We start from the raw sequence: 57,671 nt of genomic DNA on the forward strand, positions 1-57,671 counted from the left end.
GTTGCCCAGACATTTGCACCATTTCGGGCTAAGTCGGGCAAAATTTGATACCAGTAATCCAGCCCAAACTGGTCTGTACCTACAGTAATGAAACCGGCCATACCGTGAGAAAAAACAATTGGATATTTGGTTTTTGCATAAGTTGAGAGCACTTTTGCGGTCACTTGCGAAGTGTTGGATGCCTGAGCGCTACTAAGGGTCAAAGCCGTCATTAAACCTGCAATTAATAATCCATATTTCATAGAGAGTCCTCATTTTTTTTGTTTTGTACATACTTTTATTTTTAAATTATCGCTGTGGTCATAAAGATCATTCAGCAGCCAGAATTTAAAAAAGACCGGTTTTAATCAAGGTGGTTACATTGATTTAACCGAAGTCGTGAGACTAAAAACTCATCAGTAAAAGTATGCTCTGATGAGTTAAAAATAATTTATAAGCCCTGAATTTTTAAGCGATTGGCGTGTTGTCTAAACAGGGCAACCGGATCAGGGGCGAACATTCCTTTTAAACCAAACATCATGTTGGCTAGATCAGTATGGTTAAGATTGTAATCATCACGAATGACGAGACCAATATGTGAACTACAGCGCGCGACCATACCATCATTGTCTTTATTGCCATAAGACAATGGCCCGAGTTGCATCAGAATGCTGTCAATGTCTAGAAGGTTGGTGGTTTGTGCAGTTCCACCCCAAGAATAGTAATAAATGCCTTTATCCACTTTGGCACCGCTCTTGTTACAGTCAGAAGCTAAAGCAGTGGTCGGGAAGCGTTTATTAAAGTTTGCAGATTCCACTTCGGTTAGCGACTTCATCGAAGCATCAAAGTTCACGGGAATGTCGGGATTGGCCTGAGCCCAGGTCATCAGTGGCCCAATGATGTATTGTCCTAAAATATTGAACGCAGTACGGCTAAGCGTGTTGTTTTGAATATCATCTGCCACTTTAGAACCCCGATAGGTTCCGCCCACGCCAGTTATGGATGCCACATACTGCGGTTTTACTGCCGCAACGTATTGTACGGTGGGGCCGCCATGACTGTGACCAATCAGGTTGACTTTATTCTTACCCGTAATCGCGAGCACTTCTTCTACTTGAGCAATCAGTTGTTCGCCCCGGAACTCGGTGGTATTGGCAGGGGAGAGCTGTGCGGCAAAAACAGTTGAACCATTGCGTGCCATATCCGGCAAAATTTGATACCAATAATCAATATTGAAACTTTCATCGCCGATGCGCGACCAGCCTAACCAACCATGGGTCATGACAATCGGATACCTGGTTTTGGCATAATCGGATTTGACCGTTTCGTTAATTTGCAAAATTCCTTTTGCTGCTTGTGTTTCAGCTGTAACACCCAGCACCAGGCTGGTCATTAAAGTAAGCATGAGCGCTTTTTTACTTTTTAAAGTTTTCATCAACTTCTTCCTTAAATACTTTTGTTTTTATTCATATAAGTACATCAATAAGTTGATTAATCTAATCTCCTTATTGGACTACATTGCGATTAATCGCCATATGGTAATTTTCCTCCCTGATCATGGATGGTTTCAAAAGTCCCTACTCGTAGTTGTTCTTCTGGTCGATTAAAGTGCTGAGTACGTAATTTTTGCACGGCTTGTTGTTTGGCCTCATCACTCATGCCGCTTTTGATGATGCTGTCCCGTTCGCCCAGATACTGATCGACCTTGTCTTTCCAGTCATTACGTTGCCCATCTAAGGCTTCTAGACGTTGAGTAGCCTCAGGACCAACCAGGTTCATGCGCATCTGATGAATATCTTCCGCTGAACCCCCACGTGCCTTAATATCCGCCGTGAGTTTACGCAAGTCTTCCAGTTTGTTGAGTTGTTCGAGGTTTTCTTTCCAGTCTTCAGGTAATTGATTAAAAAGATCTTTTAGTTTTTGTGCTTTTTGTGCTTCGGTTAAATTCTTGTCTGCCAGCACGGTCATACGATTCAGTGTGTATTCATGGTAGGTATCTTCCGTACCAAATAAGCCTTCAATTTCATAGTCAGAAAAAAACTGTTTACGCAAATTTTTCATATTGGCGAAAATGCTTTGATAATATTTAGGATCTTCCTTGTCGATATTGGGTACTTGCAAATCGCCCAGTTTTTCCCGGTAATTGATATAACGATTCCACAAATCAATAATTTGTCCTAAAGCGGGTTGTTTATAGTTTTGCTGTATATAGGCTTTGAAATCATGTTTGATTTGCTTCAGATCTTTTTCGCCATATGCGGTAATGAAATATTCAAAACAGTTGCGTGTCTGTTCATTGACAATTAAACGGTTGGCATTGTCCAGACGCAATTGACAGTTTACTTCTGTGTCTTGCTGGCTATGACCGACGAAAGCCCGGCTCTGATCTGTAGTGGCAGGTAGAGGAGAAGTTAAGGCATTATTTACATCAACTTTTTGAACAGCCTCTGTGTTTTCTGCAGTGGACTGGGAAGGGGCGAGCCAAAATAGCAGCACAGCCAGGCACGCTATAATAACCGCTAAAATAATCCATAACTTATGATGTTTTTGCATTTCCTATGCAACCTTCTTTTATTTTGTTTTTTATGGTCCTAAAAAGTGAAAACAATGTGCCATAAAAAAAATTAATAAAGCGTAGAAGAGTTGTAAATAATGATAAGCGGTTGCTAACATAGCAGCCGTTTGAACTTGTTTGATTTTCACTATGAAAAAGACTTCACCTAAAATTCAGCGCCGTCATATCAGCGGCGTATTTTTACTGAATAAGCCTTTGGGTATCAGTTCAAATGCAGCCTTACAAAGAGTACGCTGGTTATATCGTGCACAAAAGGCCGGGCATACGGGAGCCTTGGATCCATTGGCTTCAGGTTTATTGCCTATTTGTTTGGGTGAGGCGACCAAATTTTCCCATTATTTACTCGATTCGACCAAGCGTTACCAGACCACCATTTTTCTGGGACATAGCACCACAACCGGAGATGTAGAAGGTGAAGTGTTATTAGAACAAGCTGCACCTGCATTGACCGAAGAACAGATCAAACAGGTTCTGGACAAGTTTGTTGGTGATATTCAGCAAGTACCGCCGATGTATTCAGCGCTGAAAAAAGAAGGGCGTCCTCTGTATGAATTGGCACGCAAAGGGATAGAAATTGAACGGGAAGCACGTCCGATTCATATTTATGCCATTGAATTACTCTCTTTTACTGAAAATAGTATTAGCCTGGATGTGACCTGTTCTAAAGGCACGTACATTCGGGTATTGGGCGAAGATATTGCCCAGGCCTTGGGGACATTTGGTCATCTCACTTATTTGCACCGGATTAAAACCGGTCATTTTGACCTGATTCCTGAATACACCATCGAGTATTTGGAAAGTCTGACTGAACAGCAGCGTGAAGCTTTGTTATTGCCTGCTTATGCACCTGTGGATCATTTTCCTAAAGTTCAGGCGCCTGAAGGACGTGCCGAATACTTTAGCCGTGGTATGGAAAGCAATATTGAGCATGCAGCTGAGGCTCAGGTGCTGGTGTTCGATGGTGAAAAATGCTTAGGTCTGGCTGAAATTACCGACCGTAAGCGTCTGGTTCCGAAACGCGTATTAAATCTCGAGTAATTGTTGAAGTAGATCTATGGAAATTGAAATTATCTTAAGCCTTCTGTTTTTTGCATTTTTTGCCGGTGCGATTGATGCAGCAGTAGGAGGTGGCGGATTGATTCAAATTCCGGCCTTAATGAATACTTTTCCGCATATGAACACCGCAACGCTGTTCGGTACCAATAAAATGGCATCCATTTGTGGTACTGCCTCAGCGGCATGGTCGTATTTACGCCGTGTCAAACTTGCCTGGAAGTTACTGGCAGTGATTGGTGTCTCTGCCTTTATCAGTTCTTTTGCAGGGGCTGCCTGTGTCAGCATGATTCCTAAAGAAGTACTGCGTCCGTTTGTGCTGGTGATGCTGATTGTGATTGCGATCTATACCTTTATGAAAAAGCAGTTCGGTCAAGTGCATTTTCAGCAAAGTATTACGAGAAAAACCTTAATACTGGCCGGAATTGGCGGTTTGATCATTGGTTTTTATGATGGAGTTTTTGGTCCGGGAACCGGCAGCTTTTTTATTTTCTATTTTATTCGTTATTTAAAAGTCGATTTTCTCCATGCCTCTGCCTTATCTAAAATCGGCAATTTTATGACCAATTTTGCCGCCTTAAGTTTCTTTATTCCAACCGGGCATGTGCTGTTCAGTTTAGGTTTGATGATGGCGGTGGCCAATGTGGCTGGTTCAATCATCGGCGTGCGTGCGGCCTTAAAATATGGCAGCGGTTTTATCCGTATTCTGTTTTTAGTTTTGGTCAGTATACTGATTGTTCGTTTGGCTTATCAGACATTTTTTCCGTAAATCATTCTCAATATTAAAATTTTTTATACAAATTCTCCTTATAAAAGTTCCTGAATATTTGCCAATTTCATTTTATGATGGATCAAAGGCATGATAAAAACAGGAGAAGAATTACATGATCACCATTTTTGAAGCATTAAGGGAAAGTCATGAAATCCAGCGTGATCTGGCAGAAAAATTACTGCAAACTTCTGGGGATTCACCAGAACGTCATGAATTATTCAAACAACTAAAAAATGAATTATTCGCACATGAAACGGCCGAAGACCGTTATTTTTATATTCCGCTTATGATGACCGATTCTGGACTGAATATTACCCGGCATGCCTTGGCCGAACATCATGAAATGGATGAGATGATTGAAGAGCTGAGTGAAACCGATTTCAGCAATCCCGGCTGGATCGCACTAGCCAAGAAGCTTTCTGAAAAGGTGCATCATCATCTGAAAGAAGAAGAGCACGGCTTTTTTCAGCAGGCCGGAAAAATTTTGGGAGAAGAACAGAAAACGGCTTTAGCGGTGCAGTACAAGAATGAATATCAGCGTTATAAAGAGATGAAAAAAGATATGCTGGTAAAAAGCTAATATTTAAATTCAAAATTGCAGGATAAAAAAGATGGCATCAGCGCCATCTTTTTTGAAATTTGCTATTTCAGGACTCGACTTTTTGGCGGGACCTGAATGTCACCCCAACCGATGCCAGCATGACACACAGCAGGGCAATCCACTGTAACAACCCTATTTTTTCTCCCAACAAAAGTAGTCCCGTGAGAGCAGCCAGGGCAGGAGAAAGACTGGATAATGTGCCATAACTCAGCTTGCTTAAAGACTTAAGTGCTTGCAGATCGAGCGCATAAGGAATAGCGGTTGCCAGAACTGCAATTGCCAGGGCTTTGCCCCAATACTGGGTTTCAAATAATGCCGGTGCATCATGATATAGGCCAATAGGTAACAAGCTTAAAGCAGATAAACTGATGGCAATGGTTAAAGCATGCATGCCAATATTTTGCTGCACCACTTTTTGCCCAAAATAAATATAAAATGCCCAGCACAGCCCCGCCGCTAAGGCGCATGCAGCACCGATCAGCGAAAATTGTTCACTTCGAGCCTGTCCCCAAGGGACCATCAGGGCAATGCCTAAAATAGCGAGTCCAACCCAGAGATAATCACTACGGCGCTGAATAGACAATAACGCCAAGCCCAAAGGTCCGATAAATTCCAACCCGACCGCAATGCCTTGCGGCAATTTCCCCAAAGACATATAGAACAGGATATTCATGAATCCAAGTGCTGCGCTATAGCACAACAAGTCACGCCATTTTAAAAAGGACAGACGTTTTAAAATGTGCCATGAACGAAACATGATGCAGACAATGACGGAGGCAAAAACCAACCGCAGAATCGTGACAGTGAGGGGATCGAGAACCATGAACAGCTGTTTGGCAAACGATGCACTGATTTGATAGGAAATCATGGACAGAACCATGAAGACTACGGCAAGAAGTTGAGAGTTTGGCATGAGGCACGCAGTTGGATGGTTCGTCAAATAGACCATGTTTCAGGTGCGCACAGTATAGCGGCTAAAGGTGATTTTTTGAGTTTTTACTGGGGGAAATTTTAAATTCAAAACTTTAAATTTAACAAACTAGTGAGGCATCATGGTTTGATGGATTTGAATTTAAATTAGCCGGTTTTTCATTTGTCTACGGTTTTGTGCTTGGCTTTTTGCGTAGTATAAGTACAACCAATCGAGGCAGTAATAATAGTCGCAAGCGCAAGCCATTGATTCCATAATAACTGCTCGCCTAAAAATATAAATCCTGATAACGCTGCAATTGCCGGTTCTACGCTCATTAAAGTACCGAAACTCAGCGCCGTTAAATTGCGCAGTGCAATCATTTCCAGAGTAAAAGGCAGGGCACTGGCCAGCACCGCCAAGGCAAAAAAATAAACCAGGTTTGCAGGTTCAAAAACGTTGGCTGACATGCCGGAAAACAGGGCAATCGGCATTAAACACAGCATGCCGATAAACATACCCAAGCACACCGTATGATTACCTGAAATACCGGAAGGTTTTTGTCCGGCCACGATATACAGTGCCCAGCAAGCGCCTGCACCTAATGCAAAAGCAATCCCGATCAAATCAAGGCTTTGGGAAATCTGGTCAAACGGGAACAATAAAATGAGACCAAGAATAGCCAGTCCAACCCAGATAAAATCGAATTTTTGCCGTGCATAATACAGCGCCACGCTGAGCGGACCAATAAATTCAAAAGAAACAGCAATACCCAGCGGCAGGCGATTAATCGACAGGTAAAACAGGGCATTCATACCAGCGAGCGCGATCCCATAGCTGATAATGGCTTTCCATTTCACCTGTCTAAAATTGATTTGCCAGATTTTAAAAATAAGCGCCAGGATTACCGCGCCAATGAGCATACGCATGGCTGCAACGCTCAGAATGGGAAACTGACCGAACAGGATTTTGGCAAGCGAGCCACTGCTCTGCACGCTGATCATTGCAATCAGCAATAACAGCAGTGCCTGAACATGGGGGATGTTTTTAAAATTTAACATGCACTAAATTTGTTTCGATTTCTCGAATAGCGGGAGATCAGCAATAAAAGCTGTAAAAATAAAAAACCACAGCACGAATGCTGTGGTTTAAGGTTCTAAATTAAATTAGAACAATACGCGAACGCGGATTGTACCTTCAACGTCTTGAAGTGTATCAAGCGCTTCTTTAGAGGCAGTTGCGTCAACGTCCATTACCAGATAACCCACATCACCTTTAGTCATGAGTGACTGACCAGAAATGTTGATGCCGTGTTCAGCAAACAGGTTGTTGATTTTAGAAAGCACGCCAGGAATATTTTTGTGAATGTGCAGTAAACGGTGTTTACCTTCAGTCAACGGCAACGCAATTTCCGGGAAGTTCACTGCAGATAAAGTCATACCTTTATCTGAGTAAGCAACAAATTTCTCTGCCACTTCCAAACCGATGTTTGCTTGCGCTTCCATGGTTGAACCACCCACGTGAGGAGTCAAAATTACGTTGTCCAGGCCACGAAGTGGAGAAACGAATTCTTCACCGTTGGCTTTAGGTTCTTTAGGGAATACGTCAACTGCAGCACCAGCAATGTGACCAGATTTAATTGCATCAGCAAGGTCTTCAATGATCACACAAGTACCACGTGCAGCATTAATGAAGATAGAACCTTCTTTCATTTGAGCAAATTGATCTTTACCAAAGAAGTTACGCGTAGATGGAACATCTGGAACATGTAGAGATACAACGTCTGCATTGGCCAGTAACTCGCCCATAGTACCCACTTGACGTGCGTTACCCATAGGAAGTTTAGTGACTGCATCATAATAAATGACATGCATACCCATACTTTCAGCAAGAACTGAAAGTTGAGAACCGATTGAGCCGTAACCCACGATACCTAAAGTTTTACCACGAGTTTCAAACGAACCTACTGCAGATTTGTTCCAGCCACCACGGTGAGTAGAAGCAGATTTAGCAGGTACGCCACGAAGCAGTAAAATTGCTTCAGCAAGTACTAGTTCAGCCACTGAACGGGTATTTGAATATGGTGCGTTAAATACTGGAATACCACGACGCATTGCTGCATCAAGATTTACCTGGTTGGTACCGATACAAAAACAGCCAACAGCGATAAGCTTGTTGGCTGCTTCGAATACTTCTTCAGTTAACTGAGTACGTGAACGAATACCGATGAAGTGGGCATCTCTTACCGCTTCTTTCAACGCTTCACCCTCAAGCGCAGTTTTACGGTAGTCAATGTTGGTATATCCAGCAGCATTTAAAGTGTCGATTGCGTTTTGATGAACGCCTTCTAACAACAAGAAACGAATTTTATCTTTAGGCAGTGAAAGATGTTGGCTCATTACGGCTCCGCTACAAAGGCCAAATTTAGTCGCGGTATGATAACATACGAGAACGGTCTATATACATTTCCTTTATGACACAGAGGATAGGTATTTTTGCCATACATATGCCGGTGACTACAGATTTTGGTCTAACTAAAGCTGTAATTTTTAAGGCTAGATTGTCAAAATGCTTATTTCTGCAAGGTTTCAGTGGAAAATGTCTTATAATGCGGCGTAGTGGAATCAATCACAGCCATGCTGTCGATTTTATGTTCACACCCGGTCCAAGACATCATTTTATTATGAATCCTTTTACAAATTAATGATCTATAGACCATCCACCACTTGTATATTTCTTGTTAGGTCTGCAAACGATGAATGCTCCAGTCGCTTTAACACCTGAGTTATTAACCCAATTGACAGCCATTGTCGGTGAAAACCGCATTAAGACAGATGCGGATAGCCTGCAAAACTGGGGTCGAGACCATACTAAACATTTCGATCCAAACCCGTCGGTCATCGTTTTTCCATCTAGCACAGAACAAGTGCAACAGATTGTGAAACTTGCCAACCAGTTTAATGTGGCAATTACTCCATCAGGTGGTCGTACCGGTTTATCTGCGGGTGCTGTAGCAGCCAACGGTGAAATTGTGGTGAGCATGGAGAAGATGAACCAGATTCTGGAATTCTTCCCGGCAGACCGTATGGTGCGTGTAGAAGCGGGTGTGGTGACTGAACAGTTGCAGAACTACGCGGAAGAACAGGGTATGTATTACCCGGTGGATTTTGCATCTTCAGGTTCTTCACAAATTGGCGGCAACATTGGTACCAATGCCGGCGGTATTAAAGTGATTAAATACGGCATGACCCGTAACTGGGTGCTGGGTCTGACTGTTGTGACAGGTAAAGGTGACATCCTTCGTCTGAACAAGGGCATGATCAAGAATGCGACCGGTTATGCACTGCAACACTTGTTCATTGGTGGTGAAGGCACTTTAGGTCTGGTGACTGAAGCGGAAATCAAGCTTGAGCGTCAACCGCATGACCTGCAAGTGATGGTGTTAGGCGTACCAGATTTTGATGCGATTATGCCGGTACTGCATGCATTCCAGAACAAAATTGATTTAACTGCATTTGAATTCTTTGGTGAATTGGCAATGCAGAAAGTGCTGGACAATGGTCACGTACAACGTCCATTTGAAACGGCTTGTCCTTTCTATGTATTGCTTGAGTTTGAAGCGCCGTTTGAGCCGATTATGGATGCGGCGATGGAAATCTTCGAGCATTGCATGGAACAGGGTTGGGTGCTGGATGGTGTCATGAGCCAAAGCTTGGAACAGGTACACAGCTTATGGCGTTTACGTGAAGATATTTCTGAATCGATCGCGCCGTTCACGCCGTACAAAAATGACATTTCAGTGTTAATTACTCACGTTCCTGCATTTATTAAAGAAATTGATGCCATTGTTGCTGAAAATTATCCTGACTTTGAAATTTGCTGGTTCGGTCATATTGGTGACGGTAACTTGCACTTGAATATCTTGAAACCTGCTGACTTAAGTAAAGATGAATTCTTTGCCAAATGTCAGGTGGTAAACAAATACGTGTTCGATACTGTGAAAAAATATGACGGTTCGATTTCTGCGGAACACGGTGTCGGTATGACCAAAAAGCCATATCTTGAATACTCGCGTACTGCCGAAGAAATTGAATACATGAAAGCTTTGAAACAGGTATTCGATCCAAACGGTATTATGAACCCGGGCAAATTGTTCGATTTATAATCCCTGATCGAATTTAATGCTAGAAAGGCACATTGAAAAATGTGCCTTTTTTATGATTTTAAAAAATTAATAATAAATTCAAAATATTGTATGATTGATAAAAAATAATCACATATTTTTAGGAGGGGTTTATGAGTTTACAACAATGTCCAGATTGTTTAAAAGAATATAGTTTAAGAGCACCTTCTTGTATTCATTGCGGCGCACCGAACGAGCATTTTCAAGCGGTTGCACAGCCTGTTTCAGAAAAAGACGATGATAATTCGGTATTGGGATGGATTCTTGCCATTATTGTTGGGGTGGGTACGGTTCTCGCGATGGTACCGGATTTGCGCGTTGAAGTTTTGAGGATGTTTGATCCCGATGCTGATGTGGTCACTGAAAATGAAATGCGTTCATGCGATTCAAAAGGGGCACAAAATCAGATGAAATCGGCTTTTGATCAAAGCCAATATGCTATGACTCTGAATTTAAAAGCGGTCACACTTCAAAGCACAACTTTAGAAACCGAATCAGGTAATGTATTGACCTGCCAAGCAGAAATGATGCTGAATAATAGTGAAACGGTACATTATATTTTTAACTTTACCGAGCAAGGTGATCAATACTTAATTAATGGTCGTCCATCGTAAATAAATTAAAACCTAGGATCTAAAGCTGTTTGATCGGTGACTACATAACTGTTATCGAGTATGAAAAAAAGGCATGGCATCATAGGTGCAATGTCTTTTTTTTATGGGGGAGATTTCCCAATGTTACGTTTACTCTCTACCTCTATAATTTGTCTGGGCTTAATGACCACGGGTTGTGCTACGACCAAGAAATTGGCGTCTAAAGTGAATATTGGTTCATCAGATACGCCTTTGCAACAAGTGTTGAAAGAAAGACCTGATTTGCGTAAGGGTTCGGCAACGGTTGAAATTCGTCAATTTTTTAATAGTGTAGAGTCGCCGACTGCGGCACAGGTGAAAGTGACTGAAACAGGTTTAAAGGATGATTCAATTCGTTCAATGCGTACAGTTTATAGTTTTAAGTTAGTAGATGGTGACTGGAAGAAGGTAGATACAGAGAAGTCGTATCAATGCATGCGCAGCAAAAACACCAAGGCTTTTCAGAAAGCGAAATGTTCTTAATAAATCTTTGATTTATGATTGAAAGTTAGGCTGTTTTGCTGCATAAAAAGCGTATCGATTGATGCGCTTTTTTGCGTTTGGGGAATAACAAGAATGAATATTTTAATTGTCGGAAATGGATTTGATTTGTCACACTATTTGCCGACTAAGTATGATCATTTTATAGATGCTATGAAGCAAATAGAAAGATGGAACATTGAAAAAGGCTGTATGGGCTTTAAAGACAAGAAAAACGGTCTCTGCTAAAATATACCTACTCAAACAAGTAGGTATTTTTGTTTGAGCCAGATATATCTCACGAAACACTTTTATCTTCTTAGACAGCTTGTGAATACGTTGTTCTAACGCACTTATAACCAAGTGCATTTTCCCGAAATTTAATTTTAATTCTCAATGCTTGTCATTAGGCTGACGCTTCTCCCCCTAAAAATAGCGCGTAGCTCTACAAGCGTTAAATATATGTAGAAAAAAATGCAAAAAGTTAAAACTGCCACCTTAAACCGTGCCACGCTGATGTTTCCATTGGCATTGGTGCTGTTTGAATTTTCCGTCTATATTGGCAACGACTTGGTTCAACCTGCCATGCTCGCCATTACCAAAGACTTTGGCGTCAGTAGTTCATGGGCACCATCTTCCATGTCGTTTTATCTGCTCGGCGGGGCATGTGTGGCCTGGTTACTCGGACCATTATCCGACCGACTGGGACGAAAAAAAGTTCTGCTCGCAGGGGTATTGTTCTTTGTACTGTGCTGCTTGCTAATTTTACTGACGAAAAATATTGAAAGCTTTCTAGCACTACGCTTTTTACAAGGGATTGGCCTCACAGTCATTTCCGCTGTCGGTTATGCTGCCATTCAGGAAACCTTTGAAGAACGTGACGCGATTAAAGTCATGGCGCTGATGGCCAATATTTCACTGCTTGCGCCATTACTCGGCCCTGTGGTGGGGGCATTTATGATTGATCATGTGTCATGGCATTGGGGCTTTATCGGCATCGCATTTTTAGCTTTTTTAAGCTGGTTTGGGCTTAAAGCCAAAATGCCGGATACAAAGGTGAGCATTCCAAAACAGCCGCTCAGTTATATTTTGGATGACTTTAAACAGGTCTATAAAAACAAACGTTTTTTAGCCATGACTTTAGCCTTACCAATGGTCAGTATGCCATTGATGCTATGGATTGCACTTTCGCCAGTGATATTGGTGGAAGAGTTGGGTTTTAGCAGCATGCAATATGGCCTGGCACAATTTCCGGTCTTGGGTGGATTAATTCTCGGTAATATCGTGCTGATTAAAATTATCGACAAACTGGCGTTGGGAAAATCGGTACTGATTGGCTTGCCGATTATGCTGCTCGGAACCTTGATTTTACTGGCTGGGATGATCTGGCAGGATTATCTGATCTGGTGCTTAATCGCAGGCATGACCTTAATCAGCTTTGGTGAAGGCATCAGTTTTTCAGTGCTGTACCGCTTTGCATTGATGTCATCGGAAGTTTCCAAAGGAACGGTTGCAGCTGCGGTTTCGATGCTGTTGATGTTCAGCTTCTTTATTATTATTGAACTGGTTCGGATGATGTATGAGCAATACCATCTTTGGGCCTATGCGCTAGCCTGTTTTATTTTAATTGCGCTGTGGTTTAGTTTCCCTCGTGCAATGTTGAAAGAAATTTTAAAAGAACGTAAACAGAGTGGGGCATTTTAGGAAAAACTCCTTCTCCCTGTGGAAGATGAGGAATATTCCGCAAGGCGAGAGGTTAATCATAATTTTAACTCTCCCTTGCGCAGCAGTGCTGCTCATCTCCTGAAAGGAGGGGCATATACCGCTTTGAAATAAGCATTTTCTTCTTGTAGAAGATGAAACATATTTCGCAAAGGATGAATGGGGTATCCTTATTATTCCTTAAAAAGGAAATAGCTCTTAAATAAAAAAATTATGCCTTTGATTCAGCGATCGGCTGTTCAAAGCGCTTTAATTTGCGATCAAAAACAAAAGTGCCAAACGGTAAAATGGATGCGATTAAACCCAAAATAAACATGTAAATCGACCATTTCTGTTTTTCGCACACAGTAAATAAAACAATTAAAAATAGAATAAACAGTGCGCCGTGCCCCATACCGACATATTTCACTAAAATTGGATTATCCAACATATATTTCATCGGCATCGCGATAAAAAGAAGCAACAGAAAGGAAATACCTTCCAAAAGACCAATAACACGTAAAGTTTGGATATTCATGGTCATGTTTAAATCAATGAGAATGAACCCTGAGTGTACTTAATATTGCTGCAATGGTGAATCAAAATTTGATGTATTTATAAAATATATCAATTACTTATAACCAAGCATTTAGCTCGGATTATTTTATTTCCTGTGTCCATAATTCGGTTCTTAACTTTAACAGTTCAGGCAGCGTTTCAAGTAATAAGCTAATCTGTTTCAGCACCAGTAATAAATTTTCAGACAGGTTTTCTTGCCCACTCATCTGCTTAATTTGATTGAGCTTGTCTTGAATTTTGTCTGTATTTAAAGGTTGTTGCTGTAACAGTACTGCAAATAACGTGTCTTTACACCACAACATTAAATCCAGTACTTGTGCATCCTGAACCTGTTCACGGTGACTCCCCAAAGCCGAAACATAACTGAGCTGACTGTGGCTATACACCAGATAGCGAAAGGCAGAATGAATTAATGCCTGATTGGGATTCGGTTCGGTACTGAGACTGGAAATCATGCTGGACAGTTCGATTTGTGCATTGTGGGCGGTACGACGCGCACGACGGTAATCCAGACTGTTGTTTTTTCCGAATTGGTACTGCTTCACCACTGCCTCGAAATACTCCAAAGTCGCTTGATTGCTCTTTTTGATGGTGCTGGAAATATTGCGGAAGTTCCAGTCGGGCCAGATAAAGCTGACCGCAAACCAGGCAATCAGACAGCCTAAAAGGGTATCGACAATCCGCGGTAAAATGATGGCATAACCGGCACCTTTTAAGTTGAAAATCAGCAGCACCATTAAGGTGGCCATTAGCGTCGCCATGGCATATTTTTTGGAACGCAGATAGAAAAAATACACGCCACAAATAATGGTTAGAACCAGTTGGCCTTCAATACTGGGCACAAAATACAATAGTGGAATACCGAGTAGTACCCCTAAAACCGTGCCTAAAGTCCGCATTTTCAAACGGCTTTTGGTGGCGAAATAACTGATCTGGCAGACAAATAAACTGGTGAGTAAAATCCAGTAGCCATTTTTGGCAAAAGGCAATAAGGAGATGGCATAACCCACGGTAAAAACAAAGGCAATCCGAACTGCATGCCGGAATAGCGCTGAATTTGGGGTGAGATGTTGTTTCAGCTTGAGCCATAAATCGGGAAGATCATGAATATCATCATCCAGTAAATTTAGATTTTCCTGATGTTGTAAATAATTCTGACGATAATTGTTTTGCTCATGACTTAAATTTAAAAACTGTTCCTGAATTTTTTTCAAATTACGCAAAATCAGCAGCAGGTTTTTTACTTCTAAATTCTGTGGATTTTCAGCTATCCATAAATTAATCGAGTTTTCTAAATTGGCGATGGCAATATCGGTGTCTGGATTCGATTGATAGTACTGATGACTAAGAATATCCTGCGCCAGTTTCTGGCAGGACAGGGCATGCAGTTTTACATTTTTCTGAATTCGGAAAATCAGATCGGTACGGCTAAAGTTTTGATGAATATTTTCGTAATGCAGATAGTTTGATGTGGCTTGTTCATGAATGTCTTGCGCCAGAAAATACAGATTGAGCCAGTAAATGGTGTTTTTATTGGCACGCGAAGCTTTTAACCGGGTCAGTAAGGATGCCTTGGTGGTATTCAGGCTTTGCACCACTTCACTGTTTTTCAAGGAAAGCTCATACAGCAGCGGCTCAATATTGTCGATATTATCCGGATCAAACAGACGGGCTTTAGCCAACAGTAACTCAGCAATGGCATCGAAATTGGCAGCCAAATTGTCTTGTACAGCCTGTGTGGGTTTGAGCAAATAAAAGATAATTGAGGTCAGGCCATACCACAGCGCACCCAGCACAAAATAGCTCGGCTGCTGATACCATTGGCTATATTCCCCCAGTCCAAACATGGTGTAAATGGACAGTAAAATAGTGCCAAAAGAAATGGTGGCGTAACGCTGTCCCAGTGCGCCCATTAAAATAAAAGCAGCACTAGAGAGGGACAAATACAGAATAAAAAGCAGTTTATAAGGATAAAGAAATTCAAGAATACTGCTGACGCCAAAAAACAGAATACAGACATAGACCAGATTACGCAGGCGAATACTTAAGCGGTCATCAAAGTCGGTCAAGGCAGTGGCAATAGCACCCAGCGTCACCGGAACAATTAAGGTCTCATAACCTAAAAATAATAAACCCAAGGTGGTTCCAGTCAGAACAATGAAAATTTGCAAGCAGTAGATCAGAATGGAATTGGATTTAAAGCGTTGAATGAAGTCTTTCAGGCTATTCACGATTTTTCTAAAGATCAATTATTGTGGCTACAGCGTGAGCTTTTTTAGCTGTGCTGTCAATTTAACCTCGTTAGCATGGAGTAATTTAATCTTTTATTTTTAAGCTTATACCAAAAAAAGCAGGCAACATGCCTGCTTTTGTAGTCTATGGTTTTTGTGGGCAAGTTATTGAATCACACCACAGGCAATCCGGTCTCCGCCACCACCTAAAGGTTTGGGCTGATCGGCATAGTTATCGCCACCCGCATGGATCATAATCGCCAGGCCTTGAACATCAGCCAGTTTTAAACGTGGCGCAACCAGATGTTCTTGGGATTTACCGGAGGCATCCACCGTAATAAGGGGTAAATCACCCATATGACCAGTGAGAGGCGTACCGTGATGCGGTGCCTGATTTGGGTTGAAATGTCCGCCAGCCGCAAGAGCTGCACTCACTTTGCCATCTTTTTCAGCTGGGCCACAGAAACCTTTTTCATGAATATGGAAACCATGAGGGCCAGGTGGCAGATCATGTAAATTGGTATTAATAACCAGCCCAGACGGGCTATCCAGTAATTCGACTGTTCCGACCTTATTACCGATACCTTGTGCGGTTACGGCATTAACCGTTACACGGTGACCTGTATGTTCCTCTATGGGCATGGGGCCTGTACAACCGGCCAAAAATATTGCACCCAGTGTTGCCATTGCACTTTGTTTGAATAGTGTTTTCATAACCAGAAGCATCCTGATGTTCTTATAATTGGCACCATTGAAACAAAGTAATCCATACAAGACCATGTGATTTAAGTATTGGAATGTATAGGTTTCTTAACTTAAGCTTGCCAACTTAATCAGGATGATGGGTTTCATTATCAAGATCATGGGCGAGCGTGGCTTTGGGCATCATCAAACCTTCTGTTTCATTGTTTTCATGCAGCCATTCACGCCAAATTGCCAGTAATACGGCCAAAATGACCGGACCTATAAATAATCCCACCATACCAAAGCTGGCCAGACCACCCAGTACCCCAAACATAATCAGCAGGAAGGGAATCTGGGTAGCGCCGGAAATCACCAATGGACGAATCACGTTATCTGCGGTGCTGACAATACACACGCCCCATACCATAACCCCAATCGCCTCAACGGTTTGTCCCTGAGAAAATAACCACAGCGAAACAGAAGTATAGGCAACCGGAGGTCCAAAAGGAACCAGTGCCAACAGGAAGGTGATAATGGTCAGTACCATTGGATTAGGCACACCGGCCACAAAATAGCTGATGCCTGCCAGAAACGATTGGGCAATGGCGGTCAGTCCTACACCATAGACCACGGCACGTGTGGTTTCAGAAATGGTCTCTAAATAATGATGAATACGCGGACCAATCACCATTTCCAGGGCTTTGCTGACCTGATTTAAAATGGTGTGACCATCACGGTAGAAGAAAAATAGCGACATCATGGCAAAGCAGAGCTTGATCATGTTTCTACTGACTTCGTTCAGTACTGCTTTACCATAATTTAAATGACCCTGAACCCATACAGACACTGACTGAACAATACTATTCGGGTCCTGATTAATTTCTCTTAAGGTACGTGAAATTTCTTTGCCAATAAAAGGCAGCTGTCGAACAAAGTCAGGCACATTCAGATGACCGGAAAAAACCTGTTTCTGTAATTCGTAATACAGATTTCGCCCTTCATGCTGCAACATGAAAATTGCAAAAATAATCGGTAAGCCCAGAACTAAAACCACAGAAAGAATCATCACTGTGGCACTCAGGGTAGGACGCTGTCCACACATGCGTAATACTGACTGATACAGCGGCCAGGTGACATAGGCAATAATTGCCGCCCAAACCACAGGTACAATAAAATATTTGAGCACATGAAAACTCAAATACATCAGGACAAAAAACAGTCCAAATAATAAAACCTTTTGTAATGTGGGCGCGTAATGTTGCACTGAATTCACTGACTATTCCTAAGTTCGGAGTTCATCTTAACCGAAAAAAAAGCTCCCGAGAACGAGAGCTGGTAAGTTGTGATGAATATTTATTGCACGTTTCTATACTCAAGCTTTCATGGTATCAATTGAATGCAATTAAAACCAGGCACTCGGATCATCAACAACCGCATTTAACAGTGGTTGCCATTGTTCTTGCATGGCCAAATAATTTTTTTGGGTTTTATCAAAAATACTGAGTCCATGCATGGCCAGCTGGGCATAGGCCGTTCGCTCGGAAATCCAGGCCACCGGTTGCTGTTCAATTTTCTGGAAAAAATCCTGTATATCTTTGGAACTGGCACTATTGGCTTTCATTCGATTAGCGAGCAGTAAAATCTGTACTTTCCCTTTGCGGATACGCTTAATCTCTTTTAAATGTTTCAGAAAACGGCGGGTACTTTCAATATCGAAGAAAGATGGCTGCAATGGAGTAATAATGGCATGGGCTTTACCAATCAACTGTTCGGCATGTTCGCCGGACAGCGCACCAGGGGCATCTACAATCAGATATTCGATATTTTTAGGCACATCACCAATCGATTTTTCCTGACGCCAGTCCAGACTTTGAATAGGTGCAGCATCTTCCGGGCGCTGTTTAAGCCACTGCAAGGCAGATTTCTGGTTATCGGCATCGGCAAGTGCCACTTTATAGCCTTTTTGTGCCAAAGCGGCAGCCAGATTAATTGCGGTAATAGTTTTCCCGCACCCCCCTTTTTGATTGGCAATTAAGATAGTTTTCATGACCCTGACGATTTTATTCTGCTCGGTCCTAGCATATCATTGTTTGAGATGCTGAATATGACTCGGGACAAAAGTCTTAAGCTATATGGGGCGGTAATTTTTGTGATTAGGGAATAATAATGTCCATTTGGATGGCAATGCTGATTGGCGCGTGTTTTGGCGTGGTGCTTACTACCATGATTTTGAGCAATACCCGTAATGGACGAGTCAAGGCAGAGTATGAACAGTACATTGCTGAATTGGAACTGGAACACCAACAGGCTTTGGCACAAGCACAAAAACGCAGTGTCAATACCAGTCGTGCGGTGCTCAAAGGCAAGATGGCAGAGCAGCTGGCACCGATTATGCCGCAGTTTCAGTACTTGCCCAGCGATGCAAAATTTCTGGGTGATCCGGTCGATTATGTGGTTTTCGATGGCTATACCGACTTGCGCGATGGTGAAGGAAGCCCGGAAGATATCGAGGTGGTGCTGATTGATATTAAAAGTGGCGGCGCACGTCTGACCAAGGGGCAACAGGCGATTGCCCAGGCCATACGGGAAGGGCGGGTACGTTTTGAAACGGTACGCATCGATTTTGATGATTAAAACGGCGATGTGTATGCAACGCCGTTAAATTCAGAATTTACTGTTTTTGCACACGGGCAAATAACATGCGCTGTGCAATTTTAGGAATACCCGCTGCATCCAGATAATGTTTTTCTTTAAAGCTGAAATGTGCATCCAGCAAAGCCTGTTCAATATTGCGATTCAGATGACAGCCATCTGCAAGGCGTTTTTGAACGGGTGTCAGCAGGTTTTGCAGATGTTGCAGTGTCGGGCGGTCAGATAGCACATGCTCGACCAAATGCAAGGTTCCGCCAGGCTTGAGTACGCGATGTAATTCTGCCAAGGCCTGACTTAGATGTTCAATACTGCACAGTGTCCAAGTACTGACGATATTGTCGATACTGTGATCTGCAAAAGGCAGCTTTTCTGCGCTGGCCTGAACATGCTGTACATGAATGGCACTTTCGTGCACGCGTTTAATCGCCAGCTGATAAATATCGGCATTGGGTTCCAGTGAGTAAAGCGTATCGACATTTTGATAAAAAGGCAGATTCACCCCGGTACCAAAACCAATTTCCAGCACTTCACCTGTAATAGGTAAGAGTATTTCGCGACGCAGATCCATAAGGCTAGGAGTTTGCATCACTTGATTGAGCAAATGCGGAAAAATGTGTTGCTGGTAAAATTTATAAATCATTGTCACTTAATTTTTCTTGCTTTATATCCCCTTAGTTTAACCAATATTCTGTTTAGTCCATAAGACAAAAAAGTGACTGAATATATCTATACTGTTACTAAGTCCATATAGTTATTTAAGCTTACTCATTTAAAATTAGTATAGAAATCAAGAAATTTGTTAGGGGCAGAAAAATGATTAGACCAGTATTATTCAGTACTTTGCTTGCAGCCAGTATGATGCAAATGAGTGCGAGTGCCTCTGTCGATCATAATATTGCAAAAGGTCTGGCGCCGGTATCTAAAGAACAGTCAATTAGAAAGCTGCAATCCTTTAAAGGCGATTTTCGTATTTTAGGTTCGAAAATTTATACCAGCGATGAGCAGGCCAAGTTCTCACCGATTGATTATGCCGTGAGTTGGGGATTGTTTGCCGAGCCTGAAATTGCACGACATATAACGGTGAACCAGTATGACCGCTATTTAAACTGGAAGATCGATCGCCTGCCGGTGCCTGTCGATCAAGCCATGCAGATGGTGTCGAATATGCACATCATTCCTGCCAATCCTCAAATTGCCAAACAGATTAAACATGTCAAACGTGGTGATCTGGTTCGTCTAAAAGGCGAGCTGGTAGAAATTAAAGACAAGAATCTGGTCTGGACGTCATCTTTAACTCCGACCGATACTGGTGATGGCGCGTGTGAATTATTCCGTGTCAGTTCCATTGAATGGATTGAACGAGTCAAAGGTTAATTCTCTGTTTAAAACAAGATAGGCAAAGAGCCAGTTCATGAAAATTTTAATGGCATGTTTGACTGCACTATTGGGCGTATCAGTGGTTGGTTGTAGCAGTATCAGTCCAACGGTAGATGGCAAAACCCATGTTTATTCGCTGAAGCAGCAATGTCCGACTTTGCTGGAAATGAATGTGGGACAAACGCTAGAACTTAGCTTGCCAGAGAATCCGACCACGGGTTATATCTGGCAAGTGGCCCAGCCGCAGCACATCTTAAAAGTTGAGGAAATTTATCAGCAAGATCAGGTGAAAAGTTCGCAGCCAATGGTGGGTGCAGGTGGACAAAAACTATTTAGATTTACTGCGCTACAACCGGGTGAAGAATGGATTCACGTGAAACATAGCCGTGCCTGGGAACAAAATCCGATTGATGAATGGCGTTGTCGGGTTAGGGTTTCTTGATTTAATTTTTTTAGATTTCTTTGGGAAAAGGAGGACTTATTGATTTTCTAAATCCCTCCCGACCTCCCTTTTTTAAAGGGAGGAGTAAAAAGCCCGTTTTATTAAAGCGGGCTTTTTATATTCTAAGATATATATAAGTAACTTATTTCGCTGTTAATGCCTGACCGTCAAACTGAATGCCATCCCAGCCATTTTGCATAAACTGGCGAATGTTTTGGTGATCTGTGGCTTCAGGGCTCGCCAATACCGCTGCATAATGTTCAGCAAACAGGCTTAAGGTCTGCGCCTGGTCCAGGCCATTGAGTTTGGCAAAAGAAAATACTTTAGCACTGCCTTGGTTTTCAGTCGCAGCATTGGCTTGTTTGCCATTTTGAAAAGCTGTTGCGGTGTGGTTATAGCGTGCATCAATGTATGTAATCACGTCTGCAAATTTGATTTCACCTGCTTGAAGCTGTGCCAATAAATCCTGAGCCATAATTTCCTCAATTCATAGAAAAAAGTTTAAAAACACCGCGACTATAACAATTTTTACCGCACTATTTCATTACTATTTCAGCTCATTTGTACGGTATAGTGCATGAAGTATTTATACAATTTTGATCTTTGATTCGATAAAAATGGAACAGATATGAATTGGCTACTGGTAGCTTTAGGGGGAGCGGTTGGTGCAAGTTTGCGTTATGGTGCAGGGGTGTTGTTATTTAAGCCAAGCAGTGGATTTCCGTGGACCACATGGTGGGTGAACCTCTGTGGCTGCCTGCTTGCCGGTATTTTCTTTGCCTATAGCCAGAAATTTCCAGTTTTGCAAAATGAAGCACGCCTGTTCTTGATGGTGGGCATTTTAGGTGGCTTTACCACTTTTTCCAGTTTTGGTCTGGAAACTTTTCAATTGCTCAAGCATGGTCAAATTGTACTGGCTTTAGGCTATGTCATTTCCAGTGTGATTGCAGGGGTGATGGTTTTAGCATGGGGTTTTTATCTGTTTCAATGGTTATTACACACCCGATAGCAGCTAGTTACTTTTAAAAAGAATATAAAAAGAAGCCCAAGCTGGAGGAGAGTGCTTGGGCTTTTCAAGTCTTAAGATTAGCGTTGAAATCTTAAAACAATATGAAGTTACTGTTAGCGTTTGAAACGCGCGAAACGTTTATTGAAACTTGCTACACGGCCTTCATTGCTGGTTTGACGCTGCTCACCGGTATAAAACGGATGAGAGGCACTGGAAATATCCAGAGTCACATAAGGATAAGTCTGGCCTTCATATTCACGTGTTTGGGTAGGCTTTAAAGTACTACCAATAATAAAATAGACATCAGCATTGGTGTCGTGGAACAGCACTTGTTGATAGTCTGGGTGGATATCTGGACGCATACCTTTCTCCATTGTATATTTTAACTATTTAGAAATGTTATAACATAACAAATAAATATTCAAATAAAACCCGGTGACAATTTGTTAACCGGGTTTTTCATTGGTTCATTAGACGCGAGGCGGTACCAGCTCTTCAAATACATCACTCAGATTATCATTCACTTTTAAATGAATTAAATTCCAGTAATGTCCAGAAACCGTGCGGTTGACCATCAAGGTATCAGGAGAGGGCTTAAACACATCCCAGTATTTTAACGACGGTTTGAGCAGCTCAATCCCATCATGATGGGCAGAGTTTTCGGCAAAATCGTAATGCGTGGTGAGAGGGCGCATCAACACTTCCAGCCACTGACGATACAGCTCTTCCGGGAACTTGCCTTGTGTGGTAAGAGAATGAAGATCATCCAGCTTCTGTTCCATTTCGGCAATATTACCTTCACGGGCAGCATTAATCAGGGTCTTGAAATTGGAGACAATTTCAATCGACAGTGTTTTGACACCGCCGTAATCGTAAATAATGACAGTACCATCTTCACGGAAGGCAAAATTGCCCGGATGCGGGTCACAGTGGAACCGTTTCAGATAGAAAATTTCCTGACCAATAGCACGGAATAAACGGCGTCCCAGTTCATTGCGAGTGTCTTGAGACCAGGTGTTGGCAGTTTCGATGCTTTCGCCCTGTTCCAGGCTTAAGGTTAAAATATGACGCGAAGAATAATCTTTATAAACCTGCGGGATAATAATCTTGCTGTCTAAAGTCTCATGGAAGGTACGTGCCACTTCCAGATTTTGTGCTTCGATCTGGTAATTCAGTTCGTTATCCAAACTTTCCTGAATTTCCTTAAATAAACGATCCTGCAATTTCCGGTCAATTTTCAGCACACCCATTAAACGCAAGGCCAGACGAACCTGTTTCAGGTCACTTTCGCAGGCTTCATCTACGCCCGGATATTGTACCTTGACCACCACCTGCTGACCGTTCGGCAAGATGGCTTTATGCACCTGACCAATCGAGGCTGCGGCAAAAGGCTGTTCATCAAAACTTCTAAAGATTTTCAGGAGGGGTTTACCCAATTCTTTTTCAACTTGCGCTTTGATTTCAGCAAAAGGCATCGCAGGGGCCTGACGCTGTAACTTGCTAATGGCACGGGCCACCTCTGGCGGAAAGATATCTTTATATTGTGAAGCAATTTGCCCCACTTTCATGACCGCACCTTTCATTTCGCCCAAGGTATCCGCAATCTGAAGACCTATATCCTGAAAAAGTTTACTGCGCGAGGCATTTTTTTGTTCTTCATCGGCATTAAAATTTTTAATCGAGTTTGACACGGTTTTAGTTGCAATGCTCGCCGTCATACCGGCAAGTTTCATAAAGCGACGACCGGGGGTCCTAGCCGTTTTTGCCATGCGATATTCCTCAGGATCATCATAGATAGGTTTTAATGATCATAGGCGTTAAACTGGATATTGCCTACTTTAAATTGTTAAAAGCTGCATTTTTACACTGAAATCATCACACTTAGAAGATTTTTAAGTAGATAAATTTCTGAATTATTTATTATTATTTTTATATTTGTTTTGTGGTAATCCCATTCCTTTTCATGGGAAAAGGAATGAGTCTATGACATTTTAATGGGTTTTCAGTCGATGGTTGATTCTATATAAACGGGTTAATAACAAGACACAGGCTACGGTTAAACCGACAATCAAACCGACCCAAACCCCAGCGGCCTGCATTTCGGTAAAGCGTGCCAAATAAACCCCAACCGGAAAGGCTACGACCCAGTAGGCAATCATGGTAATCCACATTGGACCTTTGGTGTCTTGCATACCGCGCAGGCAACCTGCGGCGCTGACTTGCCAGGCATCCATCAGCTGATAAGCCATGGCAAACAGCAGCAGATATAGCGCGACCTGAGTGACCTCATAGTCCGAGGTGTAAATCGCCACAATTTCTGGTCGGAAAAACCAGATTAGTGCCATGGTGGCGAAGGCAAAAACAGTGCCGGTGGCCAAACCTAAATATTGCACCTTATGCATCGCCTGCCAGTTTTTTTCCCCATAATACGTGCCCACCCGAATCGTTAGCGCAATCGCCAAAGACATCGGAATCATAAAGAGCTGCGAGGTCACGGACATGGCAATCTGGTGGGCGGCCACCAGGGTTTCGCCCAAAGGACTGAGCACAATGGCTGCAGTACTGAACAGGCTGACCTCAAAAAAGATAGCCAGGCCAATCGGAAGACCGAGTTTTAAAATGCGTTTAATCCATTCGGGATTAATTTTTTCAAATGCGGCAAAGGGCTGGGTTTTTTTATAGGCCGAGCCTTTAAATACATAGCTTGCCAGTGCAATGAACATCAGCCATTGCAGAATAGCGGTGGCAAAACCACAGCCGGCACTGCCCAGTTGAGGGATTGGACCCCAGCCATACATGAAAATAAAGTTAAGCGGAACCAGAACAATTAATGCCCCAAGGCTAATCGCGGTCACGGGACGTGGATGACCCAGTGCTTCTGAATAGCCACGCAGCGCTGCATACATGGTCACGGCAGGCATACCCAGGCCAATGGCATGCAGAAACAAACTGGCTTTAGGCAGCAAGACTTCTGGAACACCTAAAATAGGCAGGAGGAATGGCATGATCTGTAAAATTAGCGCAGCGATGATACCGAGAATCAGGGCGATCCACAGGGATTGCTGTGCAATGGTAGCAATTTTTTCCGGCGTACGTGCACCGTTGGCTTCGGCAACCAGTGGCGTGGTGGCAATCATGATGCCACTAAAAAGCAGCATGACAGGAATCCACAGACCTACCCCGACAGCAATTGCGGCCAGATCAACCGGCGAAAGATGTCCGGCCATAATGGTGTCAATCAGTCCCAAACCGGCCTGGGAAAATTGAGTGACCAAAATTGGAATCATCAAATGAAAGAGTTGTTTTAATTCATAACGGGTCGTTGTAACCGACGATACATGAGACACAAAAATTACTCATCATGTGCTTAGAATAATGAGGGTTAGCGTTGTAAAGTGAGAAGCACACCAATAAAAATCACTACGCCACCTAACAGGCGTTGCCAGTTAATGGGTGTTTTTTCTGTGCCTAGTAAACCAAAATGATCCAAAATCATTGAAGTGATGAGTTGACCAAAAATAATCAAACCGGACAGCGTTAAAAAACCGAGTTTGGGAGCAGCATAAATACTGAGACTAATCGCATACACGCCCAGAAATCCACCCAACCATAAATACCATGGAAGTTGCACAAGTGTAGCAAAACCTGGTTTTTCTACCGGCTGAAAAAACACCAATATGGCAAGCAGTATTGTACCAACCAAAAAAGATAAAAGGGCAGACTGTAAGGGTGAATTTAAATATTCTCTTAACTGGCTATTAAGGGCAGTTTGGATAGTGAGCGCGATACCAATCCCCAGTGTCAAAGGGATAAACAACAATAACTGAGCAGATATTTTCATCATTCTAACAAATTAATTCTTCTGTAGTTTTTCCTAGTGTACCGATATTCATTGTGAGATTTTATCAGTGTCCTGATGCAGTCATGTTAAAATATGCATCTTCCTTTACCCATTTTGAGCTTGTTCCTTGGCTGAATTAAATCCTGCACTGGTACCTTTATCTTTATACATTCACATGCCTTGGTGTGTGCGTAAGTGTCCATATTGTGACTTCAACTCGCATGCTGTCCCGGATGGAAAGCTGTCTTTAGATTTGGAGCAGGAATATTTACAGGCTTTGCTGGCAGACTTTAAAACCCAGCTTGATTTTGCCCAAGGCCGCCAGATTCATAGTGTCTTTATTGGTGGAGGGACGCCGTCACTGATTTCGGCCAAAGGTTATGAATGGCTATTTAGTCAGTTAAAAGCACTTATTCCATTTGAAGATGGCTGTGAAATTACCCTGGAAGCCAATCCGGGAACCGTCGAGCACGATCCTTTTGCCGGTTATTTAAAAGCAGGGATTAACCGTCTTTCCATTGGTGTGCAAAGTTTTAATACCGATCACCTGAAAAAATTAGGGCGTATTCACAGTAATGATGATGCAATCCATGCCATTCATTTGGCCCGTGAAGCCGGTTTTGAGCGTATCAATGTCGATTTGATGCATGGCTTGCCTGAGCAGACTTTAGAACAGGCTTTGCTTGATTTAAAACTGGCGGTAGAAAATGGCGCAACGCATGTGTCTTGGTATCAGCTGACCATTGAACCGAATACCGTATTTTTCCGTACCCAGCCGGTTTTACCGGTTGATGATCTGCTGGAAGATATTCAGGAGCAGGGCGAGGCGTATTTAAAAGCCAGGGGTTTTATCAATTATGAAGTATCGGCCTGGCGTAAAGAAAAACCCTCTGCACATAATTTAAATTACTGGCAGTTTGGGGATTATCTGGCGATTGGAGCAGGCGCGCATGGCAAAGTGACACGACCTGATGGAGTGTACCGTTTTCAGAAAACTCGTTTGCCGAAAGATTATTTGGCCAAAGTGCCTGCCGAGCATCTTCAGTTTAAACGTATTGAAGATGAAGATATGCCGTTTGAATTTATGATGAATGCACTGCGGTTAAATGAAGGCGTAGCAGCCCAACTGTATGCCGAGCGCACGGGTTTAGACCTGGCTCACTTAAACGAACTTTTAACTTCCTTACGTGCGAGAAAGCTCATGGTTGAAGATCGAAACCGTTTATCTTGTACCGAGCAAGGGCATGTGTTTTTAAACTCTGTGCTGGAAGAGTTTCTTTAATATTCAAATTTGATGTTGATGAAGTGATTTTATAAAGAGTGTGAGCCTAAACAAGCCTAGCTGATCAATGCTAGGCTTATTCAGAATACATGTTCAATAACAATATAGGGCTTCCTATGTTATTTCATCTTTGCAACGATTTGCTGAGCCATTTCCAAATGCTTGGCCACTGCAGTCCGGGTTTGTGTAAGCATGTTTTTTAATTCGGAATTTTTAGCATTCGGTATCAATTGCTTATCAATAGTCATCAGAACTTTACGATGTACTTCAACCTGACTCATCATATAGTCTTTATCAACTGTTGATGACTGATTCAGCTTGGTCACCATCTTATTGCTGTCATTTTGCAATGCAGTACTGATTGTACTCACTTGTGGTGTTAATTTTAGACGTTTTGCCAGGTCTTGGCCTTTTTTCTCATTGGCTGTATGGTCATTAATCATCATCTGAGCATACTTACGGGTTTCATCCATTTTTAGCTTCGGCATGGCAGTTTTTGACTGCATGATCTCACCATTATTGGCGGTGCTTACCACCTTGATCACTTGACTATTCGTTAAACGCTCATGAGCATCGTGCGACATTTGAGAGTGATTTTTGCCATCAGATTTAGACTCAGGTTCCATTGCCATACTTTGAGAGGCAGCAAAACTCAATACACTACTCACTGCCACACAGTGAATCATCTTCTTCATTGTAATCGCGTTCATATTGGCAACCTTTAAAGTTTGTTATTTAAATTTGCCTTTATAAGATAGGCTGCTTCGCTTAAAAGCAGTGTAAAAGTTCAGTAACTTTGTGAGATAAATATATAAAGTGATGATTGCTTTAAGCAAAGACAATAGGCTATTTGTTTATATATTGAACAACAACATGAGATAGAAAACCCCCTATCTGTGTAATGCACTAGCTGAATATGATGCGAATGAATAATTAGGTCGTACCCTTTAACCTTATGGTGATTACAGGGTAATTATAGGAAATTTATTAAATTAGAAATATTTAATCTACAGCTACTGAGCAGTCAATAAAAAAACGATAAGACCTAAAAAAGAGGGCTGCTTATGAATCTAAATAAAATTCTAAATGATTTAGGTATGAGATTAATTTTTATTTAATAAAAAGCCCAATTTTTAAAATTGGGCTTTTCAATATTAACGGTGTTTAGGCGGTAACTTGTAGTGTGGAACATTGTGATAATGTTTGTCTTTGTTAAAGAAACCTTTGTGGTCTTTTTTATCAAAGTGAACATTATGCTGAGGACCGTGATGCATGCCATGTTTAGGCGGCATAGGTTTTTTATTAAAATGATGCGGTGCTGACGGGTGATGTGGATCATAAGAGGGTGCCGCCATTACAGACATTGTCGCAGTGGTAGCAATAAGGCCGATCATAAGAGAAGAAATCAATTTTTTCATGGGGATGCTCATCATTTTTCAATGAGGTCATCATAGGTGGGGTTTGTGGAGATTTGGTGAATCTACCTAGGGGTCTCTTGTAAAACTGATAAATTATCTTATTGTGATACTTTAACTAAATGTTTTAATTGGAATAATTATTTATATATTTTCTATTTTAATCTTATTTGTAATAGTAAATGATTGTTTATTCAACTAATTTATTCATATATTCTTCATATTTTTTACAAAACTGGATCATAATTTGATAGTTATATTCTAAGTTTAAATAAATTAAATTTTCATTATTCGAGATAAGTTCTAAATAATTGGCTTTTGTGCAGCTGCTTCAATTATTTTTTATTCATCTATAGAAAGTTTTTTGAAAATATTCATTTTTTTAATTTGAGTTAATTTTCATTCGGTAAATACGGCCTAAGAATTGTCCATCCTTGCCTATGGCATATAACACATAGAGCTGACGGTTTTTTATATCTACCGTTAAGCCTTCAGGTTCCCAGTATTGTAGGCTGCGCTTGGACAAATTATTAAAATGACCGAGCGTGACATTATCCATTTTTTGAATCAGTTTGCCTGAGAAGTCATATACATAAATTCGTTTAGGTCCTTTATTTTTATTGCCACTTAACAGATAGACATAACTTCCATCGCAGCTCAAACCTTGAAATGCAGCTTTATCATGAGTGAAATCCGAAGCGATCGGCCATTCATCTTCATAGAAAAAACGAAGATCTGTTAATTTTTTCTCGCTAATCAGATCAAATTTAAAAATACGAATCACATTTGTGTGGTGATTATTGCCGCGTACCAGCAGATATTTTCCATCGGGGGTGAGGGTCGGCATGGTATTGGTAATCTTGCTGTATTGGTGATCAAATACCTGAATTAACTGAGTATTAGCGGGTTGAGAATTTGCTGCATATTGAAATTTTAGGATATACCAGCCTTTATTCGGAACGGCTGATCCAGCAGAAGCAAAAAGAAAGTCACTTTGCGGATCGACCGCAATGCCTTGATGACCAATAAGGGGAGAGGGTTTTTGCGCATCTAGCGCCGGCCATACATTCGCGTTGTGAAACTTAAATCTGTTGATCACGCCTTGTTCAGGATTGCCCTCGACATGCGTGCTATACAACAGATCTTGCTGCTGATCGATGGCGATACCTTGCACAATATATCGGTTCCCCAGCCCGGTCCTTAGCAGGGTAATGGGTTCGCCGGCATCGCCTAAATTGGCGGAATGGAATGAATTCCACTCCTGCTCAAGATGCTGGATATTTAAAGGCACAGTTGCACCTTTGGGTTTATAAAAGCGGCTTAGAAGTGAAAATAATTTTTTCATCTAAAAGGTGACCTTATGCTTTTTTATTATTTTATCCTTTTGAAAATCGGCGATGCATTGAGATTATTGTAGCGCATAAAAAAGAGCACCGCAGTGCTCTTTTATTTTGACTCAAGCCTTATAACTTAGTAGTCAAAGCTAAAGTGTTCAGGTGCTAAAGAAATCATGGTTTTCGATGGATTGACCATCGCTTCGGCATGACCTTGGGTACGCGGCAACAAACGTTCGAAGTAGAAATCTGCAACCTTGATTTTTGCTTTATAGAATTCAGGTGTTTCTGCGCCGTTACCTGCTTCCAGTTTCTCAGAAGCCACAGCCGCTTGTTGAGCCCAGTAATAGGCCATCATCGCATAACCCGAGAACATCAAGTAATCAACAGAAGCTGAAGAGACGATGTCGCGGTCTTTACGTGCTGCCAGCATGATGCGAACCGTTAAAGCGTTCCATTGTGCACAAATCTTGGTCAAGTCCCATGCAAAACGGCGCATGTATTTGTTACGTGCGTGACGACCGCAGAAACGCAAGATTTCAGCAGTATAGTCACGTACCACTTTGCCTTTAGAAGAAAGCAATACTTTACGGCCAATCAGGTCAAGTGCCTGAACACCGGTAGTACCTTCATACAGCGTAGCAATACGTGCATCACGGGCAATCTGTTCCATGCCATGCTCTTTAATATATCCATGACCACCGAACACTTGCATACCGTGGTTCGCCGCTTCAAGGCCCAGTTCAGTCAGGAAACCTTTCAAGATTGGGGTATAGAAACCCAGCTTGTCGTCATATTCTTCAAACTTCGCCTGGTCGCCTTGGGTCAGCGCATCGGTCATTTTGTCAGCAAGCTGTGCAGCATGATAAATCATGGCACGGCCACCTTCAGCAATGGCTTTTTGCGTGAGCAACATACGGCGCACGTCAGCATGGTGAATGATCGCATCTGCCACTTGCTCAGGATCTTTCTTGCCAGATAAAGCACGCATAGACATACGTTCTTTGGCATACGGCAATGCACCCTGGAAAGACAATTCCGCGTGAGCAATACCTTGTACAGCTGTACCAATACGCGCCGTATTCATAAAGGTAAACATGGCATGCAAGCCTTTGTGCTGTTCACCAATCAGGTAACCGGTCGCAGCATCAAAGTTGAGAACTGCAGTTGCTGAAGCGCGAATCCCCATTTTATGTTCGATTGAACCACAGGTCACAGGATTGCGTTCACCCACGCCACCATCTGCAGTCGGGATAAATTTAGGTACGATGAACAGCGAAATACCTTTGGTGCCTGCAGGTGCATCTGGAAGGCGGGCAAGCACGATATGAACGATATTTTCTGTTAAATCGTGTTCACCGGCAGAGATAAAGATTTTAGTCCCTGTAATGGCATAGGTACCATCTGCTTGCGGTTCAGCTTTGGTTTTCACTTGCCCCAAGTCTGTACCACATTGTGGTTCAGTTAAGCACATGGTGCCCGACCAGGTTCCGGCAGTTAAATGCGGCATGTAGGTATTTTTTTGTTCTTCAGTCCCGAACTGCATGATGGTATTCATACAGCCCATGCTCAAACCTGGATACATGGTGAATGACCAGTTCGCAGTACCCATCATTTCCGATTTGATCAGGTTAAGCGACATTGGCAAGCCTTGACCACCAAACTCTTCCGGATAAGACAGACCTTGCCAGCCGCCCTGCACGAATTGGTCATATGCTTCTTTAAAACCTTTTGGTGTTTTTACTTCACCATTTTCAAAATGGCAGCCTTCTTCATCACCAGATTGGTTAATCGGAGAAAGGACGTTTTCACAGAAATCTGCCGCACCTTCAAGAATCATATCTACAGTGTCAGCATCTGCTGCTTCACCATTTGAAAGACTTTTATAATGTGTCGGGTAATCAAGCACTTCGTTCATCAAGAACCGAATATCGTGCAAAGGGGCTTTATAAGCTGGCATATTGTTAATCCTAATTTAGAAATAGTATTGGATTATCAGAATCGATAATTTGATTATTCACATTGTTGATTAAAATACATTGATGATGCAGCCTGAGAGAAATGTCAGAAAGGCTAATTTAAAATATTATGGTTCAGTTTCAAGTTTAAATAATTATATGCTTTTGTACGATTTTTTGTGCATGCTACTTTCGGTTAATCTTATAAAAATATAATTAAATAAAAAGGTTATCATTATTTTTGACAGAAAGATAATGAATTTTCTATTTTGGTCAAAAGCAAGATCGATAAATGACAATGGATGTCATAAAATCCAATACTAAGCCATTTAAACCGATAAAAAATGAAAAGAAGCAGAGACTTACTTCTTTTCAATTACTGGATTAATACCACTTAAAGAAAATCTTTCAGCTCAGGCTTGACTCCGTTCCAGATTGAAAAAGATTCAATCGCTTGTCCAACCAGCATGCCATAACCTTCTGAAGTCGGAACACCGCGTAGCTTGGCTTGATCTAAAAAGCTTGATGGTTTGCCATAAGCCATTTCATAGGCATGCTTAAATTTTAGCGTTTCAGGTAAAACCAGAGCATCGCCCGTTAAACTTGCAGAAGTGGCATTAATGACGATGTCAAAATTGCCGGCCAGATCATTTAATGAAATGGCTTCGAGACTAGCTTGCGGCACAGCGGGCTTTAAATCGGCCACCAGTTGTTCTGCACGGGCTAAAGTGCGGTTGGCAATCACAATCTTTTTCACACCCGCCTGTACCAGCGGATAAATCACGCCACGGGTAGCACCGCCAGCACCGATAATTAACACTTCGCTATGGTCAAGCTGCCAGTCTAAGGCTTTAATGGCATCCACCAGTCCTTGCCCGTCAGTATTGTCGCCATAAAGTTTGCCATCTTGCATCCACAGGGTATTCACCGCCTTGGCAATTTTGGCACGCTCGGTTAATACAGAGCAGGCTGCAAAAGCCTGCTCCTTGAAAGGCACTGTTACATTCATGCCAATCCCGCCCTGAGCAAAGAATTGCTGGAGATCGGCTTCAAAGCCATCTAGCGGAGCCAGGCGTCTGCTATAGGTCAGGTCAATACCAGTTTTTTCGGCAAAAGCATGATGCAGTTCTGGAGAACGTGATTGTTCAATAGGATTGCCAATCACGGCAAATTGTTTGCTCATTTCGCAAGGTCCCTCGGCGGAAATGGCATTCAATATACGTGATTTTTCCCCCAGGCTAAAGCCAGTCAAGGGGGAAGATTAAAAAGAGGCAGGAGGGAAGGAGAAAATTATTTCTATTTAATTATGTTTAACGCTGGTCACTTTGAAGCAGTAATTTAAATTCTATTTAAGGATTACAAATTTCGTGAATAGTATCTTCAAGCCACATTGCTGCAGTAAACAACAGGGCAAAAGCTGCAAATATGGTAAAGGTAATCGACAAGCTATCCGCAAGGGTATTGTGAGACAGTAAAGTGGTGGTGATTGAACAAACAATCATGGTCAAAATACACCAAAATAGAATGACTTTGTGGTTTAGAATGGTATTAAACATAGTTATCTCTCTTAAGCATGAATTGTTTTATTTGGGCATGCTTTTAACATTGTGATCTTAAATTGAATGATTCAGTCTAAACGATTTTACAGTGACTAAAGAGACTAGTGCTGTAAGTAAATATGTCAAAGTTATGCATATTGCTGGAATAGCAAACTATTTTTCTGAACCAATGTTCTGAACCAAGCCAAGATTTATTGAATAGGGATAAAAGTTAAAAGCAGGTTGTTTATCACAGCATCAAGTCAATTAAAAAATCCCTTTCCGGTCAGGGTAAAGGGATTCAATATTTTGAGCTGTGTTTTGAATTATGCTTTAAGCTCGGTCAGCCAGTCGTGCGGTTTTAAATAATAGTCGGTTAAACGTTTTTCGGGCGAATTTTCATCCCACTCAGGACGATACGACCAGGCTGCAAGCGGTGGCATACTGACTAAAATGGATTCAATCCGGCCACCGGTTTGCAGGCCAAACAGCGTGCCGCGGTCATAGACCAGATTGTATTCCACATAACGACCACGGCGATACAGCTGGAAGTCACGCTGCGCTTCAGTATAGGCTTTATCCTGATTGCGCTGAAAAATAGGTAAAATAGCCTCTAAATAGCCGTTACCTACTGCTTGCATATACTCAAAGCAGGTTTCAAAATCCCACTGGTTTAGATCATCAAAAAATAAGCCTCCAATCCCGCGCTGCTCGTCACGATGCTTTAAATAGAAATAATCATCACACCATTTTTTGTGTTCTGCATACAGCGTATCGCCAAATGGTGCGCATAGATCATGGGCCTTTTGATGCCAAGCCAACACATCCTCATCACTCGGATAAAAGGGCGTCAGGTCGAAGCCACCACCGAACCACCAGATGGGATCCTGGCCTTCTTTTTCCGCCACAAATAAACGAACGTTGGCATGTGAAGTCGGCACATTGGGATTTTTCGGATGAATCACCAGCGACACGCCCATAGCCTGAGCCTTGGCACCGGCAATTTGCGGATGGCGCTCTGTGGCAGAAGCCGGGAGTTTGGAAATGTTGATGTGAGAGAACATCACCCCGCCTTTTTCAATCACGCTGCCGTTTTGCAAGACCCGTGAACGGCCACCACCGCCTTCAGGACGCTGCCAATCATCAATTTCAAATTGAGCTGTGCCGCCACCGTATTGTTCTTGTTGTTCAAGTGCCAAGCAAATACGACTTTGCAGATCAAGCAGGAATTCGCGAACGCGTTGAATATCGGCAGATGTAGGATGCTGCATCAAAGCCCTCATAGAGGAAAACAAAACTGAAATACATCAAAGCATAAAAACCGCAAAAAATTAAGCTGTATTTAGCAATCATCAAAACCGGGAAAATGGTTTAAAAGGCTGAAAACTCAGTGAAATCCGACCATTCTGCTAGGTTGAAATCTTTAGCGATGCTCAGCACAATGCTTAAAACAGCTCAAAACCTTGAGCGAATCTGTTTAGGGTGAGGTACCTCAAGCATGTCCATTCAAGTGAATTCACTGATTCAGAAATACAATGTACCCGGACCGCGTTATACCAGTTATCCAACGGTGCCGTATTGGGAAGCCGAGCCATTTTCGCCTGATCTGTGGAAACAGACCTTAAAGCGTTCCTTTGATGAATCCAACCCAAGCGAAGGCATCAGTCTGTATATTCATCTGCCATTTTGTGAAAGCCTGTGTACTTTCTGCGGTTGTCATAAAAAAGTGACCAAAAAACATGAAATGGAGCAGCCTTATATTCAGGCGGTGCTCAAAGAATGGTCTTTATATTGTGAGCTGTTAGCCACAAAACCGAAAATTAAAGAAATTCATTTAGGCGGGGGCACACCGACCTTCTTTTCAGTTGAGCATTTACAACAGTTAATTCAGGGCATTTTAGCCAAAGCGGAAGTTGCTGCTGAGCATGAATTCAGTTTTGAAGGACATCCTAACAATACCACCCGTGAACATCTGCAAGCCTTATATGATCTGGGCTTTCGTCGGGTCAGTTACGGAGTTCAGGATTACAATGAAACGGTGCAAAAAGCCATTCACCGTATTCAGCCTTTTGAACATGTACAGCGTGTAACGGAATGGGCGCGTGCAATTGGTTATACTTCCATTTCACATGATCTGGTATTTGGTTTGCCGTTTCAGAATCTGCAAGATGTGCTGAATACTATTGATCAGACCAGCAGTTTAATGCCAGACCGTTTGGCATTTTATAGCTATGCGCATGTGCCGTGGATCAAGGGCAATGGCCAACGAGGTTTTAAAGATCATGATGTACCTAAAGATGAGCTCAAGCGCCAGCTTTATGAGGAAGGCAAGAAGCAGCTTCTTGGTCATGGCTACCATGAAATTGGCATGGATCATTTTGCCTTAGCTCAGGACAGCATGTATCAGTCTTTTCAGGCAGGCACCTTGCACCGTAATTTTATGGGTTACACCTCGTCTAAAACACAGCTGATGATTGGCTTGGGAATTTCTTCGATTAGCGACAGCTGGTACAGCTTTGCGCAAAATGAAAAGAAACTGGAAGATTATTATGCGCGTCTGGAGCTGGATGAAATTCCGGTGGTTAAAGGTCATGTGCTGAGTACAGAAGATTTAATCATCCGCAAACATATCCTGAATTTGATGTGTACATTCAGCACCAGCTGGCAATCGACGGCCATGCAATTTCCAGAATTGTCCGAGGTTTTGTTGCAACTTGAAGAAATGCAGCAGGATCAATTGCTACAGATGGATGAGCAGGGCATAACGGTGACGGAAAAAGGTAAACCTTTTGTGCGTAATATCTGTATGGCTTTTGATTTGCGCTTAAAACGCCGTATGCCGGAGAATCGGATTTTTTCAATGACGATTTAATCTTATTTAATCCCTGCAAACCTTCCTTTTTAAAGAAGATCACTCCCTCCTTGAGTAAAGGAGGGTCGGGGGTAGATTTGTATTAAAGTCGGGGGGGATTTATAAAATAAGTAGGATTTAAAAATCGCCTTTCTTATACATATGCGCCATGCGTTCATGTTTGGTTTTTAAATACTGGGCATTAAACGGATTTAAGCCGACGGTCAAAGGCACACGGTCAACCACATCAATTCCCAGCTCTTGTAGCGCCTGAATTTTTGAAGGATTATTGGTTACCAGTTTGACCTGTTTCACCTGCAAATGGTCGAGCATGATGGTACACATGTCATAACGTCGTGCATCGGCTGGCAGATCCAGCATCAAGTTGGCATCAACAGTATCATGTCCCTGATCTTGCAGGGCATAAGCACGAATTTTATTGGTCAGTCCAATACCGCGGCCTTCCTGACGTAAATACAGAATCACGCCCTGACCGACTTCATTGATTAATTTTTGCGTAGCTTGAAGCTGTGGACCGCAATCGCATTTCAGTGAGGCAAAAGCATCACCGGTTAAACATTCAGAATGAATCCGCACCAATACCGGTTCAGTCGGGGGAGTGTCTAAGCCTTTAGAAAGAGCTACATGTTCTTCACCTGTGTTAGGGTCTTGAAATACCGTGATTTTAAATTCACCAAAAGCGGTTGGTAATCTTGAAGTCGCGACAAACTCTATAGGCACTGCTTAACTCGTTAAATAGTTCATTAATTGGCTAAAGTATAGCTGAATGCTTGGACATTAGTTGAATTGTAAAGATGAATTTATGCAGAAGATTTTCTTTTTTGTATAAAGCGAACGATAATGGTTGATAAATAGTAAGATTATTCAGGATAATCTCGCTCATGAACAAACACCCAGTATAGAGATTTGCCTCTAAACTGCATCGCTAGAAATGTGGCTGATTTAAAGGTGATACAATTCGATCATTATGCTCGAATAAACCCATTTACCTAGCTTAGGATTTGCCAGGCTTTAGAAGGCTTTGCCATTTATGTTGTATACAGAAATACCGACTCAGCGCCCTGTAACTCCGTTGCTGGATGCGATTGATCATCCTCAACAATTACGATTGCTCGAGCGTAGCCAATTAGAACAAGTGGCGGATGAGTTACGTCAGTACATTTTGTATGCAGCAGGACAAAGCGGTGGGCATTTTGGTGCCAATCTGGGGGTAATCGAACTCACTGTGGCCTTGCACTACTGTTTTAATACCCCACATGATCGTTTAATTTGGGATGTCGGCCATCAGGCCTATCCGCATAAAGCCTTGACCGGTCGCCGTGAACAGTTGACCAGCATTCGTGCCAAAGATGGCTTGGCTGCCTTTCCGGCACGTGAAGAATCTGAATTTGATACTTTTGGGGTAGGGCACTCGTCTACGGCAATTTCTGCCGGACTAGGCATGTCGCTGGCACGCCGTTACCAGAAAGACCCATGTGAAGTAGTGTCAATTATTGGTGATGGTGCCATGACCGCGGGTATGGCCTTTGAAGCCATGAATGATGCGGTAGCACATCAGGCTGATCTGATGGTGGTGCTGAACGATAATGATATGTCGATTTCTTGCAGTACTGGTGGTTTTGCTAAGCATTTAGCCGCAATTTGGGAGCGTGGCGAATTTATCAACGTGACGGAAGAGGGAGAGGCTTATGTACAGCCGCATCCGGAGTGGCTATATAACTCGCGTTTGCACAGTGCAGCAACCGATGCAGCAGACAACCTGTTTAAAGCCATTGGCTTTGACTATTTTGGTCCTTATGACGGTCACGATGTTAAACAGCTGGTGCATGTCTTTAATGCGCTGAAAAAGCGTAAAGGCCCCCGCCTGATTCATATCTATACCAAGAAAGGCAAAGGCTTTGCGCCAGCGGAAGCAGATCAAATTAAATATCATGCGATTAGTAAAATAAATTCCGTATCAACCGTGAGTGCAGCGCCGAAATATTCCGATGTCTTTGGGCAATGGCTCTGTGATGAAGCTGCACAAGATGAACGCTTGCTGGCGATTACTCCGGCCATGTGCGAAGGTTCGGGCATGGTGCAGTTTGCCAAACAGTTCCCGGAACGTTTCTTTGATGTGGCAATTGCCGAACAGCATGCCGTGACATTAGCCGCCGGGATGGCCTGTGAAGGCTTAAAACCGGTGGTGGCGATCTATTCGACCTTCCTGCAACGCGGTTATGACCAGCTGATTCATGACGTGGCTTTACAAAATCTGGATGTTACTTTTGGTATTGATCGTGCAGGGCTAGTGGGTGAAGATGGCCCGACCCATGCCGGTGCCTATGACTACGCCTTTATGCGTACTGTACCGAATATGGTGATTATGGCGCCTAAAGACGAAAATGAATGTCGTCAGATGTTGCATACCGCTTATTTATACAATGGTCCTGCGGCGGTGCGTTATCCACGTGGTAATGGTATCGGTGTTGAAATTGAGCAGCAATTATCGGCTTTGGAGATTGGTAAGGCAGAAATTGTAGCCAGTTTTAATGAACATCAGGATGAACAGATCAGCATTCTGGCATTCGGTAGCCGTGTTACTGCTGCAATTGAAGCAGCACAGGCACTCGCAATAGCCCATGATGTGGGCGTGCGTGTCGTGAATATGCGCTTTGTCAAACCGCTGGATGAGCAGATCATTGAACAACTTGCAGCGACCACCAGTTTATTTGTCACTGTTGAAGAACATGCGGTAATGGCGGGGGCAGGCAGTGCGGTAAACGAGTATTTAGCGCTGGCACAAATTGTTAAACCGATCTTGAATTTGGGTCTGGCGGATGTGTTTATGCCTCAGGCATCACATGCACAAATGTTGCAACAGGCCGGGCTAGATGCCAAAGGCATTGAAAAATCAGTTGAATTGTCCTGGTTAAAGCTTGTGCAATCAGTGTCCTGATCAGTTTAAAAATTTTAGAAACATTTTTTCCCTAAAAGCCCTCATATTTGCTAAAATATGAGGGCTTTTATGCATTATTCTTTATCAGTATCTTCAAATTTGTAGTGGGTGTTCAATGGAACCTATGGTGGTTATGGCTGCGCGTGCGGCTCAATTAGTTGGTCAAGAGCTTTTAAAAGCGCATCAAAATCGTCATAAACTCGATCTACAAGTCGAAGAAAAAGGGATTGATGGTCCGGTAACGCGTGTAGACCGTTATTTGGAACAGTTGACTATCGATACTCTACGTAAAAGCTATAAAAACCACAGCTTCCTTGGTGAAGAGTTTGGTCTGCAAGAAGGTAAAGGTCACGACGCTGACTGGTGTTGGGTGATCGACCCGCTGGATGGGACTTTAAACTTCATTAACGGCTTCCCGCATTTCTGTATTTCTATTGCTGTTCAGCATAAAGGTGTGACTCAACACGGTGTTATTTATGACCCTGTGAAAGACGAGTTATTCTCTGCAAGTCGTGGTCGCGGTGCAATGTTGAACCAACGCCGTATTCGCGTAAATGTTAAAGACAGCCTGCAAAATACTTTCCTTGCCGTAGGTCATGCTTACCGTGCCAAACGTAATGGTGAAGTGATTTCTTATGCAAAAAACCATTTCGATTCATTATTAAACGTGACTGAAGCTGGCGCGCAATACCGTCGTGCAGGTTCTGCTGCATTAGACTTGGCTTATGTGGCTGCCGGTCGTCTGGACGGTTATTTTGAACTTGGTTTGAAGCCTTGGGATATTGCAGCTGGTGAGCTCATCGTGAAAGAAGCGGGTGGTACTGTAGTGGATGCACGTGGTGGTACCGATTCTATGGAAAATGGTCAAGTACTTGCTTGCTCTATGAAAATGCTCAAACCTTTAATGCAAGCTGTTGTTCCAGCTTGGGGTGACGCAGCGAAGTAAGATCGATTAAATCGAGTGATATGACAAAAAAAGCTCTCCTTGCGAGGGCTTTTTTTATTTTTGAATTAAATTCGTAATTTACTAAAAATACCGGTGGGCGCATATTTGCATGCATTTTCTTTGGCATAAAAGGGTTACAATATTGATTGTTTGAAAATTAAACAAAATTGAGTTGTAAAATAGGCTGTTACTGAAAAAAACCGTATTTAAGCGTAATTTGATCGAAAAAAATGATTACTTTTTTAAACCATTCTGTTATTATGCCGCCACGCACTTAAATTTCCGTTCTTTACCTGAACATTATCTTCTAATCATTGTATGCGCGTCCTGTCCATAGAGAGGACATATCCTTCGCGCCCCAATCGCTTAAGCGATTCCTTCAGGTTTGCGGCCGTAATCATATACGTGCGTTATATCCACATCGTCGTTATTCGGATCGCTGCTGAATCCTTATTTTTTCAGCTCTAATTGCTGTGCCGCTTTTTGCCGATGTCCATATTGTAATTTATTAAATGGAGCACCCATTTCAGGGTGAATACTCTCTATGAGCAAAACTTTTGCTGATTTTTCCCTCGATGAGTCATTAACACAGGCTCTTGAAGGTTTAGGTTTTACTACGCCAACTCCTGTACAAGAACAAGCGATTCCAGCTGCACTTGAAGGCAAAGACCTTTTAGTATCAAGCCAAACTGGTTCTGGTAAAACTGCTGCATTCTTGCTTCCAACATTGAATGCCCTTGCAAATCAAGAAACTTTCGTACCGTTCAAAGAACGTATGAAAGCAGTGACTCAACCTTCTATTTTAGTGATTTCTCCTACTCGTGAGCTAGCACAACAAGTATGTCAAGATGCGATTGCATTGGTTCGTCATATGAAAGGTGTACGCGTTGCTGCGATCATGGGCGGTATGCCTTTTGGTAAACAAATCCAGCAGTTAAAAGGTGCGCAAGTTGTTGTTGCGACTCCAGGTCGTTTACTTGACTTGGTGAACCGTCGTCAAATTAAATTGGATAAAGTTGATTCGTTAATTGTCGATGAAGCTGACCGTATGCTTGACCTAGGTTTCTCTGAAGATTTAGAAGCAATTGGTGATTTGGCTGCAAACCGTAAGCAAACACTTATGTTCTCTGCGACTTTTGCACCGCGTATCATTACGCTTGCTGAACGCATGATGAATGATCCAATGCGTATTTCGATCGAAACTGGTCATTCAACTAACACTGACATCACTCAGACTTTGCACTGGACTGATGGCTTTGAACACAAGAAAAAATTATTGACTCACTGGTTAAACGAAGAAGACGTTGATCAAGCAGTGGTATTTGCGTCAACTCAAGAAGACACAGATATGTTGGCTGAAGAACTTGCTGAAGCAGGTTTATCAGTTGTAGCACTTCATGGTGCTATGCCACAAACGGTTCGTAACCGTCGTTTACGTAGCATCCGTGAAGGTCGCGCTAAGATTCTGGTTGCAACTGACGTTGCAGCGCGTGGTCTTGACGTACCAACAATTTCTCACGTAATCAACTTTGGTCTTCCAATGAAGAACGAAGATTATGTACACCGTATTGGTCGTACAGGTCGTGCTGGTCGTACAGGTAAAGCAATTACCCTTGCAACTTACCGTGAACGCGGCAAGATCCGTGCTTTAGAGGACTTCTTGGAAGCGCGTTTAAACGTTTCTGAAATTGAAGGTCTTGAGCCATCTCCACCTCCTGCACGTGGTAGCCGTGATGGCGCTGGTCGCGGTCGTGGCCGTGACGGCGGTCGTCGTGATGGCGGTCGTGGTGGTTTCGGCGGCGGTCGTCGTTTTGAAGGCGAAAGCAACTTCAAACGTCGTGAAGGCGGTGATGATCGTCCACGTCGCAGCTATGATGACAAACCACGTGGTGAACGTCCTGCGTTCGGTGGTGAAGATCGTCCACGTCGTGATTTCGGTGATCGTCCACAACGTCGTGAAGGCGGTTTTGGTGATCGTCCACAACGTTCTTTCGATGATCGTCCAAAGCGTGATTTTGGTGATCGTCCAGCGCCACGTCGCGAAGGCGGTTTCGGTGATCGTCCACAACGTTCTTTTGATGATCGTCCAAAACGTGATTTTGGTGACCGTCCAGCGCCACGTCGTGAAGGTGGTTTCGGTGATCGTCCACAACGTTCGTTTGGTGACAAACCACGTTCGAATGATGACAACCGTGGTAACCGCGTAGACTATAAACCAGCTCGTGAAGGTGGTGATCGTCCACGTCGCGAATTCAATGGTGACCGTCCACAACGTAGCTTTGGTGATCGTCCACAGCGTTCGTTTGGTGATGACCGTCCTAAGCGTACTTTTGGTGAAGATCGTCCTAAACGCAGTTTTGGTGAAGATCGCCCACGTCGTAAATTTAACGACTAATAACGTTAGATTTGGATAGTAAAAAACCGGTGGAAACACCGGTTTTTTTATGGGATTAATCTTTGATCTTATCGAATAAAAATGTATACTAAGTCATATTTTATTTTAATTCTGTTAAGTATGAATAATGAATCTCATCATTATGTCTGGAATTTTAATCAAGAGGTGATTATGCCTTATATTGGTTTGATTTTATTACTCGGCAATATTGCGTACTATATTTATAATTCTTTTCTGTAATACAGTATCCTGTTTGTTAAAATAATTGCACGAAAATTAAAAAATTAAAAATTATGGTAAAGCGGTTGCTTTTTCTCTAAAGGTAACATTTTAAACCTGAATCCTTTATAGTATGCATGCTGAAAAAATGTAGGAAAACGCTCAGCTATGAATAATCCAGTATCCCCGAAATCTCAATCCCTGATCGAGATTAAAAATCTGAGCTTTAAACGAGGGGAACGTATCATTTATGACAATGTCAATTTAACCATTCGTCGTGGTCAAATCACTGCCATTATGGGACCTTCCGGCACAGGCAAAACTACTTTGCTGCGCCTGATTGGCGGGCAGCTTATTCCAGATCAAGGCCAGGTTTTGCTGGATGGCAAAGATATTGCGCGCATGTCACGTGCTGAGCTGTTTGCCGCACGAGCACGTATGGGCATGCTATTTCAAAGTGGTGCTTTGTTTACCGATATGACCACCTATGAAAATGTGGCGTTTCCACTTCGTGCGCATACCCAATTACCGGAACACCTGATTGCTGAAATTGTGGCATTAAAGCTAGAATCGGTGGGTTTACGTGGGGCTGAACAGTTGATGCCTACAGAATTGTCCGGCGGTATGAACCGTCGTGTGGCTTTGGCCCGTGCAATTGCACTGGATCCGGAACTGATTATGTATGACGAGCCATTTGCAGGTCAGGACCCGATTGTGATGGGGGTATTAACCCGTTTAATCCGTTCCCTGCGTGAAGCTTTGGATTTAACTACGATTATTGTCTCACATGATGTTGCGGAAACATTATCGATTGCGGACTACATTTATGTCGTGGCTGAAGGCAAAGTTCAGGGCGAGGGTACACCGGCTGAACTTAAACAGCATGCTTCGCCTTTTGTCCGTCAATTTCTGACCGGCGCACTTGAAGGTCCGGTTGACTATCAGTTTAGCCATCAAGCTTATTTAAGTGATGAGGTGCGTTCATGAATGCCATTGCCTTATTAGGTAGACGCGTTATTGAACGTGTACGTGGTATAGGTGTAGCAACCCAGATGTTGCTGCAAATTCTATTTTCGATGCCATCTAAAGGTGGTTTTCAGCGCTTTATTTACCAAATCTATCGTGTCGGAGTGATGTCATTATTAATCATCTCGGTTTCTGGTTTATTTATTGGTTTGGTGTTGGGCCTGCAAGGTTATTCCATTTTGGTCAATGTCGGCTCTGAAGCGATGTTGGGAACCATGGTTTCGCTGACTTTATTGCGTGAATTGGCTCCTGTGGTTGCAGCGCTGTTATTTGCCGGGCGTGCCGGTTCTGCATTGACCGCCGAAATTGGTCTAATGAAAGCGACAGAGCAGCTTTCCAGTATGGAAATGATTGGGGTTGATCCGCTCAAGCGCATTGTTTCGCCTCGTTTATGGGCCGGTATTGTCAGTTTGCCAATGCTTACCGTGGTTTTTGCGGCCATTGGTATTTTGGGCGGTAAAATGGTCGGGGTTGATTTCCTGGGTGTGGATGAAGGTTCTTACTGGAGTGGCATGCAAAGCAGTGTGCAATTCTATAAAGACATCTTTAATGGCACCATTATCAAGAGTTTTGTTTTTGCATTAATTTGCACATGGATTGCGGTATATCAGGGTTATGCTTGTGTGCCTACATCAGAAGGGATTGCAACATCTACAACACGTACCGTGGTGTATTCGTCGCTATGTGTTTTAGGTTTTGATTTCGTGTTGACTGCGGTCATGTTCGGAGGTGTTTAATGAAATCACGTACTAGTGAGCTGGCCGTAGGCATTTTTGTCATTATCTTTGGGGTAGCATTATTTTTCCTGGCCATGAAAGTGAGCGGTCTGGTGGGAACGAACCTGCGAGACAGCTATAACATGACAGCAAGTTTTGATAACGTGAACGGCCTGAAACCGCGCGCTAAAGTGACCATGAGTGGTGTTACCATCGGTCGTGTTACCGATATTACCCTTGATCCGGTATCACGCTTGGCAACGGTACATTTTGACTTGGATGGCAAGTTAACTTCTTTCAATACAGAGCAGCTGAAAAAGGTGAAAGCCAATGCGCTGGAAGAGTTGCGCTATAGCACAGAATACAGCGAAGCAGATCCTGCTAAACAAAAAGAAATGGAAAAGCAACTTGCTGATAACATGAACTCCATCACCAGTATCGATGAAGATGCTTACATTATGGTTGCGACCAATGGTTTATTGGGTGAAAAATATTTGAAAGTGGTGCCAGGTGGTGGCCTGAACTATATCAAACGTGGTGAAAGCATTCCTAATACCCAAGGCACCATGGATCTTGAAGATCTGATTAGTAAATTTATTACTGGCGGTGCGGGCAAGTCATCAGCTAAAGCGGCGGAAGAAAAAACATCAACTGAATCAACAGAAGATGCACAACCTTCATTTGTTGAATAATTTTGAGGAGAATTTAATGAATACCTTACTTAAACATACACTTGGCATAAGTGTTTTATCAACAATGATGGCGAGTACTGCATTTGCACAACCAACTCAAACGCCTCCAGCTTTTGTAAAAAAAGTGGCGGATGGTCTGATTAGCCGTTTAAAAGCAGATAATTCAAAATTGCAAAACAACCCGGCTGCGGTGAAAGCCATTGTGCGTCAAAACCTTGACCCTTATATTGATTCGCAAGCCTTTACTCGTCTGGTGATGGGAACTTATGCAACCAATCAGTACAGTACTGCTGCTCAGCGTGCGCAGTTTGAACGTAATTTCCGTGAAACTTTAATCGAAAATTACGGTACAGCTTTTGCTAAATATACCAACCAGAGTTATAGCCTGCGTCCATATAAAGAAACCAATAGCAAAAATCCTGTAGTCACGATTGATTTCAACAATAAAGGTGAAAAGATTCCAGTCTCTTTCCAGTTGGTGGATAAAGGCAATCAATGGAAAGTACGCAATATCAATGTCTCTGGCATTGATTTAGGGTTACAGTTCCGTAATCAGTTTGCTGCAACGGTAAAACGTAATGGTGGCAATATCGATAAAGCCATTGCGAACTTTGAGCCAGATGCATCTGTAGATAAAAAATAACTGAGCAGGATGGTGTCGTGATTCAATTCATTGATCAGGAATTGCAGGTTTCTGGAAAAATAGATTATGCCAATGCAGAGGCCTATTACCAGCAAGGTTTGAAACTGATTCAATCTCAGAATCAGTTTCCCGTGGTGGTCAATCTGGCACAGCTGGAACAAGGCAGTACCTTGGCTTTGGCAGTCTTGGTGCGCTGGTTACGCCAGACACCGAAAGCTCAAGGCCTGCAATTTAAAGCGGTTCCTGAGAAAATGATGAAAATCATTCAGGCCTGTCATTTGCAAGATGATCTGCAATTGATTGCCTGAACACATAAAAAAGCACCGTAAGGTGCTTTTTTATTGTCTGCAAATAGGTATTTATCAAATCCGGAGCGTTTCTTGCACTTCGCTTTGAAGCAGTGCTTCAAAGTTTGCTCAAATCCATTTCTTCCAGCGGAAATAGGCCAGTGGTCCAATCAAGAAGGCGAGCAAAATAATACTGACCAAAATAAAACTGGTCGCGCCTTTGGCGAAAGGTAATACATCGGTATTCATACCATAGACACTGGCCACCAGCATCGGTGGCGCAAGCATGCTTGGCAGAATCGAGAATCGACGGATGGTATCGTTCTGTTCGGTATTAATGAATCCGGAGGTGGTATCCAGCAAGAATCGAACCTTCTGGAATAAGAACGCATCATGTTCTACTAAAGACCGAACATCTTCACTCAGTTCTCGAATATCGGCATCGTAAATATGACTGCCTAATGCACGTGGACGAGAAAGGAAAGTCAGGACACGACGCAAATCGATTAAACACAACTGTGCTTTTCCAAGCATGTCTTCTAATTGTGCCAGCCGGGTAATCATGTCATCCAGATCGAGAATCTGTTCACGATGGCGGTTGTTCAGCACTTCTGTGGAGTATTTTTCCAGGTCTTTGTGGATATCTTCCAGAATATCCGCAAGCTCATCCAGTTTGGCTTCCAGCAAGCCAAGTAAAACCCAGGTCGGGTCCTTGTAATCAATTTCGTAATCATTACGACGTGCACGGGCACGAAAGGCACGAAAGGCCACCAGCTTTTCACCACGTAGGGTAAACAGGTGTTCTTTGTGCAGAATAAAGGCCACCGTTTGCACCGTGGCTAAAATACTTGAATCTTCGTCGCTTTCACCATCAACCTGAAAGTTTTTATTTTTGGTTAAAAAGTAGGTGCTGATATGTAAAATACCGTCATCATCACGGTAAAATCGTGCCGATGAAGAAATGTCTTCTAAAGATTTTAGCGTGGGTAAATTTTGCTCATAGGCATCCAAGACCCATTGTTGTTCTTCTTGTGAGGGAGCAATCAAGTCAATCCACACTAAATCCTGATGCAGATCAAAACCGCCATTAATAGTGGCATCTTCCAAACTACCGCGCTCTGTGGCGTAAAAGGCTTCAAGCATGCTGTCTTTTCTCCCTTGCGCAGTATGGGTTAATTGATGGGTGTATTTTAGACAAGGAATTCAATAAAAACACTGATTCAATCGCTTTTTTATTAAAAAATCTCCTGAAAATTTACTTTATTATTATGACATCAGTAAAACATGGTGAAAAAATGACGAAATCAATCGCAATTTTTTGTGGCTCTGCCGTTGGTACAGATTCCATTTTTTTAGATACCGCGCAAAAAATGGGACAAACCATTGCCCAGCAAGGTAAAACGCTGGTCTATGGCGGTGGACGTTCCGGCTTGATGGGGGTAGTGGCAGACAGTGCCTTGCAGGCGGGTGGCAAAGTCATTGGCGTGATTCCAAATGCCTTGGTCGATCGTGAGCTGGCTCATCCGCATTTAACCGAATTGCATGTGGTAAGCAATATGCATGAACGTAAAACCAAAATGTCGGAACTTTCCGATGCCTTTATTGCCATGCCAGGTGGTGCAGGGACGCTGGAAGAAATTTTTGAGCAATGGACCTGGGCACAACTGGGCATCCATTTAAAACCGTGTGCCTTTTTAAATGTGGCCGGTTTTTATGATGATTTATTGAAATTTATCCAAATGACCACCGTCAAAGGTTTTACCCATACACGTTTTGCGGACAGCATTATTGCTTCAGATTCAATTGAAGAGATTTTGCAGCAGTTTGATGAATATGAGGCACCACAGCCGAAATGGGGTATGGTCGATCAGCAAGCGTTGGTGAAATAAACATGAAAGTGATTACAGTTGCTGCGGCAATTATTTTAAATGATCAACAGCAACTTTTAGTGGTACGTAAACGTGATACTTCATGCTTTATGCAGGTGGGTGGCAAGCTGGAACCCGATGAGCCACCTGAAGCGACCATGCTGCGTGAAATTCAAGAAGAAATTGGTTGTCAGGCTTCAATTCAACACTTTGTCGGACGTTTTGAAACGGCGACCGCCAATGAGCCGGATCATCAGCTGGTCAGTTATGTTTATCATGTAACTTTAGACCATGCTCCAAAAATCGATGCAGAAATTGCCGAAATGAAGTGGGTCGATCTGGATGATTTACATACTCAACTGGCACCTTTGACCCGTGAAATTGTTATGCCTTGGGTGAAGCGGTTTTTAACAGAAAGCATTTTGTCCTGATTGATAAAATCATTCTCTCTCAAGGATGAGTACGCTTCTGCAAGCGGATAAAAGGAAATCAGTAGGCTTTCTTTCCAAAGATTAAATCTCTGCACTCGCGATACACGCTGCATAAACTTTTTGACAACCCAATTCTTCAAGTTTTTGTTTTAAGGCATGCAGTGAACTGCCTGTAGTCACCACATCATCCAGCATCAATACCTTGCGGTAACGGACTTTGGACGTTGCTGCTATCATGAATTGCTGGTCAATTTGGTCTAATCGTTCAATGCGGCTTAAGCCTTTTTGCGAATGTTGCGCCAGTCGAGCAACCGGTTGCCAGACGGGAATATTCAGATGTTTTGCCAATATCTTTGCAACCAGCAAAGACTGGTTATAGCCGCGTTCGGCCAGCCGTTGATGGGAAATCGGCATCGGCACAATGGCCTGAATTTTGGGTAATTTCAGGTTAATCAGTGAGCCAGCAAGCAGGGTTTGAAAATGCAGCTGTTGTTCATATTTGAATTTCTGAATAATACGATCTATTGGATAGTCATAATGACAGGCCACCTGGATATCCATTTCCTGTCGCTGAATGCTCTGTTTCAACCACGGCAATTGCTGCCAGCAATCGGTACAGACTGAATGGTGTTGCTGTCGATCGATTCCGCAGAGCAGGCAAGGGGAAAGGCTTTGCACACCTTTGTGAAGCAGTTGATTGAGGAATTGGAGCATAGTGTTTTCTTATTTTAATGATTTTATGATTGGTATTTTATGGTACGTAGATATCAATTATTTCATAAGTATAATGATCATCTTGCTTATAAATTTGAAGGTTAATAATTAAATCACTAGGACACTCTTCTTCTGTAAACAGGTCAACAATCGCCTTCCAAAAATGATTTTCATTATGTTTACCTTGATAGAAGCATACAGAAGAATCCCATGCTTCCTCAGGTAAGCTGACAAGATGAGCGCCATAATGATCAATATTTTCGGCAGTCTCGGCAGCATATTGAATATCAACAAATTCAACATTTGGAATTGTACTTAGACGAGCAAAATCTTTATCTTTAAAAGCCTCGACAATTTGAACGATTGTATTTCTCCAAATATTTGGAATTGGCGATTGAAACTCTAAATCGTATGGAACGGGAATATCTTGTGTCATTTTATTTTCTCCTTATTTACACATAGGCATAGCGTGGCGCTTCAGGTAACCAGCGTTTCAGTAAAGCCTCTGCATTTTTAGGATAATCTTTGAGAATTTGCTGCGCGACATAATGCGCCTGATTCAGCAAATGATCATCACGTTCTAACTTGGCCACCCGAAAGCCCATGTCACCGGTTTGTTTGGTGCCGAGCAATTCGCCCGGGCCACGAATTTCCAGATCCTTTTCGGCAATGATAAACCCGTCATTGGTTTCGCGCATAATCCGCAGCCGTTCCTGTCCATTTTGCGAAAGCGGATTTTTATATAGTAAGGCACAGAAACTGGCAGTTGCACCACGACCCACTCGCCCGCGCAGTTGGTGTAGCTGTGAAAGTCCCAGACGCTCTGCATTTTCAATCACCATGATGGAAGCATTCGGTACATCCACCCCGACTTCAATCACCGTAGTGGCAATCAGGAGTTGCAGCTGATTGTCTTTAAACTGCTGCATTACCGCCTGTTTTTCATCGGCTTTCATTTTGCCATGTACCAGACCGATATTGAGCTGCGGAAAACGTTCCTTGATTTCCTGATAAGTCGCTTCGGCCGCTTGGGCATCCAGCGTTTCCGACTGTTCCACCAAAGTACAGACCCAATAGGCCTGTTTGCCTTCGCCGCAATTGGTGGCAATACGCTGTAGTACTTCTTCGCGGCGGTCTAAAGGAATGGTAACGGTCTGAATCGGAGTACGACCGGGCGGCAGTTCATCAATCACCGAGGTGTCCAGATCACCATAAGCAGACATGGCAAGAGTGCGGGGAATTGGAGTGGCAGTCATCACCAGTTGATGCGGGGTGGTGTTGTTGATGCCTTTATTGCGTAGTGCCAGCCGCTGATCAACACCAAAGCGATGCTGCTCATCAATAATCACCAGACCGAGTTTGCTGAATTCGACATTTTCCTGAAACAGGGCATGGGTCCCCACCACTAGATTGGCAGTGCCTTGTTTAATGGTTTGCTCAGCCGCTGCACGAGCCTTGCCTTTTTGTTTGCCTGAAAGCCAAGACACATTCAGGCCTAAAGGTTCAAACCATTTTTTAAAGTTCAGATAATGCTGTTCGGCCAAAATTTCCGTCGGTGCCATGAGCGCCACTTGCCAGCCTTCTTCCAACGCATGACAGGCTGCAACCCCGGCTACCAAGGTTTTACCTGCGCCGACATCGCCCTGAACCAGACGCAACATGGGCTTGTTTTGTTTTAAGTCCTGCATAATTTCTTTGGAGACTCTTTTTTGTGCGCCGGTCAGACTAAACGGTAAGCCAGCCAATAACTGCTTGGCAAAATTTTTACTCGGGCTAAAAGAAGGTGCTGCAATTTGCTGGATATAAGCACGGCGAGATAACAGGCTGATCTGATGTGCAACCAGTTCTTCAAAGATCAAACGCTGCTGAGCCGGATGAGAGCCTTGTGCCAACTGTAGCATATTGGCATTCAGTGGCGGTTCATGAATATATTCCAGTGCCTGCTTTAGTGCATAACCATTGGTGAATTTTTCTGGCAATAATTCGGGCAGGTCATCACTATGCTGTTTCAGTGCCTGTTTGACATATTCACGCAGCTTGGGCTGGGTTAAACCTTCGGTGGCTGGATAAATGGCAGTGAGCTGGGTTTTGGGTAAGGGCGTATGTTCAGTAATGAGCTGAATTTCAGGATGATACAGTTCCAGACCACGTGCACCGACGCGCACCTCACCAAAGATGCGTAGCTGATTGCCAATTCTGGCACGATCAGTCAGGGCTTTATAGACATGGTAAAAACGCAAGGTGACTTTGCCGAAATCATCCTGTAACTGGATGGCCATAGATTTGCGCTTGCCCGGCGGGAAATCGACCCCTTTCACAATACCTTCAAGCAAATAACTGCGCCCCACGACCAATTGGTTCATGGGAATGATCGTGCTACGATCTTCATAATCACGCGGTAGATGAAACAGTAAATCATCTGTCGTAAAAATATTCAGTTTTTCCAGTAATGCGGCAGAGGCAGTTCCTACCCCTTGCAATTGATGGACTGCAGCCATTTGCCCTCAACTTGAGTTAAATCATCAGGTGCTTAATGCATATATTATTTATCGGTTATGGTAAAACATCTACCCGGGTTGCTAAACAATTATTTCAGCAAGGGCACCAAATTACCACAATCAGCCAAAGTCCGAAAACTGATCACTATGCGACTCATCTGATTCAAGATGTGCATCAGCTGGATTTAACTCATCTCCCGCCCATAGATTGGGTCTATGTTTTATTGTCGCCCTCACAAAGTACTGTTGAAGGCTATCAACAGACTTATGTCGATTCGGTTGCTCCAATTGTCCGTGCTTTAAAGCAGCATCCAGTGCAAAAAATTGTCGTAGTGTCCTCAACCCGTGTTTATGGTGAAAATTCAGGTGAGCATATTGATGATGCGTCTACTCTTCATTCGGTGGATGAGCAGGGGCAGTTACTCTGGCAGATGGAGCAGCTCTACCAACAGGCATTCGCTGAGCGCTGCATAGTCATTCGTCCTACAGGAATTTATGGCACGTCTGTGGCGAGGATGATCAAGCTGGCTGAAATGACTCAACGCTATCCGCAAATTCACTGGTCTAACCGGATTCATATTGATGATCTGGCTCGGTTCCTGGCGCAATTGATTCACGTGGAACATACTCAACCTTCTTATATCGTTACCAATAATCAGCCTGTACCTTTGCATGAAGTGATTCAGTGGTTTCAACGGCAATTGGATTTGCCTGAACTGGTTGTGGAAAGCCAGAAGGAATCTGGAAAACGGATTTTTGCAAAGCGGATGCTGGAAACTGGATTTCAGTTAGAACATCAGGATTGTTTTAGGGATTATAAAAAGTTATTAATCTAAATGAGATATTGAAGTTCCCTCTCCTTTTAGGAGAGGGTTAGGGAGAGGTGATTTTTTTAAATAATCAAATATTGAACTTTAACTCACCCTCATCCCCACCTTCTCCCTGAGCCATATATGGCGCAAGAGAAGGGGTGATTATTTCAAAAAATTATCTGCCACCAGGACGGCGGTCAGCTGCACGGTCGCCACAAGAAGATCCATCTTTTGCTGATTGCCAGCTGTAGTCACAGCTTCCAGCAAATGTAGGGATTGATAAAGATAATGTAAGAGCTATTAATAAATATTTCATTATTCATCCTAAAGATTAGAAAAATAGACTATAGGAATAAAGTAAAAGTAATACTATTAGCGATAAATATTATTGATTTTATTGGTTAAATTTTTTTAAAAGTAATCAATCACTCCCTAACCCTCACTTGCGCTAGATCTAAAGCAGTGCTTTATCTCTAGCTTAGGAGAGTATTTAACAGACCTCTCCCTAGCCCTCTCCTAGAAGGAGAGGGAACGGAGAAGGAAGATTATTTCTTCTTCCGTTTTAAACGACGTTTCGCCTGCTGGGCAGCGACTGCATCCAGAGCTTCCTTCAATTCTTCATCACTAAAGGTGGTAATGTGCTGTAGCATTTGCAAAGTCACATCATCTAATACCAGATTGGCGTATTGAGCAACGTTCTGGAAGTTCTCATCAAACACAATGGCGTTATCTTCATTGTTACGAATATAGCCCTGTTGGGTCAGCACTTTAATAAAGCTTTGGAATAAGGCTTTATCAAAGAATTCTGGAGAGTTGAATTCATACAGTACAGACAGGCGCTGACCAACCAAATGACTGAGTTCTTCCACCTGACGGGTCGAAATGTTGCCCGAACCACGCTGGGTGATTAAAGCGAGGGTCATGTAATAACGTTCCAGACTTTGCATCACCGGAGCGGCAAGCACCACCAGCTGGTTATGATCTTCCGAGTTTGGTGCTGGAGAAACCAGATTGCCTTCAATATCTTCAAAAATCAATTTGGCTTGAATCAAGGCTTCAACATACGCACAAATTTGATCTTTCAGCTCTTCATCTTTCCATTTTAAGAACAATTCAGCTTTTAAAAATGGATAAAGGGTACGAATGACATTAATCAAATCACCACGGCGGATTAAACCGTTATGTTCCACCAAGGCTGCAATTAGCGAAGGTAAAACAAAAGCATGCAAAATATTATTGCGGAAGTATGTCAGCAATACCGCCTGGTTATCTTCAATCGCAATAATGTCGCCTAACACGTGTTTAACGCGTTTAATCAGCTTCAGTTTTAAGCCATAGGCAATGATTTCTTTGCCTGAAAGCGGCGTCACCTGAGTACGCGTATCATAAGGCAAGGCAGTCACTAGTTTGCGGTAAGCATCCAGCTGCTTGATGCAGATCTCTTCATCCAGCGTATGTTTAGGGGTAGCCAACAGAATTAGTGAAAGCAGCGATACCGGGTTAATGACCACAGCACGGTTAATATTTTCCAGAATGGCATGGGCAGCACTGTTGACTGCATCTGATACTTCTGGCGGAATCGGATCATCATTTTTGGCAATTTTAATATTGTCCGCAGCATGCTGTTTAAGCATATCATCCAGAAAAACCGGCTCACCAAAGTTTACATGCACCTGGCCGAAAATACGTTCGATTTTGCGCAGGGTTTTCAGAATACCCATGATGGATTCAGATTCTTTATCTTTACCATTCATTTCACCGACATAGGTGGCACCTTCCATCAGGCGTTCATAGCCAATATATGTCGGTACAAACACGATCGGTTTAGAACGACCACGTAAATGTCCATGCACCGTCATGGCGAGCATGCCGGTTTTTGCCGGCAGCAAACGGCCGGTACGTGAACGGCCACCTTCAATAAAGTATTCCAGTGGGGTATTACGGGAAAGAATATTAAAAAGATATTCCTTAAATACAGTGGTGTACAAGCCATTACCGCGGAAGGTACGGCGAATAAAGAACGCACCACCACCACGCAATAATTGACCCACAAAAGGCATATTCAGGTTATCACCTGCAGCAATGTACGGCACCATCATGCCACGTTTATAAATGACATAAGACAGTAATAAATAGTCAATGTGACTGCGGTGACAAGGCGTGTAGATAATTTCGTAATCTTTGGCCAGTTCACGCACGGTACTGAAGTTATGCACCTCTACGCCGTCATAGAGCTGGGTCCATAAACGGGTCAGCGCCATATCGGCAAAACGTACGGCTGAATGTGAATAGTCAGAGACAATCTCGTTTAAATAGCTAATGGCACGACGTTCAGCTTCAATCATGCTGATTTTGCCACGAATGCTTTCACGGCGGATGGCATCCTGAACATCGCTGGATTTGATCAGGGAATGCATCACGTTACGGCGATCTGAAAGATCCGGGCCAAGTACAACTTCACGCTGACCATCTAAATAGTTATTTAATTTATTGAGAATATAAGTCGCTGGCGACAGGTTCGGATGCCGCTGTTTGGCAAATTCAACCAGTTGGCGCAAAGACTGGCCCTGATGGAATTCCAGATAGGACTGACGGCCATGCAGACCAATATTCACCAATTGTTTAACAGTACCTGGCGTTGCCCATGTATCGGTAAATAAGAGTTTGAACCAGGAATCTTCTTTGTCTGGTGAACGTCCCCATAGTACAGTGACCGGAATCAGTTCAATATCAACTTGAGGGTGATGTTCCAGAATGTCGATCAGGCGTAATAATCGCGGTGGAAAGGCGTGGGGCGGAGGATTGAGCAGGTTATTTTCATTATGATGCTGCAAAAACAGCACTGATGCTTTTTCCTTGTGATCGCCCACCACCAGCGGATTTAATGCCGGTGGCAATTTTAGACGGCGGGTTTCACCATCGACAATCAAGGCATTGCTACGCGAGTAATTTTGTAAGACATAGCACACCACTTTTTGCTGGACGGGCTGCTCTGTCTGGGAATTTAATTCTGTCGTTGCCGGTTCAGTAGGAACCTCACCAAGAACATGTGGGGTTACCACCAGGTCAAGCAGCTTACTGGAAAGCTGACGATAGATTTGACCAAAGCCACTCTTGGACATACATACTCCTACTTAAATGACCGAAACCACAGATTTTCTGAGGGGGAATAGTTTTGCATCATTGTAATTTAAAACAATATGTCATTTTCTGACAAAATGCATATTGAGTGTTAAATTTTATCGTTAAAAATCGTATTTTTAGCGGCTATTCAGCTCAAATTGCGTGACAGGCCAGTCAGTCTATCTTTAGGGCTTTAGTCGGGATTTGTGGCAGAATAGCGTTTATAGCTTAGCTGATTGATTGAAATTTTTCGCCTACATTTTAGGTATCCCATATTAAAAATAGGTCGCTTATGAATCCTTTAACCCAAGAACTGGTTGAATTACTGAGCCTTGAAAAGATTGAAGAAAACATTTATCGAGGTCAAAGCCGTAATCTGGTGGGCAAGCGTGTCTTTGGTGGGCAGGTATTGGGGCAGGCATTACGGGCAGCATCCTATACGGCAGATCGTCCTGCGCATTCATTGCATGCCTACTTTTTATATGGCGGAGATGTCAACGCACCGATTATTTATAAAGTGGACCGTCTGCGGGACGGCAAGAGCTTTGTTAGTCGTCAGGTACGTGCCATTCAGCATGGACGGACGATTTTTACCGCGATGGTATCATTTGCCAGTCCGGAAGAAGGCCTGAATTACCAGATTTCAGAACCGGAATATCCTGCGGTTGAAGAATTAAAAAATGAAGCAGAATTAAAAACCCAGCTGGTCGAATTCGTGCCGGAAAATGTACGCGCCAGTTTTATGCGTGACCGTCATGTGGAAATTCGCCCGGTGATGCCTGTCAATCCTTTCCAGCCTCAGCCTGAAGCACCTTCTTATGCGCATTACATTCGAACCCATGGCCAGATTGCGCAAAAGGTTGATAAAATTTCACTACATCAGGCCATCGCTGCGTTCTATTCAGACTTCACCTTAATGACCACAGCTTTGCGTCCACATGGTTTAAGTTATATTTCCCCAAGTCTGCAATGCGCCAGCATTGACCATGCCATGTATTTCCATAAGCCATTTCGTGTCGATGAATGGATGCTGTATGACATGGATGCCACCATCAGTGCCAGTTCTCGCGGACTGAATTTTGGCCGCATGTGGCAAAATGGTGAGCTGGTGTGTAGCACCACTCAGGAAGGTCTGATTCGCTTGCGTGAAATTGAAACCCAATAAGTTGAAATGTTGTAAAAAACCGGACTTGCTGTCCGGTTTTTTTATGATTTTATTAATCCTTGTGGTTTAGTGGCAACGCGGAATGTCCTCGGAGACATCTTTATGGCAGCCATGACTTGGATGGGCAAAGGCTGCATGCGCACTGCACAGCAGAGTAATAATTAGCATGATTTTTTTCATCGTTGTACTCTTTTAATTATTAGATTGAATCACTGAATTAAAAGCAGATTTTATGCCATTCGTTTATCCAAGTGGTGATGATTCAGATAAAATGAACCGCCTGTTTTGATTTATTTATGCTGAGCTTGTGACAAAAAAATCCTCGATTCTAAAAATACGGCATGGCATAGTGCCTGACAGGACTTAATGATAAAAAGCATGTCGTGATGAGCTTAAATACACAAATATTGATTGCTGCGATTTTAGGGGTGGCATTTGGATTTCTGTTAAATCTGTTTCCCAATACTCAGTTTTTTTCTGTCAGTCTTTATGGTTTGGGTCTGGCCAGCAGTATTTTTATTGGTTTATTGAAAATGCTGCTTATTCCACTGATTTTCAGTTCAATCGTAGTCGGCGTTTCGAACTTGCAGGCAGGCGGGCAACTGGGCCGGGTCTGGAAAATTACCCTGCTGTGCTGTGTCACCACCACCACTTTGGCGCTGATTTTGGGCTTAAGCTGTGCGCATCTGTTTAATGTGGGTCAGGGCGTAGATATTGTGATGTTTCAGGATGCCATGAACAGTCACCAAACACCTGATACCTTAACGCCATCTTCCTTCTTTACCAACTTTATTCAAAATACTCTGATCAATCCGTTTAAGGCCTTTGCCGAAGGCAATGTGCTGGCCGTGGTGGTATTTGCCTTGTTTATCGGGGTTGCGCTGGTCAAAGGCGGGGAGAATTTCCGCAGTGTGCGTAAATTAAGCCTGCAATTTTTTGACATCATGATGATGATGATCAGCTGGGTGATGAAACTGGCACCGCTAGGCATTTTTGCCTTGCTGGCAAAACTGATTTCAACCGAAGACATTTCCGTATTAAGCCGTCTGGCGGAGTTCGCCGCTGTGGTAACCGGAACTACCATTTTTCATGGTGCAG

At 42.9% G+C, this 57,671-nt stretch carries 55 protein-coding genes and 2 pseudogenes (1 of these 57 running past the window's edge); 27 read left to right on the forward strand and 30 right to left on the reverse strand.

The window, feature by feature from the left end:
- From B4C48_RS07215 to B4C48_RS07225, 3 genes and pseudogenes are all read right to left on the reverse strand, one after another.
- Window positions 1-242, reverse strand: a pseudogene (locus B4C48_RS07215) (triacylglycerol lipase); the annotation flags it as partial.
- A gap of 188 nt (window positions 243-430) precedes the next feature.
- Window positions 431-1,414 carry an esterase/lipase family protein gene (locus tag B4C48_RS07220; RefSeq protein ID WP_291354996.1) on the reverse strand — a complete coding sequence of 328 codons (984 nt, stop codon included), beginning with the start codon at window positions 1,412-1,414 and terminating at the stop codon, window positions 431-433.
- A gap of 89 nt (window positions 1,415-1,503) precedes the next feature.
- On the reverse strand, window positions 1,504-2,532 hold the full coding sequence (locus B4C48_RS07225) for a lipase secretion chaperone (RefSeq protein ID WP_291354998.1): 1,029 nt from the start codon (window positions 2,530-2,532) through the stop codon (window positions 1,504-1,506).
- Window positions 2,533-2,683: 151 nt separating this feature from the next.
- Here B4C48_RS07225 and truB point away from each other — a divergent pair, with 151 nt between their 5' ends.
- From truB to B4C48_RS07240, 3 genes are all read left to right on the forward strand, one after another.
- Complete coding sequence (truB, locus tag B4C48_RS07230) at window positions 2,684-3,592, forward strand: tRNA pseudouridine(55) synthase TruB (protein ID WP_291355000.1); 909 nt, start codon at window positions 2,684-2,686, stop codon at window positions 3,590-3,592.
- Between the two features lie 16 nt (window positions 3,593-3,608).
- Complete coding sequence (locus B4C48_RS07235) at window positions 3,609-4,376, forward strand: sulfite exporter TauE/SafE family protein (RefSeq protein WP_291355002.1); 768 nt, start codon at window positions 3,609-3,611, stop codon at window positions 4,374-4,376.
- A gap of 115 nt (window positions 4,377-4,491) precedes the next feature.
- A complete protein-coding gene (locus tag B4C48_RS07240; RefSeq protein WP_291355003.1) occupies window positions 4,492-4,959 on the forward strand; it encodes a hemerythrin domain-containing protein in 468 nt (155 codons plus the stop codon).
- A 67-nt stretch (window positions 4,960-5,026) separates the two neighbouring features.
- Here B4C48_RS07240 and B4C48_RS07245 read toward each other — a convergent pair whose 3' ends face one another.
- From B4C48_RS07245 to serA, 3 genes are all read right to left on the reverse strand, one after another.
- Complete coding sequence (locus tag B4C48_RS07245; RefSeq protein WP_291355005.1) at window positions 5,027-5,893, reverse strand: EamA family transporter; 867 nt, start codon at window positions 5,891-5,893, stop codon at window positions 5,027-5,029.
- Window positions 5,894-6,069: 176 nt separating this feature from the next.
- A complete protein-coding gene (locus B4C48_RS07250; protein ID WP_291355007.1) occupies window positions 6,070-6,951 on the reverse strand; it encodes an EamA family transporter in 882 nt (293 codons plus the stop codon).
- 105 nt (window positions 6,952-7,056) lie between these two features.
- A complete protein-coding gene (gene serA / locus B4C48_RS07255) occupies window positions 7,057-8,289 on the reverse strand; it encodes a phosphoglycerate dehydrogenase (protein ID WP_291355009.1) in 1,233 nt (410 codons plus the stop codon).
- Window positions 8,290-8,645: 356 nt separating this feature from the next.
- On the opposite strand from serA, the gene B4C48_RS07260 reads away from it, so the two are divergent.
- The 5 genes and pseudogenes from B4C48_RS07260 (at window position 8,646) to B4C48_RS07280 (ending at window position 12,889) form a co-directional block, all read left to right on the forward strand.
- The gene (locus B4C48_RS07260; RefSeq protein ID WP_291355011.1) at window positions 8,646-10,055 is read left to right on the forward strand and encodes an FAD-binding oxidoreductase; all 1,410 of its coding nucleotides are present in this window, start codon (window positions 8,646-8,648) and stop codon (window positions 10,053-10,055) included.
- A gap of 131 nt (window positions 10,056-10,186) precedes the next feature.
- Entirely contained in the window at window positions 10,187-10,687 is a 501-nt protein-coding gene (locus tag B4C48_RS07265; RefSeq protein ID WP_291355013.1) for a hypothetical protein, read from the forward strand.
- A 120-nt stretch (window positions 10,688-10,807) separates the two neighbouring features.
- Window positions 10,808-11,188 (forward strand): hypothetical protein, encoded by a 381-nt coding sequence (locus B4C48_RS07270; RefSeq protein WP_291355015.1) that lies wholly within the window; start codon window positions 10,808-10,810, stop codon window positions 11,186-11,188.
- A gap of 93 nt (window positions 11,189-11,281) precedes the next feature.
- Window positions 11,282-11,413, forward strand: a pseudogene (locus B4C48_RS07275) (AbiH family protein); the annotation flags it as partial.
- Between the two features lie 246 nt (window positions 11,414-11,659).
- Window positions 11,660-12,889 (forward strand): MFS transporter, encoded by a 1,230-nt coding sequence (locus B4C48_RS07280; protein WP_291355017.1) that lies wholly within the window; start codon window positions 11,660-11,662, stop codon window positions 12,887-12,889.
- Between the two features lie 229 nt (window positions 12,890-13,118).
- On the opposite strand, the gene B4C48_RS07285 is transcribed toward B4C48_RS07280, so the two are convergent.
- The 5 genes from B4C48_RS07285 to B4C48_RS07305 form a co-directional block, all read right to left on the reverse strand.
- Complete coding sequence (locus B4C48_RS07285) at window positions 13,119-13,424, reverse strand: DUF3817 domain-containing protein (RefSeq protein ID WP_291355258.1); 306 nt, start codon at window positions 13,422-13,424, stop codon at window positions 13,119-13,121.
- 121 nt (window positions 13,425-13,545) lie between these two features.
- Window positions 13,546-15,696 (reverse strand): YccS family putative transporter, encoded by a 2,151-nt coding sequence (gene yccS, locus B4C48_RS07290; RefSeq protein WP_291355019.1) that lies wholly within the window; start codon window positions 15,694-15,696, stop codon window positions 13,546-13,548.
- A gap of 165 nt (window positions 15,697-15,861) precedes the next feature.
- Window positions 15,862-16,410: a superoxide dismutase [Cu-Zn] SodC gene (sodC, locus tag B4C48_RS07295; protein WP_291355021.1), complete on the reverse strand. Its 549-nt coding sequence runs from the start codon at window positions 16,408-16,410 to the stop codon at window positions 15,862-15,864.
- Window positions 16,411-16,525: 115 nt separating this feature from the next.
- A complete protein-coding gene (locus B4C48_RS07300; RefSeq protein WP_291355023.1) occupies window positions 16,526-17,653 on the reverse strand; it encodes an AI-2E family transporter in 1,128 nt (375 codons plus the stop codon).
- Window positions 17,654-17,782: 129 nt separating this feature from the next.
- A complete protein-coding gene (locus B4C48_RS07305) occupies window positions 17,783-18,427 on the reverse strand; it encodes a ParA family protein (RefSeq protein WP_291355025.1) in 645 nt (214 codons plus the stop codon).
- A gap of 119 nt (window positions 18,428-18,546) precedes the next feature.
- Between B4C48_RS07305 and B4C48_RS07310 the strand changes: the two genes are divergently transcribed.
- Complete coding sequence (locus B4C48_RS07310) at window positions 18,547-19,014, forward strand: Holliday junction resolvase-like protein (RefSeq protein ID WP_291355027.1); 468 nt, start codon at window positions 18,547-18,549, stop codon at window positions 19,012-19,014.
- A 37-nt stretch (window positions 19,015-19,051) separates the two neighbouring features.
- Here the strand turns inward: B4C48_RS07310 and B4C48_RS07315 are convergent, their stop codons facing one another.
- A complete protein-coding gene (locus tag B4C48_RS07315) occupies window positions 19,052-19,672 on the reverse strand; it encodes a class I SAM-dependent methyltransferase (RefSeq protein ID WP_291355259.1) in 621 nt (206 codons plus the stop codon).
- A gap of 173 nt (window positions 19,673-19,845) precedes the next feature.
- Between B4C48_RS07315 and B4C48_RS07320 the strand changes: the two genes are divergently transcribed.
- Both B4C48_RS07320 and B4C48_RS07325 read left to right on the forward strand, forming a co-directional pair.
- The gene (locus B4C48_RS07320; protein ID WP_291355029.1) at window positions 19,846-20,406 is read left to right on the forward strand and encodes a hypothetical protein; all 561 of its coding nucleotides are present in this window, start codon (window positions 19,846-19,848) and stop codon (window positions 20,404-20,406) included.
- Window positions 20,407-20,443: 37 nt separating this feature from the next.
- A complete protein-coding gene (locus tag B4C48_RS07325; RefSeq protein WP_291355031.1) occupies window positions 20,444-20,851 on the forward strand; it encodes a protease inhibitor I42 family protein in 408 nt (135 codons plus the stop codon).
- A 142-nt stretch (window positions 20,852-20,993) separates the two neighbouring features.
- On the opposite strand, the gene B4C48_RS07330 is transcribed toward B4C48_RS07325, so the two are convergent.
- Window positions 20,994-21,326, reverse strand: coding sequence for a HopJ type III effector protein (locus tag B4C48_RS07330; protein WP_291355033.1), 333 nt, complete (start codon window positions 21,324-21,326; stop codon window positions 20,994-20,996).
- Between the two features lie 153 nt (window positions 21,327-21,479).
- Between B4C48_RS07330 and crcB the strand changes: the two genes are divergently transcribed.
- Window positions 21,480-21,860, forward strand: a complete 381-nt coding sequence (crcB, locus tag B4C48_RS07335; protein ID WP_291355035.1) for a fluoride efflux transporter CrcB — start codon at window positions 21,480-21,482, stop codon at window positions 21,858-21,860.
- Window positions 21,861-21,973: 113 nt separating this feature from the next.
- Here crcB and B4C48_RS07340 read toward each other — a convergent pair whose 3' ends face one another.
- The 4 genes from B4C48_RS07340 to B4C48_RS07355 all read right to left on the reverse strand — a co-directional run bounded on the left by B4C48_RS07340 (window position 21,974) and on the right by B4C48_RS07355 (window position 25,704).
- Window positions 21,974-22,222, reverse strand: coding sequence for a type B 50S ribosomal protein L31 (locus B4C48_RS07340; protein ID WP_291355037.1), 249 nt, complete (start codon window positions 22,220-22,222; stop codon window positions 21,974-21,976).
- A 108-nt stretch (window positions 22,223-22,330) separates the two neighbouring features.
- Entirely contained in the window at window positions 22,331-23,629 is a 1,299-nt protein-coding gene (locus B4C48_RS07345; protein WP_291355039.1) for an ABC1 kinase family protein, read from the reverse strand.
- Between the two features lie 222 nt (window positions 23,630-23,851).
- Entirely contained in the window at window positions 23,852-25,207 is a 1,356-nt protein-coding gene (locus B4C48_RS07350; RefSeq protein WP_291355041.1) for an MATE family efflux transporter, read from the reverse strand.
- A gap of 35 nt (window positions 25,208-25,242) precedes the next feature.
- Window positions 25,243-25,704 carry a DMT family transporter gene (locus B4C48_RS07355; RefSeq protein WP_291355043.1) on the reverse strand — a complete coding sequence of 154 codons (462 nt, stop codon included), beginning with the start codon at window positions 25,702-25,704 and terminating at the stop codon, window positions 25,243-25,245.
- A 124-nt stretch (window positions 25,705-25,828) separates the two neighbouring features.
- Between B4C48_RS07355 and hemW the strand changes: the two genes are divergently transcribed.
- Window positions 25,829-26,983: a radical SAM family heme chaperone HemW gene (gene hemW, locus B4C48_RS07360; protein ID WP_291355045.1), complete on the forward strand. Its 1,155-nt coding sequence runs from the start codon at window positions 25,829-25,831 to the stop codon at window positions 26,981-26,983.
- A gap of 119 nt (window positions 26,984-27,102) precedes the next feature.
- Here hemW and B4C48_RS07365 read toward each other — a convergent pair whose 3' ends face one another.
- The 7 genes from B4C48_RS07365 to hemF form a co-directional block, all read right to left on the reverse strand.
- The gene (locus B4C48_RS07365) at window positions 27,103-27,693 is read right to left on the reverse strand and encodes a DUF4142 domain-containing protein (protein ID WP_291355047.1); all 591 of its coding nucleotides are present in this window, start codon (window positions 27,691-27,693) and stop codon (window positions 27,103-27,105) included.
- Between the two features lie 444 nt (window positions 27,694-28,137).
- Window positions 28,138-28,401, reverse strand: a complete 264-nt coding sequence (locus B4C48_RS07370; protein ID WP_291355049.1) for a hypothetical protein — start codon at window positions 28,399-28,401, stop codon at window positions 28,138-28,140.
- 379 nt (window positions 28,402-28,780) lie between these two features.
- The gene (locus tag B4C48_RS07375; protein ID WP_291355051.1) at window positions 28,781-29,743 is read right to left on the reverse strand and encodes a hypothetical protein; all 963 of its coding nucleotides are present in this window, start codon (window positions 29,741-29,743) and stop codon (window positions 28,781-28,783) included.
- 125 nt (window positions 29,744-29,868) lie between these two features.
- Window positions 29,869-31,692 carry an acyl-CoA dehydrogenase C-terminal domain-containing protein gene (locus B4C48_RS07380; protein WP_291355053.1) on the reverse strand — a complete coding sequence of 608 codons (1,824 nt, stop codon included), beginning with the start codon at window positions 31,690-31,692 and terminating at the stop codon, window positions 29,869-29,871.
- 392 nt (window positions 31,693-32,084) lie between these two features.
- The gene (gene aroE / locus B4C48_RS07385) at window positions 32,085-32,873 is read right to left on the reverse strand and encodes a shikimate dehydrogenase (protein WP_291355054.1); all 789 of its coding nucleotides are present in this window, start codon (window positions 32,871-32,873) and stop codon (window positions 32,085-32,087) included.
- 166 nt (window positions 32,874-33,039) lie between these two features.
- A complete protein-coding gene (locus B4C48_RS07390; RefSeq protein WP_291355056.1) occupies window positions 33,040-33,246 on the reverse strand; it encodes a hypothetical protein in 207 nt (68 codons plus the stop codon).
- Between the two features lie 308 nt (window positions 33,247-33,554).
- Window positions 33,555-34,499, reverse strand: coding sequence for an oxygen-dependent coproporphyrinogen oxidase (hemF, locus tag B4C48_RS07395; protein ID WP_291355058.1), 945 nt, complete (start codon window positions 34,497-34,499; stop codon window positions 33,555-33,557).
- A 227-nt stretch (window positions 34,500-34,726) separates the two neighbouring features.
- Here hemF and hemN point away from each other — a divergent pair, with 227 nt between their 5' ends.
- Window positions 34,727-36,100: an oxygen-independent coproporphyrinogen III oxidase gene (hemN, locus tag B4C48_RS07400; RefSeq protein ID WP_291355060.1), complete on the forward strand. Its 1,374-nt coding sequence runs from the start codon at window positions 34,727-34,729 to the stop codon at window positions 36,098-36,100.
- 117 nt (window positions 36,101-36,217) lie between these two features.
- Here hemN and ribA read toward each other — a convergent pair whose 3' ends face one another.
- Entirely contained in the window at window positions 36,218-36,820 is a 603-nt protein-coding gene (gene ribA / locus B4C48_RS07405) for a GTP cyclohydrolase II (protein ID WP_291355062.1), read from the reverse strand.
- Between the two features lie 310 nt (window positions 36,821-37,130).
- Between ribA and dxs the strand changes: the two genes are divergently transcribed.
- The 8 genes from dxs to B4C48_RS07445 all read left to right on the forward strand — a co-directional run bounded on the left by dxs (window position 37,131) and on the right by B4C48_RS07445 (window position 45,983).
- Window positions 37,131-39,038, forward strand: a complete 1,908-nt coding sequence (gene dxs, locus B4C48_RS07410; RefSeq protein WP_291355064.1) for a 1-deoxy-D-xylulose-5-phosphate synthase — start codon at window positions 37,131-37,133, stop codon at window positions 39,036-39,038.
- Window positions 39,039-39,153: 115 nt separating this feature from the next.
- Window positions 39,154-39,984, forward strand: coding sequence for an inositol monophosphatase family protein (locus B4C48_RS07415; protein WP_291355065.1), 831 nt, complete (start codon window positions 39,154-39,156; stop codon window positions 39,982-39,984).
- Window positions 39,985-40,528: 544 nt separating this feature from the next.
- Complete coding sequence (locus B4C48_RS07420; RefSeq protein WP_291355067.1) at window positions 40,529-42,379, forward strand: DEAD/DEAH box helicase; 1,851 nt, start codon at window positions 40,529-40,531, stop codon at window positions 42,377-42,379.
- 387 nt (window positions 42,380-42,766) lie between these two features.
- Entirely contained in the window at window positions 42,767-43,585 is an 819-nt protein-coding gene (locus B4C48_RS07425) for an ABC transporter ATP-binding protein (protein ID WP_291355069.1), read from the forward strand.
- A complete protein-coding gene (mlaE, locus tag B4C48_RS07430) occupies window positions 43,582-44,361 on the forward strand; it encodes a lipid asymmetry maintenance ABC transporter permease subunit MlaE (protein ID WP_291355071.1) in 780 nt (259 codons plus the stop codon). The genes B4C48_RS07425 and mlaE overlap by 4 nt, the downstream gene beginning before the upstream one ends.
- Window positions 44,361-45,032, forward strand: coding sequence for an outer membrane lipid asymmetry maintenance protein MlaD (locus B4C48_RS07435; RefSeq protein WP_291355073.1), 672 nt, complete (start codon window positions 44,361-44,363; stop codon window positions 45,030-45,032). Before mlaE ends, B4C48_RS07435 begins: the two co-directional genes overlap by 1 nt.
- A gap of 16 nt (window positions 45,033-45,048) precedes the next feature.
- The gene (locus B4C48_RS07440) at window positions 45,049-45,675 is read left to right on the forward strand and encodes an MlaC/ttg2D family ABC transporter substrate-binding protein (protein WP_291355075.1); all 627 of its coding nucleotides are present in this window, start codon (window positions 45,049-45,051) and stop codon (window positions 45,673-45,675) included.
- Window positions 45,676-45,692: 17 nt separating this feature from the next.
- A complete protein-coding gene (locus tag B4C48_RS07445; RefSeq protein ID WP_291355077.1) occupies window positions 45,693-45,983 on the forward strand; it encodes an STAS domain-containing protein in 291 nt (96 codons plus the stop codon).
- Window positions 45,984-46,091: 108 nt separating this feature from the next.
- On the opposite strand, the gene B4C48_RS07450 is transcribed toward B4C48_RS07445, so the two are convergent.
- Window positions 46,092-47,105, reverse strand: a complete 1,014-nt coding sequence (locus B4C48_RS07450) for a CorA family divalent cation transporter (RefSeq protein ID WP_291355079.1) — start codon at window positions 47,103-47,105, stop codon at window positions 46,092-46,094.
- 152 nt (window positions 47,106-47,257) lie between these two features.
- Between B4C48_RS07450 and B4C48_RS07455 the strand changes: the two genes are divergently transcribed.
- A complete protein-coding gene (locus B4C48_RS07455; protein ID WP_291355081.1) occupies window positions 47,258-47,851 on the forward strand; it encodes a TIGR00730 family Rossman fold protein in 594 nt (197 codons plus the stop codon).
- 2 nt (window positions 47,852-47,853) lie between these two features.
- The gene (locus tag B4C48_RS07460; RefSeq protein ID WP_291355083.1) at window positions 47,854-48,261 is read left to right on the forward strand and encodes an NUDIX hydrolase; all 408 of its coding nucleotides are present in this window, start codon (window positions 47,854-47,856) and stop codon (window positions 48,259-48,261) included.
- 81 nt (window positions 48,262-48,342) lie between these two features.
- Here the strand turns inward: B4C48_RS07460 and B4C48_RS07465 are convergent, their stop codons facing one another.
- From B4C48_RS07465 to recG, 3 genes are read right to left on the reverse strand one after another with little or no spacing between them, the layout of a single operon-like run.
- On the reverse strand, window positions 48,343-48,975 hold the full coding sequence (locus B4C48_RS07465; protein ID WP_291355085.1) for a ComF family protein: 633 nt from the start codon (window positions 48,973-48,975) through the stop codon (window positions 48,343-48,345).
- Window positions 48,976-49,012: 37 nt separating this feature from the next.
- On the reverse strand, window positions 49,013-49,411 hold the full coding sequence (locus tag B4C48_RS07470) for a DUF7668 domain-containing protein (RefSeq protein WP_291355087.1): 399 nt from the start codon (window positions 49,409-49,411) through the stop codon (window positions 49,013-49,015).
- Between the two features lie 16 nt (window positions 49,412-49,427).
- Window positions 49,428-51,473 carry an ATP-dependent DNA helicase RecG gene (recG, locus tag B4C48_RS07475; protein WP_291355089.1) on the reverse strand — a complete coding sequence of 682 codons (2,046 nt, stop codon included), beginning with the start codon at window positions 51,471-51,473 and terminating at the stop codon, window positions 49,428-49,430.
- Window positions 51,474-51,508: 35 nt separating this feature from the next.
- Here recG and B4C48_RS07480 point away from each other — a divergent pair, with 35 nt between their 5' ends.
- Entirely contained in the window at window positions 51,509-52,309 is an 801-nt protein-coding gene (locus B4C48_RS07480) for an NAD-dependent epimerase/dehydratase family protein (RefSeq protein WP_291355091.1), read from the forward strand.
- A gap of 521 nt (window positions 52,310-52,830) precedes the next feature.
- Here the strand turns inward: B4C48_RS07480 and plsB are convergent.
- The gene (gene plsB / locus B4C48_RS07485; RefSeq protein ID WP_291355093.1) at window positions 52,831-55,407 is read right to left on the reverse strand and encodes a glycerol-3-phosphate 1-O-acyltransferase PlsB; all 2,577 of its coding nucleotides are present in this window, start codon (window positions 55,405-55,407) and stop codon (window positions 52,831-52,833) included.
- Between the two features lie 293 nt (window positions 55,408-55,700).
- On the opposite strand from plsB, the gene B4C48_RS07490 reads away from it, so the two are divergent.
- Window positions 55,701-56,573: an acyl-CoA thioesterase gene (locus B4C48_RS07490; RefSeq protein WP_291355094.1), complete on the forward strand. Its 873-nt coding sequence runs from the start codon at window positions 55,701-55,703 to the stop codon at window positions 56,571-56,573.
- A 386-nt stretch (window positions 56,574-56,959) separates the two neighbouring features.
- Window positions 56,960-57,671: the 5' portion of a dicarboxylate/amino acid:cation symporter gene (locus B4C48_RS07495; protein ID WP_291355096.1), read on the forward strand. The gene runs 524 nt beyond the window's last position; 712 of the gene's 1,236 nt are visible here — the first part of the coding sequence; its start codon is at window positions 56,960-56,962; its stop codon lies off the right edge, out of view.

The sequence above is a fragment of the Acinetobacter sp. UBA3106 genome (assembly GCA_002365595.1).
GTDB lineage: Bacteria > Pseudomonadota > Gammaproteobacteria > Pseudomonadales > Moraxellaceae > Acinetobacter.

Coding starts and splice junctions, on each gene's coding strand:
- plsB (WP_291355093.1), bottom strand. CDS start 55,407: ATGTCCAAGAGTGGCTTTGGTCAAATCTATCGTCAGCTTTCCAGTAAG.
- B4C48_RS07330 (WP_291355033.1), bottom strand. CDS start 21,326: ATGGCTCAGGATTTATTGGCACAGCTTCAAGCAGGTGAAATCAAATTT.
- B4C48_RS07490 (WP_291355094.1), top strand. CDS start 55,701: ATGAATCCTTTAACCCAAGAACTGGTTGAATTACTGAGCCTTGAAAAG.
- B4C48_RS07420 (WP_291355067.1), top strand. CDS start 40,529: ATGAGCAAAACTTTTGCTGATTTTTCCCTCGATGAGTCATTAACACAG.
- serA (WP_291355009.1), bottom strand. CDS start 8,289: ATGAGCCAACATCTTTCACTGCCTAAAGATAAAATTCGTTTCTTGTTG.
- dxs (WP_291355064.1), top strand. CDS start 37,131: ATGTTGTATACAGAAATACCGACTCAGCGCCCTGTAACTCCGTTGCTG.
- mlaE (WP_291355071.1), top strand. CDS start 43,582: ATGAATGCCATTGCCTTATTAGGTAGACGCGTTATTGAACGTGTACGT.
- B4C48_RS07305 (WP_291355025.1), bottom strand. CDS start 18,427: ATGAAAACTATCTTAATTGCCAATCAAAAAGGGGGGTGCGGGAAAACT.
- B4C48_RS07435 (WP_291355073.1), top strand. CDS start 44,361: ATGAAATCACGTACTAGTGAGCTGGCCGTAGGCATTTTTGTCATTATC.
- B4C48_RS07375 (WP_291355051.1), bottom strand. CDS start 29,743: ATGAAAAAATTATTTTCACTTCTAAGCCGCTTTTATAAACCCAAAGGT.
- B4C48_RS07480 (WP_291355091.1), top strand. CDS start 51,509: ATGCATATATTATTTATCGGTTATGGTAAAACATCTACCCGGGTTGCT.
- B4C48_RS07370 (WP_291355049.1), bottom strand. CDS start 28,401: ATGAAAAAATTGATTTCTTCTCTTATGATCGGCCTTATTGCTACCACT.
- B4C48_RS07315 (WP_291355259.1), bottom strand. CDS start 19,672: ATGATTTATAAATTTTACCAGCAACACATTTTTCCGCATTTGCTCAAT.
- B4C48_RS07285 (WP_291355258.1), bottom strand. CDS start 13,424: ATGAATATCCAAACTTTACGTGTTATTGGTCTTTTGGAAGGTATTTCC.
- truB (WP_291355000.1), top strand. CDS start 2,684: ATGAAAAAGACTTCACCTAAAATTCAGCGCCGTCATATCAGCGGCGTA.
- B4C48_RS07235 (WP_291355002.1), top strand. CDS start 3,609: ATGGAAATTGAAATTATCTTAAGCCTTCTGTTTTTTGCATTTTTTGCC.
- B4C48_RS07415 (WP_291355065.1), top strand. CDS start 39,154: ATGGAACCTATGGTGGTTATGGCTGCGCGTGCGGCTCAATTAGTTGGT.
- B4C48_RS07260 (WP_291355011.1), top strand. CDS start 8,646: ATGAATGCTCCAGTCGCTTTAACACCTGAGTTATTAACCCAATTGACA.
- hemF (WP_291355058.1), bottom strand. CDS start 34,499: ATGCAGCATCCTACATCTGCCGATATTCAACGCGTTCGCGAATTCCTG.
- B4C48_RS07425 (WP_291355069.1), top strand. CDS start 42,767: ATGAATAATCCAGTATCCCCGAAATCTCAATCCCTGATCGAGATTAAA.
- aroE (WP_291355054.1), bottom strand. CDS start 32,873: ATGAGCAAACAATTTGCCGTGATTGGCAATCCTATTGAACAATCACGT.
- crcB (WP_291355035.1), top strand. CDS start 21,480: ATGAATTGGCTACTGGTAGCTTTAGGGGGAGCGGTTGGTGCAAGTTTG.
- B4C48_RS07460 (WP_291355083.1), top strand. CDS start 47,854: ATGAAAGTGATTACAGTTGCTGCGGCAATTATTTTAAATGATCAACAG.
- B4C48_RS07355 (WP_291355043.1), bottom strand. CDS start 25,704: ATGATGAAAATATCTGCTCAGTTATTGTTGTTTATCCCTTTGACACTG.
- B4C48_RS07340 (WP_291355037.1), bottom strand. CDS start 22,222: ATGCGTCCAGATATCCACCCAGACTATCAACAAGTGCTGTTCCACGAC.
- sodC (WP_291355021.1), bottom strand. CDS start 16,410: ATGAAAACACTATTCAAACAAAGTGCAATGGCAACACTGGGTGCAATA.
- B4C48_RS07265 (WP_291355013.1), top strand. CDS start 10,187: ATGAGTTTACAACAATGTCCAGATTGTTTAAAAGAATATAGTTTAAGA.
- B4C48_RS07280 (WP_291355017.1), top strand. CDS start 11,660: ATGCAAAAAGTTAAAACTGCCACCTTAAACCGTGCCACGCTGATGTTT.
- B4C48_RS07245 (WP_291355005.1), bottom strand. CDS start 5,893: ATGCCAAACTCTCAACTTCTTGCCGTAGTCTTCATGGTTCTGTCCATG.
- B4C48_RS07310 (WP_291355027.1), top strand. CDS start 18,547: ATGTCCATTTGGATGGCAATGCTGATTGGCGCGTGTTTTGGCGTGGTG.
- B4C48_RS07325 (WP_291355031.1), top strand. CDS start 20,444: ATGAAAATTTTAATGGCATGTTTGACTGCACTATTGGGCGTATCAGTG.
- B4C48_RS07465 (WP_291355085.1), bottom strand. CDS start 48,975: ATGCTCCAATTCCTCAATCAACTGCTTCACAAAGGTGTGCAAAGCCTT.
- recG (WP_291355089.1), bottom strand. CDS start 51,473: ATGGCTGCAGTCCATCAATTGCAAGGGGTAGGAACTGCCTCTGCCGCA.
- B4C48_RS07365 (WP_291355047.1), bottom strand. CDS start 27,693: ATGAACGCGATTACAATGAAGAAGATGATTCACTGTGTGGCAGTGAGT.
- B4C48_RS07225 (WP_291354998.1), bottom strand. CDS start 2,532: ATGCAAAAACATCATAAGTTATGGATTATTTTAGCGGTTATTATAGCG.
- B4C48_RS07380 (WP_291355053.1), bottom strand. CDS start 31,692: ATGCCAGCTTATAAAGCCCCTTTGCACGATATTCGGTTCTTGATGAAC.
- B4C48_RS07220 (WP_291354996.1), bottom strand. CDS start 1,414: ATGAAAACTTTAAAAAGTAAAAAAGCGCTCATGCTTACTTTAATGACC.
- B4C48_RS07240 (WP_291355003.1), top strand. CDS start 4,492: ATGATCACCATTTTTGAAGCATTAAGGGAAAGTCATGAAATCCAGCGT.
- B4C48_RS07345 (WP_291355039.1), bottom strand. CDS start 23,629: ATGGCAAAAACGGCTAGGACCCCCGGTCGTCGCTTTATGAAACTTGCC.
- B4C48_RS07470 (WP_291355087.1), bottom strand. CDS start 49,411: ATGACACAAGATATTCCCGTTCCATACGATTTAGAGTTTCAATCGCCA.
- B4C48_RS07440 (WP_291355075.1), top strand. CDS start 45,049: ATGAATACCTTACTTAAACATACACTTGGCATAAGTGTTTTATCAACA.
- B4C48_RS07455 (WP_291355081.1), top strand. CDS start 47,258: ATGACGAAATCAATCGCAATTTTTTGTGGCTCTGCCGTTGGTACAGAT.
- B4C48_RS07250 (WP_291355007.1), bottom strand. CDS start 6,951: ATGTTAAATTTTAAAAACATCCCCCATGTTCAGGCACTGCTGTTATTG.
- B4C48_RS07450 (WP_291355079.1), bottom strand. CDS start 47,105: ATGCTTGAAGCCTTTTACGCCACAGAGCGCGGTAGTTTGGAAGATGCC.
- B4C48_RS07270 (WP_291355015.1), top strand. CDS start 10,808: ATGTTACGTTTACTCTCTACCTCTATAATTTGTCTGGGCTTAATGACC.
- B4C48_RS07320 (WP_291355029.1), top strand. CDS start 19,846: ATGATTAGACCAGTATTATTCAGTACTTTGCTTGCAGCCAGTATGATG.
- B4C48_RS07390 (WP_291355056.1), bottom strand. CDS start 33,246: ATGTTTAATACCATTCTAAACCACAAAGTCATTCTATTTTGGTGTATT.
- hemN (WP_291355060.1), top strand. CDS start 34,727: ATGTCCATTCAAGTGAATTCACTGATTCAGAAATACAATGTACCCGGA.